The sequence below is a fragment of the Brevibacillus brevis genome (assembly GCF_001039275.2).
GTDB classification, from domain to species: Bacteria; Bacillota; Bacilli; order Brevibacillales; family Brevibacillaceae; genus Brevibacillus; species Brevibacillus brevis_C.
Map to the genome: position 1 here is coordinate 5,860,343 of NZ_CP030117.1, position 57,671 is coordinate 5,918,013.

The 57,671-nt window shown below is 47.5% G+C and carries 52 protein-coding genes (2 of these 52 running past the window's edge); 1 reads left to right on the forward strand and 51 read right to left on the reverse strand.

The features are described from left to right. From AB432_RS27855 to AB432_RS27865, 3 genes are all read right to left on the reverse strand, one after another. Positions 1-1,880 carry the 5' portion of a hypothetical protein gene (locus AB432_RS27855; RefSeq protein WP_048035057.1) on the reverse strand. It extends 415 nt beyond the left edge of the window, so the window shows 1,880 of its 2,295 coding nt (coding positions 1-1,880); it begins with the start codon at positions 1,878-1,880; its stop codon lies off the left edge, out of view. 120 nt (positions 1,881-2,000) lie between these two features. Next, positions 2,001-5,153, reverse strand: coding sequence for an S-layer homology domain-containing protein (locus AB432_RS27860; RefSeq protein WP_048035058.1), 3,153 nt, complete (start codon positions 5,151-5,153; stop codon positions 2,001-2,003). Positions 5,154-5,600: 447 nt separating this feature from the next. After that, complete coding sequence (locus AB432_RS27865) at positions 5,601-6,809, reverse strand: TolC family protein (protein WP_048035059.1); 1,209 nt, start codon at positions 6,807-6,809, stop codon at positions 5,601-5,603. Between the two features lie 272 nt (positions 6,810-7,081). On the opposite strand from AB432_RS27865, the gene AB432_RS27870 reads away from it, so the two are divergent. Beyond that, the gene (locus AB432_RS27870) at positions 7,082-7,741 is read left to right on the forward strand and encodes a YigZ family protein (protein ID WP_048035060.1); all 660 of its coding nucleotides are present in this window, start codon (positions 7,082-7,084) and stop codon (positions 7,739-7,741) included. A 76-nt stretch (positions 7,742-7,817) separates the two neighbouring features. Here the strand turns inward: AB432_RS27870 and AB432_RS27875 are convergent, their stop codons facing one another. The 48 genes from AB432_RS27875 to upp form a co-directional block, all read right to left on the reverse strand. Beyond that, a complete protein-coding gene (locus AB432_RS27875) occupies positions 7,818-12,323 on the reverse strand; it encodes an S-layer homology domain-containing protein (protein WP_048035061.1) in 4,506 nt (1,501 codons plus the stop codon). 177 nt (positions 12,324-12,500) lie between these two features. Then, entirely contained in the window at positions 12,501-13,601 is a 1,101-nt protein-coding gene (locus AB432_RS27880; RefSeq protein ID WP_048035062.1) for a glycosyltransferase family 4 protein, read from the reverse strand. 27 nt (positions 13,602-13,628) lie between these two features. Continuing rightward, positions 13,629-14,366, reverse strand: coding sequence for a WecB/TagA/CpsF family glycosyltransferase (locus AB432_RS27885; RefSeq protein ID WP_048035063.1), 738 nt, complete (start codon positions 14,364-14,366; stop codon positions 13,629-13,631). 125 nt (positions 14,367-14,491) lie between these two features. Further along, positions 14,492-14,950, reverse strand: coding sequence for a 3-hydroxyacyl-ACP dehydratase FabZ (gene fabZ, locus AB432_RS27890; RefSeq protein ID WP_017252330.1), 459 nt, complete (start codon positions 14,948-14,950; stop codon positions 14,492-14,494). Positions 14,951-15,115: 165 nt separating this feature from the next. Continuing rightward, positions 15,116-15,637: a CDP-alcohol phosphatidyltransferase family protein gene (locus AB432_RS27895; protein WP_048035064.1), complete on the reverse strand. Its 522-nt coding sequence runs from the start codon at positions 15,635-15,637 to the stop codon at positions 15,116-15,118. A gap of 130 nt (positions 15,638-15,767) precedes the next feature. Continuing rightward, the gene (locus tag AB432_RS27900) at positions 15,768-16,022 is read right to left on the reverse strand and encodes a DNA-directed RNA polymerase subunit beta (protein WP_048035065.1); all 255 of its coding nucleotides are present in this window, start codon (positions 16,020-16,022) and stop codon (positions 15,768-15,770) included. A gap of 34 nt (positions 16,023-16,056) precedes the next feature. Beyond that, positions 16,057-16,890, reverse strand: a complete 834-nt coding sequence (locus AB432_RS27905; RefSeq protein WP_048035066.1) for a flagellar hook-basal body protein — start codon at positions 16,888-16,890, stop codon at positions 16,057-16,059. Positions 16,891-16,905: 15 nt separating this feature from the next. Further along, positions 16,906-17,874 (reverse strand): flagellar hook-basal body protein, encoded by a 969-nt coding sequence (locus tag AB432_RS27910; RefSeq protein ID WP_048035067.1) that lies wholly within the window; start codon positions 17,872-17,874, stop codon positions 16,906-16,908. Between the two features lie 7 nt (positions 17,875-17,881). Then, a complete protein-coding gene (locus AB432_RS27915) occupies positions 17,882-18,898 on the reverse strand; it encodes a rod shape-determining protein (protein ID WP_015893600.1) in 1,017 nt (338 codons plus the stop codon). Positions 18,899-18,979: 81 nt separating this feature from the next. Continuing rightward, entirely contained in the window at positions 18,980-19,264 is a 285-nt protein-coding gene (gene spoIIID, locus AB432_RS27920; RefSeq protein ID WP_003388385.1) for a sporulation transcriptional regulator SpoIIID, read from the reverse strand. A gap of 180 nt (positions 19,265-19,444) precedes the next feature. Next, positions 19,445-20,179, reverse strand: coding sequence for a M23 family metallopeptidase (locus AB432_RS27925; protein WP_048035068.1), 735 nt, complete (start codon positions 20,177-20,179; stop codon positions 19,445-19,447). 87 nt (positions 20,180-20,266) lie between these two features. Then, positions 20,267-21,283, reverse strand: coding sequence for a stage II sporulation protein D (spoIID, locus tag AB432_RS27930; protein ID WP_048035069.1), 1,017 nt, complete (start codon positions 21,281-21,283; stop codon positions 20,267-20,269). Between the two features lie 173 nt (positions 21,284-21,456). After that, a complete protein-coding gene (gene murA / locus AB432_RS27935) occupies positions 21,457-22,782 on the reverse strand; it encodes a UDP-N-acetylglucosamine 1-carboxyvinyltransferase (RefSeq protein WP_016740202.1) in 1,326 nt (441 codons plus the stop codon). Positions 22,783-22,800: 18 nt separating this feature from the next. Next, positions 22,801-23,544, reverse strand: a complete 744-nt coding sequence (locus AB432_RS27940) for a YwmB family TATA-box binding protein (protein ID WP_048035070.1) — start codon at positions 23,542-23,544, stop codon at positions 22,801-22,803. A 97-nt stretch (positions 23,545-23,641) separates the two neighbouring features. Next, positions 23,642-23,872 carry a DUF1146 family protein gene (locus AB432_RS27945; protein ID WP_048035071.1) on the reverse strand — a complete coding sequence of 77 codons (231 nt, stop codon included), beginning with the start codon at positions 23,870-23,872 and terminating at the stop codon, positions 23,642-23,644. A gap of 104 nt (positions 23,873-23,976) precedes the next feature. Then, the gene (nuoN, locus tag AB432_RS27950; RefSeq protein ID WP_048035072.1) at positions 23,977-25,509 is read right to left on the reverse strand and encodes an NADH-quinone oxidoreductase subunit NuoN; all 1,533 of its coding nucleotides are present in this window, start codon (positions 25,507-25,509) and stop codon (positions 23,977-23,979) included. A 3-nt stretch (positions 25,510-25,512) separates the two neighbouring features. Further along, positions 25,513-27,045 carry a complex I subunit 4 family protein gene (locus tag AB432_RS27955; RefSeq protein WP_048035073.1) on the reverse strand — a complete coding sequence of 511 codons (1,533 nt, stop codon included), beginning with the start codon at positions 27,043-27,045 and terminating at the stop codon, positions 25,513-25,515. Further along, positions 27,038-28,951, reverse strand: a complete 1,914-nt coding sequence (gene nuoL / locus AB432_RS27960) for an NADH-quinone oxidoreductase subunit L (protein WP_048035074.1) — start codon at positions 28,949-28,951, stop codon at positions 27,038-27,040. Before nuoL ends, AB432_RS27955 begins: the two co-directional genes overlap by 8 nt. 27 nt (positions 28,952-28,978) lie before the next feature. After that, complete coding sequence (gene nuoK, locus AB432_RS27965) at positions 28,979-29,290, reverse strand: NADH-quinone oxidoreductase subunit NuoK (protein WP_007722089.1); 312 nt, start codon at positions 29,288-29,290, stop codon at positions 28,979-28,981. Continuing rightward, positions 29,287-29,796, reverse strand: a complete 510-nt coding sequence (locus AB432_RS27970) for an NADH-quinone oxidoreductase subunit J (RefSeq protein WP_048035075.1) — start codon at positions 29,794-29,796, stop codon at positions 29,287-29,289. The genes nuoK and AB432_RS27970 overlap by 4 nt, the downstream gene beginning before the upstream one ends. A 1-nt stretch (position 29,797) precedes the next feature. Continuing rightward, entirely contained in the window at positions 29,798-30,211 is a 414-nt protein-coding gene (gene nuoI, locus AB432_RS27975) for an NADH-quinone oxidoreductase subunit NuoI (protein WP_007722093.1), read from the reverse strand. A 135-nt stretch (positions 30,212-30,346) separates the two neighbouring features. Beyond that, a complete protein-coding gene (gene nuoH / locus AB432_RS27980) occupies positions 30,347-31,357 on the reverse strand; it encodes an NADH-quinone oxidoreductase subunit NuoH (protein WP_173628003.1) in 1,011 nt (336 codons plus the stop codon). Beyond that, on the reverse strand, positions 31,354-32,502 hold the full coding sequence (locus AB432_RS27985) for an NADH-quinone oxidoreductase subunit D (protein WP_048035077.1): 1,149 nt from the start codon (positions 32,500-32,502) through the stop codon (positions 31,354-31,356). The genes nuoH and AB432_RS27985 overlap by 4 nt, the downstream gene beginning before the upstream one ends. A 3-nt stretch (positions 32,503-32,505) precedes the next feature. Further along, positions 32,506-33,780 (reverse strand): NADH-quinone oxidoreductase subunit C, encoded by a 1,275-nt coding sequence (locus AB432_RS27990; RefSeq protein ID WP_048035078.1) that lies wholly within the window; start codon positions 33,778-33,780, stop codon positions 32,506-32,508. Further along, complete coding sequence (locus tag AB432_RS27995) at positions 33,777-34,295, reverse strand: NuoB/complex I 20 kDa subunit family protein (protein WP_007725455.1); 519 nt, start codon at positions 34,293-34,295, stop codon at positions 33,777-33,779. Before AB432_RS27995 ends, AB432_RS27990 begins: the two co-directional genes overlap by 4 nt. Next, positions 34,286-34,657 carry an NADH-quinone oxidoreductase subunit A gene (locus tag AB432_RS28000; protein WP_007725457.1) on the reverse strand — a complete coding sequence of 124 codons (372 nt, stop codon included), beginning with the start codon at positions 34,655-34,657 and terminating at the stop codon, positions 34,286-34,288. The genes AB432_RS27995 and AB432_RS28000 overlap by 10 nt, the downstream gene beginning before the upstream one ends. A gap of 303 nt (positions 34,658-34,960) precedes the next feature. Next, the gene (locus AB432_RS28005) at positions 34,961-35,701 is read right to left on the reverse strand and encodes a DUF6042 family protein (RefSeq protein ID WP_048035079.1); all 741 of its coding nucleotides are present in this window, start codon (positions 35,699-35,701) and stop codon (positions 34,961-34,963) included. A 221-nt stretch (positions 35,702-35,922) separates the two neighbouring features. Then, the gene (locus AB432_RS28010; RefSeq protein ID WP_048035080.1) at positions 35,923-36,321 is read right to left on the reverse strand and encodes a F0F1 ATP synthase subunit epsilon; all 399 of its coding nucleotides are present in this window, start codon (positions 36,319-36,321) and stop codon (positions 35,923-35,925) included. 27 nt (positions 36,322-36,348) lie between these two features. Then, positions 36,349-37,758, reverse strand: a complete 1,410-nt coding sequence (gene atpD / locus AB432_RS28015) for a F0F1 ATP synthase subunit beta (RefSeq protein ID WP_007725462.1) — start codon at positions 37,756-37,758, stop codon at positions 36,349-36,351. Between the two features lie 48 nt (positions 37,759-37,806). After that, on the reverse strand, positions 37,807-38,670 hold the full coding sequence (atpG, locus tag AB432_RS28020) for an ATP synthase F1 subunit gamma (protein WP_048035081.1): 864 nt from the start codon (positions 38,668-38,670) through the stop codon (positions 37,807-37,809). Between the two features lie 74 nt (positions 38,671-38,744). Next, entirely contained in the window at positions 38,745-40,256 is a 1,512-nt protein-coding gene (gene atpA / locus AB432_RS28025; protein WP_048035082.1) for a F0F1 ATP synthase subunit alpha, read from the reverse strand. A 43-nt stretch (positions 40,257-40,299) separates the two neighbouring features. Beyond that, entirely contained in the window at positions 40,300-40,827 is a 528-nt protein-coding gene (locus AB432_RS28030; RefSeq protein WP_048035083.1) for a F0F1 ATP synthase subunit delta, read from the reverse strand. Then, positions 40,824-41,327, reverse strand: coding sequence for a F0F1 ATP synthase subunit B (gene atpF, locus AB432_RS28035; RefSeq protein WP_048035084.1), 504 nt, complete (start codon positions 41,325-41,327; stop codon positions 40,824-40,826). The genes AB432_RS28030 and atpF overlap by 4 nt, the downstream gene beginning before the upstream one ends. A gap of 175 nt (positions 41,328-41,502) precedes the next feature. Then, on the reverse strand, positions 41,503-41,733 hold the full coding sequence (gene atpE / locus AB432_RS28040; RefSeq protein WP_017252354.1) for a F0F1 ATP synthase subunit C: 231 nt from the start codon (positions 41,731-41,733) through the stop codon (positions 41,503-41,505). Between the two features lie 43 nt (positions 41,734-41,776). Beyond that, positions 41,777-42,571 (reverse strand): F0F1 ATP synthase subunit A, encoded by a 795-nt coding sequence (gene atpB / locus AB432_RS28045; protein WP_048035085.1) that lies wholly within the window; start codon positions 42,569-42,571, stop codon positions 41,777-41,779. Positions 42,572-42,684: 113 nt separating this feature from the next. Continuing rightward, the gene (locus AB432_RS28050; RefSeq protein WP_048035086.1) at positions 42,685-43,053 is read right to left on the reverse strand and encodes an ATP synthase subunit I; all 369 of its coding nucleotides are present in this window, start codon (positions 43,051-43,053) and stop codon (positions 42,685-42,687) included. A gap of 13 nt (positions 43,054-43,066) precedes the next feature. After that, complete coding sequence (locus AB432_RS28055) at positions 43,067-43,240, reverse strand: AtpZ/AtpI family protein (protein ID WP_327376339.1); 174 nt, start codon at positions 43,238-43,240, stop codon at positions 43,067-43,069. A 165-nt stretch (positions 43,241-43,405) separates the two neighbouring features. Then, on the reverse strand, positions 43,406-44,596 hold the full coding sequence (locus AB432_RS28060) for an acetyl-CoA C-acetyltransferase (RefSeq protein ID WP_048035087.1): 1,191 nt from the start codon (positions 44,594-44,596) through the stop codon (positions 43,406-43,408). A 144-nt stretch (positions 44,597-44,740) separates the two neighbouring features. Then, positions 44,741-46,723, reverse strand: coding sequence for an AraC family transcriptional regulator (locus AB432_RS28065; protein ID WP_048035088.1), 1,983 nt, complete (start codon positions 46,721-46,723; stop codon positions 44,741-44,743). A gap of 99 nt (positions 46,724-46,822) precedes the next feature. After that, positions 46,823-47,641 (reverse strand): malonyl-ACP O-methyltransferase BioC, encoded by an 819-nt coding sequence (gene bioC / locus AB432_RS28070; RefSeq protein WP_048035089.1) that lies wholly within the window; start codon positions 47,639-47,641, stop codon positions 46,823-46,825. Next, entirely contained in the window at positions 47,610-48,347 is a 738-nt protein-coding gene (locus tag AB432_RS28075; protein ID WP_048035090.1) for an alpha/beta fold hydrolase, read from the reverse strand. The genes bioC and AB432_RS28075 overlap by 32 nt, the downstream gene beginning before the upstream one ends. Continuing rightward, positions 48,344-49,543: an 8-amino-7-oxononanoate synthase gene (gene bioF, locus AB432_RS28080; RefSeq protein ID WP_048035091.1), complete on the reverse strand. Its 1,200-nt coding sequence runs from the start codon at positions 49,541-49,543 to the stop codon at positions 48,344-48,346. Before bioF ends, AB432_RS28075 begins: the two co-directional genes overlap by 4 nt. Positions 49,544-49,558: 15 nt before the next feature. Further along, positions 49,559-50,554, reverse strand: a complete 996-nt coding sequence (bioB, locus tag AB432_RS28085) for a biotin synthase BioB (RefSeq protein WP_048035092.1) — start codon at positions 50,552-50,554, stop codon at positions 49,559-49,561. A gap of 20 nt (positions 50,555-50,574) precedes the next feature. After that, positions 50,575-51,294 carry a dethiobiotin synthase gene (bioD, locus tag AB432_RS28090; RefSeq protein WP_048035093.1) on the reverse strand — a complete coding sequence of 240 codons (720 nt, stop codon included), beginning with the start codon at positions 51,292-51,294 and terminating at the stop codon, positions 50,575-50,577. A 5-nt stretch (positions 51,295-51,299) separates the two neighbouring features. After that, on the reverse strand, positions 51,300-52,682 hold the full coding sequence (gene bioA / locus AB432_RS28095; protein ID WP_048035094.1) for an adenosylmethionine--8-amino-7-oxononanoate transaminase: 1,383 nt from the start codon (positions 52,680-52,682) through the stop codon (positions 51,300-51,302). A gap of 419 nt (positions 52,683-53,101) precedes the next feature. Then, positions 53,102-56,266 carry a phosphodiester glycosidase family protein gene (locus AB432_RS28105; protein WP_048035095.1) on the reverse strand — a complete coding sequence of 1,055 codons (3,165 nt, stop codon included), beginning with the start codon at positions 56,264-56,266 and terminating at the stop codon, positions 53,102-53,104. 223 nt (positions 56,267-56,489) lie between these two features. Beyond that, entirely contained in the window at positions 56,490-57,638 is a 1,149-nt protein-coding gene (gene wecB / locus AB432_RS28110; protein WP_048035096.1) for a non-hydrolyzing UDP-N-acetylglucosamine 2-epimerase, read from the reverse strand. Between the two features lie 18 nt (positions 57,639-57,656). Continuing rightward, positions 57,657-57,671 carry the final stretch of a uracil phosphoribosyltransferase gene (gene upp / locus AB432_RS28115; RefSeq protein ID WP_007725492.1) on the reverse strand. Its footprint extends 615 nt past the window's final position, so only the last 15 of its 630 coding nucleotides appear in the window; its start codon lies beyond the right edge, outside the window; its stop codon occupies positions 57,657-57,659.

Sequence of the window (57,671 nt, forward strand, 5' to 3'; positions counted from 1 at the left end):
AAGCCTTCTGGCAACTCGATAACCACTTTGTCTTTAGAGCTATCGAAGTACAGGTTAGAAGTGCTTGGGTTCAGTGCAACTCCATCCAAGGAATAGTTGCCTGCAACCAGAGCAGAAGAAGCCATTTGTTTGTTGAATTTAACCAACAATTTGCCTGGTGCTACTTGTTTAGTATCTGCATCCACTACTTCAACAACAGCAGAAGATTCGGAAGAACCAGTTACAGTCAAAGTAAATTTAGTATCAGCAGTAGTTGCGTTAGATACTTTATCTTGTACTTTGCCTGCAGCGATTGTTACTTCATATTTACCTGGTTTCAGCTTAGCATTTTCAAGCAGGTTTTGTTCAGTAACTGGGAGTACCAAGTAATTCTCATCTTCACCATCGATTGCTCCGTTGTTGTTAGCATCATAATGGCTAGCAACTTGACCCAATGCTGCAGCTGAGATGTTAGTTACAACATTATCTTTGTCTGTGTACTTAATTGCAACGTTAGTGAGGTTGTTTGCATCAACATCCTCATCAAACTTCACAATCAGTTTATCATCTTTAGAAGAAGCAGACACAAGTGCTGGTGCAGTGTTATCTTTAGTGAGCATTACAGAAGTTGTGAAAGCATCTCCTACCAAGCCAGACTTGTCAGTAAATGCTTCAACTTTAACTGTAGCATTCAGGAAGCTACCTGTCACATAATTGGAAGCATCCAATGTGAATTTTGTTTTGTCAGTTTGATCTTGATCATTGGCAGTCAGATAAACAGTGCTACCACCGATGGAAACTTTTGCAAATTCAACAGTGTTATTGTCGTTGTTAGCATCAACAAGTTTGAGTGCTTCGCTGAACTTGAAAGTCAGTGTAGTGTTTTTCGCAGAAACAGCTACTGTAGGCTTCACAGTATCAACTGGTGCAGTCAATGTAACTGTTGTTGGGTTTGGAGCGATGATGTTACCTGCATTGTCAGTAGCACCTACAATAACCAAAGTGCTAGCTTTACCAGCAGTCAAACCACTAACTTCAAGTGTGTCACCGGAAAGTTTGTAGTCGGACTCGGTCAATGTTTTACCATCAAGTGTCACAGTTCCCACAGATTTCAGTGGTTCGCTGAACTTCACGATAGCAGTAGATCCATCATAAGTTACTCCAGTGTAAGTAGGAGCAGTAGAGTCTGTAATTTTTACGTTACCAAGGAATTCAGCAACTTTTTTGTTTACATCGTCTTTGCTGATGATGGAATCTTTCTTAACATAAACGGAGTAGTCACCGTTGAATGCAACATCGTTTGTGATAGTAAGAGTTTTACCATCTTCACTCAAAGATGCAGTCAGATTTCCAATTGCAGCAGCGCTACCCAATGGAGCTACTTTCACATTATTAGTGTTAAGAGCTTTACTTTGAGCATTAAACAATTCGCCGCCAGCATTGCTTACTGGAATGCTGAAATTGATCTTGATTTGGCTACCACTTACAGCAGCTACGGAATCAACTTTCAGATCGCCAGTTGGACCATCGATTGCATCGTTACGAGGATCGTAAGTTGCACCGTTAGTACCATCGAGGTTAGATTTCGTATAAACGCCTTCGAAATCGGATTTTTTCAGGTCTCTCTTAACTTTGCTGAACTCACCGTTCATGATTTCGCGGAGGCTTGCACCTTTACCGTCGAAGTCAACGTAGATCAGTTTGTCGAAAGAAGTTACTCCCATGTCAGCTGCAAATTTTGTTTTACCTGCATCTGTCAGGTTGAACAGGTCACGCAATTCATAATATCTGTCTACATCTCCACCCAGGTAAACACCAGATTTTGGTGCTGCAAAAGCGGAAGAAGCCATGCTAGCAACTACTGTAGCAGAAAGGATGGAAAGAGCTACTTTTTTATTCACGTACTACCCCTCCGTAAGTTTGATAGGAAGTCTATTTTTGTGAGTGAGTATGTAATGAACAGCGGAGAGAGGTAACTCCCTCCGCTGTTCGACTCACGTAAAAGGTTTTAACTCACAAAATTATTTTTTGAAAGTTACGTTTGCTTTGTCAGTTTCGCCTTTTTCACTTGTTACAGTGATTACACCGGAAGTAGCATCTGTTTTGTCAGTAGAGAATTCGAATACGATTTCTCCGTTGCTTACTTTACCAGTGAAGGTTTCGCCACCAACTTTGATAACTGCTTTATCAATCTCGGATTCTTTACCGGATTTGATTTCTACAGTTACAGAGTAAGAGTTTACTGGACCGATAGCGAACTGTTTACCAGTTGCGTTGTCAGCAATAGCATCCCATTTACCTGGGATTTCGCCACCATCGCCAGGTGTTTGTCTCAGGAACGCTTCTGCTTCATCTTCCCAACCTTGTTTATCTACTTCATCTTCGTCGGAGATGATCAATACGTAGTCGTATTTGTTACCGGAAACGTCGGAGCTATCGATAGCAACGATGTAGTCGCCTTTGCTTACGCCGTCAACGCCTTCCAGATCATCGAAGATCTCCAGGAATGCAGTGGAAGATTTAGTGTTGATAGTGGATTTTTTGTCATCAGCATCTTTAACAGTGATGGTGTTGCCATCTACGTTGGATACCAGACCCACTTTGATTTTGTCGATGCTAGCATCTTTCCACTCGTCTTCGTCAGCAATCTTAGCGAGCATTTTCTCGTCGGAATCTTCGAGGTTGTTGTTAACTACTTCAACAACATCGTCCACAACTACTTCATCGTTAGTATCCAATTGGAATGCGATGAAGTCGCCGCGTTTGATACCACGATCGTCTTTCAGATCTTCGGAATCTTTGTCCAATGGGTAAGTTTTCAGTTCTACTTTGTCACCGGTTTTAGTGAGAACTTGGATAGTGTCATCTCCACCGGATCTTCCGTAATCCCAAACCATACCGTATTGGGCATCGCCACCCAAACCGTCGCCTTCAACTACGAAGATTGCTTCAACTTCATCTTTATCTTGGTCAACTGTGTAGTATACAGTCAGATCGTCTTCGTCTGCAATGTCTTTGAACTTCGCAGCTTTAGCGTTTTTCAGTTCAGGACGTTTGTTAGCGTCTTTGATCTCACCAGTCATGTTGAAGATAGCAGTATCATCAGTTACTTCGTAGTCGTCAACCATTTCGTCGTCTTCGTCAGCAATTTTGTCCCACTCTGCTCCAGAAGAACGAATCAGATCGGTTTTCAGGATACGAACTTTTTCTGCTTTACCTTCTTTGTCAAGTTCAACTTCCAGCAGAACGTTGCTGTCGTCTTTCTTAGGTTGGAGAAGGTCTTCCAGTTCGCTCTCGTTACCGTTTTTGTCGAAGTTTTTGCCGTTTACATCATAGATGTCTTCAGCTTCCAACTCAACATTCACTTTTTTGCCTTTTTGAGTCAATACAGTGAATTGCCATTTGTCTTTACCATAGTCCAGGTAAGCTGCACGAGTAACGATTGCTTTTTGTTTGCGATCGTCGATTGGATCCTTAGTAGTTACGTGACGAACACGACCAGAAGCATCCAGGTACAGTTTTACTGTTTCGCCGTCAAGATCTTTGATCAGATCCCAGTTGGATCCATCAGTATCTTCAACGTCTTTGTTTCCGTTATCGGAGTAAGTAGCACCTTTGTAGATACGGTATGTTTTGTCTCCAACAGTCAGACGGTAGTCATTGCTGTTACGCATAACAACTTTGTCTACTTTACCTTCTACAATTGTGTCAGTAGCGAAGATCAGGAACTTGTCTTCGTCACCTTCTGGATAGTAAACACTGTAAACCATGTTTTCTTTCAGATCGCTGAATTTAGCTGGTTTACCATTGAGGAACACGAGGAAGTCTTTACCTTCGTCTTTGTTTTCCAGCTCATTGAACTTGTCGTTGTCAATGTTCGTGATCTTTTTCTTTTCAACATCGACTTTGCTGATCACTTCAGAACCATATTTACGACCTTCGTCAGTTTGGTTCATAGTTTGATCGTCGATTACGTGCATGTAAGCAATTTCGTTGTTGTCATCCAGAACAACTTTCACACCAAAAGTGAAGCCATCGCCATCTTTGATGATTTCTTTCAAGCCGTCAACTGCATCAGAGTAACGTTTGAAGTTGTAAGTAACAACAGTGTCTTTGTTCAGACGGTAGGATTTCTCGCTAGCATCCAGAACCAGTTTCAGATCTTTCAGATCGGAGCTGCTCAGATCTTTAGCATCTGTGAAAGATTTGCCTTTCAGTTCCCATTCGCTCACACGGTCCATGATAACTTCTTCGTCTGTGGAACCTTCCATCCAAACGATTACGTCTTCACGGTCGTCTTTGATCCACACTTGTACGTGTTGACCAGCGAATTCGTTAGAGTTGATACCGTCAGCTACTTTGTAAGTAGTGTTGCCGATACCAGCGTCTTTACCATTCAAAGTAACTTCGTTAGCTTTGATTTTGCCCAGACCGATAGCAGGTACGTTTGTTACCAATGGCAAGTCATCGCCATCGCGACCAGCTTCTTGAGCCCACTCCATGTCACGAACAGTAACTTTCAGGTATTTAGTCAGGAGGTTTTCATTCGTGATTTCATAACGAACGTCAGTCCCGAATTCTTTTTGCTCCATCAGGTCTACACGAAGAGCGTTGTCGAGCATTTTGAAGATGTCGCCACGAGTTGCTGCATTGTTAGGAGTAGTGATGCTCTTAGCAATGTTCAGCTCAGAAGCTTTGGAGATCATGCTGTTAGGCCATACACCCTTAACGGATGGCTCATAACCCAGTGCACGAACGATCATAGTAACCGCTTCTGCATAAGTAACTTGGTTTTGTGGTTTGAAAGATTTGTCCGGGAAACCTTTTACGATTTCTTCGTTGGAAGCTACGTTTACGAAACCAGCAAACCAATCAGTAGATCTAACATCAGTATAAGTATTGCTGAATTGTGCCAATTTCGCACCTTGCTCCAGTCCGCGAGCGCGAACGATCAGAGTAGCGAACTCTGCACGAGTGATAGTTTTGTCTACACCGTAATCGCCGTTGCCATAACCTGCTACCAGGCCAAGAGCTTCCAGACGTTTTACGGTTTTTTCCATTTCAGCGTCCATTTTAGGAGCTGTAGTTGTTGCTGCTTCTTCTGCTGCGAAAGCCATTGGAGCAACAGTAAGTGCGAGTGCACTAGCCAATACACTGTTAACGACCTTTTTCATAACCTTGTGTTCTCCTCCTCTAGTATAAACAAATTGTTCTTGGGGAATATTTGTTGTTAATCTATCTTTCTTTTTAAAGCCCGAATCCTGCAAGCGCGTGTCACCTCCTTTCGCAGGAAAGCCTCGCTTTTTGTGTTAAAAATCTCTAGTATATTCAGTATTGTGTAAAATGCAACAATCACTAGTGTAACACAACTGCTAGAATTCGTGAATCTTTTTTACACAATTCCCCGTTTTTCGTGTGACATCCTATTAAACGCCTGAGCGAATCAAAAGTTGCGGCGCCTTCGAAAAAAAATTAAAGTTTTTTTCGTGGTTCGTTATTCACCTGTCAGTTATGTACGAAGTGACATCCGCCACAATCCGTATTATAGGGGACATATGGCAGGCTGTCACGACTGAACCTTTTTCCAATTTGATTCAAAAGCTTGCAAATCTTGTTTCCAGTTAGTTACCCAGTGCTGTTTCAAAAGCTACAACAGCCAGATTGTATGTCAAAACAGCTTTTTGGTACTCGTTCTCACTGGTAGACAATGCTTCTTCGGACTGGATAACCTCCAAAGTAGTTGCGAGGCCATTTTCAAAGCGCAGATTTTTCAGGCGATAGCTCTCCGCAGCAGAGTCCTTTGCAGACTTGCGGAACTCAATCGCTTCTCTTGCCGCATTCAGGTTGAGATATGCTTCTGTTACATCTTTAGTAACAACACGCTTTTGTTCATCGATGGAAAGCTTAGCTTTTTCCACATTGTTGCGTGCCTGCTGACCTTGAAGAGTAGATACAGCCAAATACTCATCGATCAGCTTCACGTTCAGTTCAGCCAGCTTGAGCTCTTCTTCTGCTCTCGTAATTTCTACCCGGTTGGTGAGTGCCTGCTGCTTCGCTTGTTCGAGCGTCAGCTTAATAGGAGCCGTTTGCTTATTCGATGTGACGAGCTTCCATTCTTTATTTAAATCTACTCCGAGGAAGTCATTCAGATTCATGAGGGCAATTTCTACAGCGTTTTCCGCAGACTTCAATTGTGCTTTTGCCGCTGCTACTCCCATCTCTGCTTCCAAAACATCTGTTTTTGCATTCGTCCCCACATCGAATGCAGCCTTTGCTACCTTCAACTGTGCTTCTGAACGCGCCAAGCTTTGTTTCTTCAAGTTTAAATCATCTTGAGCAAAAATCAGCTTGTAATAGACATCTTGTGCCCCTAGCTTTGTTTTTGCTTCAGCTGATTTTACGTACAGTGCATTGAGCTTTTTGTTCACTTTCCCATTCTCGTTTGTTACAAATTTGCGTTGTGCATCTTCTAGCGTCTCTATTGTACTACTTGGCATTTCAGAGTTACTCACATAAGTAAGTGACTGATTAATGTCTGCATTTTTGGCATCCAGACGTGTCTCATTCAGCTTAGCATTTGTCTTCAGAGACTGTTCAACAGCTTTTTCCAAAGTCAGCTCATCACTTGTAGCTGCCTCAGGAGTAGACTGGCTTTCTGTACCGGTTTGTGCTGCTGTTTTATCATTTGATGCTTGTACAGTTGTAGGTGCCTTTGTTTGATCGGAGCCTGTATTCGCAGATGCCGTCAAGCTTCCTGCGCCAAGTGCTGTTGTTAATACTGCCGCCAAACTGATGGACATCCATTTCTTTTTCGAATATGGAAAATTCACTGAATTCCACTCCTTTATTTTATGTTAAGTATAAAATTATTAACCACATTAAATATGTGGTTTGTCCCAAGATCACTATATCACAGAGTTATACTTCTCACACGCAAAATTATGCCATACCAGCATTTTCATAAGGGAATCATCGATAGCTCCTCCCTTTCCTTTTTTATTCCACAAGCACTACATAGAGTACTACGATTATGTGTCAAAAACATTTCAGTGTTCGCCAACATTTCTTTTGCATGCTATCCTTTTCTTGAGGTGATTGTACGATGCTTACCCAATACAAAACGATCGCTGGCTACGGTGAGGACTATATCGTTATTGAACGCTCCCGTTTTATCGGATATGCCCAGCGGGTTACAACGGAGGAAGAAGCGACAGCGTTTATCGCGATGATTAAAAAGAAGCACTGGGACGCTACCCATAACTGTTCCGCTTTTGTCATTGGCGAAAACGATCAGATTCAGCGCTCAAGTGATGACGGGGAGCCCAGTGGTACAGCTGGCAAACCGATTCTCGAGTGTATCAAGAAAAACGGTGTGAAAGATACGGTCGTCGTCGTCACCCGCTATTTCGGCGGAATCAAGCTAGGGGCAGGTGGACTCGTTCGGGCTTATACAGCGGGAACGGTCACTGCACTAAAGGCTGCGAAGATCGTGGTGCATACCTTGCATCAAACCATTTCTGTCAGCGTCGACTACACGTGGTGGGGCAAGGTGGAAAACGAGCTGCGTCTGGGCGATCATCGCGTAAGTAGTACGGATTTCACAGACAAGGTTACGGCGCATGTGTTGATTCCTGAGGGTGAACAGGATGAGTTCGTCGCGCGAATGGTTGATTTGACGAATGGACAAGCTCAGATCGTGCTCGGGGAAAAGGAATATGTCGAGGTTCCGGTGGACGCGGTTGGAGATGTGGAAGAAGAGTAATTTCTCAACAAAAAAGCTGAAGAGGCAGATGACCTCTTCAGCTTTTCTTCTATTATATATAGCGAAATAGATTCGCTTACTGCTTAGGCAGTTTTTTGAGTTGGACCATCACACGTACTGTGATAACAGCCATCTCTGCACGAGTCAAATTATGAGTTGGCTTGAAGCTGTAGGTTGGCTTTTTCACGGATGGGTCATCGACTTCACCGTTCATCAGCTTGCCTTTGCTGACAGCCAGTACAGATGGAGCTGCATAGTAGCTTACATCTTTCGCATCTGTAAACATTTTATTCAAGGCCACTTTGGATGCATCGAGTGTAGCCAATTTCATGTTGAGTGCACGCGCAATCATGATTGCTGCTTCTTCACGCGTCAGAGAGTCGTCTGGACGGAAGTAGCCTGGCTGTTTTCCACGAATAATCCCAGCGCGAGCAGCCGTCTCGATGTACTTGTACTCATAATCCCACGTATTGCGATTAGGACGGACATCCGTGAAGGTTGGTTCTAACGGATCACGCTCATTGCTATCCTTATATGGACCTGCGTTAATTGGCAGTGCCAACGCTTTTACCAGCATTGTTGCAAATTCACCACGTGTCATGTCACGGTTTGCACCAAAACTGCTTCCGCTGTATGCTGGCATGATTCCTTTTGCATACAAGGTCTCAATCGCATCGCGCGCAAAATCATGGGTAATGACATCATCGTAGGATTCTCTTGTTTTCATGACCATGTAGTAACCAAATCCAGCAAACGGTACCTGTACGGTTTTCGCGCCAGTATTCACTACACCACCAATGTTTCTCCACTCGTCACCATTGTGATAGTAAATGGTCAAGATGTTGTTCGCAGCATTTACGATCGATGGATCATATTTGATGGTAAGTGTTCCACGGAGGCTTGGAACAAGATTGTCCTGCCAACGGCTCTTAAAGTCCTGAGCATCGCCTTCATCGTAGTATGGATCACGTCCACCCGGAGCCTCTGTGTCACCTGCATCGACATAGTACAACGGACTTGCGTAGTTAAAGTTGGATTCGAGTACCAGCCTGTCCTCCAAATTGTCTTCTTCAATGGTTACTTGTCCTGTTGTTCGGTCTGCCATACCAAAATAGAGAGGCACATCGACAAAAATGTCTCCGTTTGGATTCTTCACTTCTTGGCCAGCACGGCTGTCATCTGGTGACAGCAATACGGTTCCTTTCGGGAACTTCAGATCAAATTGCTTATCAAATACGCTAAACGCTACTTTCTTCCCTAATACATCACGATATTCAGCACCATTTACATTCGAGCTCGCATTGTAAATCTTGATTTCGTCTTTATAGGTGCTATCGCCTACTACAACCGAGAATTTCACTGTGTTTAAACCTTTTTTAAGTGGAACTGTAGATGTAAACACGTAGTAGGTTTCTGGAATTGTTTTTCCTTGGTCATCGTCGTAATAGAAGTCAGGGTTTGTTGTATTCGTTACTTTCGCTTCTGTTTTGCCGAACAATACTTTATCCGCATTTTCCGCAAACACTTTTACAACTGCACTGTTGCTATTAACGATGATGTACGGATCGTTTTCTTTTGCTTTTACTGGGGACAGAACTTCCCAGCTGGAATATTTCTGATCGATGTTGATGTCATAGCGAATGACAGTACCATTGTCATCTTCTGCTACGATTGTGTAGACCGTTGTTCCACCCTTTTTCAGAGTCAGAGGGAAGAGGCCCAATTTTTGTTCCTGTTCTTTCGCATCAGTTACAGCATCTTGCACTTCTTCAACAAGATCGCCATATTTCTTCGTGCTCATTTTCCCTCCAAATCGGGAACGAGACTGTGAATCAATGTTGTGCTCATCAAACAGGTCTTCCAAATCGTTATTCAAAGCTGCTTCCAGACGAGTCTTTACGTATTCCTGATTCGTTGTGTCTTGATCCCAATCCCCACTCTTGTAGCGGAAATCATTGATCCGTTTTCCGTTCTTTTCGATATATACATGTGTCGCATCATTTACGGTAAAGCTCAGGCTGCTCAAGAAGTTGGCACCCGTCTTATAGGATGGGTCTCCAGCTTTTTTCATCAGCTCTTCGGTTTTACCATTAGAGATGATCTCCAGCTTCACATCCTCTACAGATGGCGTCTTGGATGTGTTATACGAAACATTGTAGGTAAAAACGGTTTTTGGATCGTCTTTTAACGTGATTTTCAGGACGTTGTTACCCTTTTTATAACCAAGTTGGTCTTTTTGAATCAGGAATGTGCCCTTGTTGGTATCGATATCGGTAATGTTGATAGTTGCTCCGTTCAACGTCGCCTCAATATTACCCGACTTCAATACGTAGTTGTACACTTTCCCGTCAAGATTTCGGATATCGTTCTCACTCTTCACTTGATATCCGTCTTCGAAGCTGCGAACCTGTCCTGTTGCATCTACATAGGTGATTTGCGCATATGGAGTAATACGAATATCCAGTGTATAGGCAGCAGATGTCGATGCTGTACCGCCATTATATCCAATTACCAATTTTCCCTGACCCTGTGGCAGCTTTCTCAGCGTAAGTGTAAATCCATCGGACCCTGCCTGGATAACATAGTCAGTCCCTGCCGCCAGTGTTTGTCCGTTGTAGGTAATGTTTACAGTAGAGTTTGGATTCGAGATATTTTGTGTGACGACCTTCAATTCCAGCGGCGAAGTAACTATCGTATTCGCAGCCGTTGGAGACAACTCTTGTGCATTCGCCAAATTAACCACTTTTGTAATATTCGGCTTCGTGCTGTCCAAGTACTTGAACTCGTACTCGTAGTTCGCAACATTAATAAAGCCAGATGGAGAAGTTACGGTATTGTTCGATGCTTTTGTCAAGTATTGGTAGCTCAACGATACTTTGTACGTTTTTCCATCCTGGAAGACTCCTGCTGGTACCCCTACAGTTACCGCATATTCGGTAAAGCCGCTTTGCGGATTGCCGATCGGTGTAAAGGTTAATCCACTTCCACTCTTGTATTCACTCTTACTTCCACCTTCGGAAATCGTGACCTTGAATTCCTGGAACTGCTGCTCACCAGCAATATCTACAAATTTCAAAAGTGCCGCACCATTCAGTGTCATGGCTGGAGAATACGTTGCACCTGTTACCGTAGATAGTTGGTTCGGCTGTAGTGATACTCCACCCAGCATTACTTTGTAAAACTGATCAGAGCTTCCGGACGATGTAGTGGTAACCAACAGCTTGCGGACGAATGTCCCTACTTCCTTATTTTGGTTGAACACTCTGATTTCCAGGGTATTTTCACCAAGCTGCGATGGTACACTCAATCCAAAAGATCCGGTGCGGTTCACCTGTGTTTTGACTACATCACCTGTACGCAGATTTTTCACTTCAACTGTATCTGCATTGAGTGCTTTTCCGTCCATGTTCAAATTCAGACGGTTAGTCGAAGGAACTGTGATATAAGTCGGACTCGAAGTGACATTCGGATCGTTCAGTGGTGTATCATTCACTTTCAAATCACTAACGAGTGGTGTGTTGTTGTATTGAACAAAGAACTGGTAGTGCTCTTTTGTTACATTTCCCACCTTTTCATAGAAGGCGACTTGATTCAGACCTGGTTTCAGGCTGATATTGCTAAATGTAAAAGTGCTTCCGTTAATCGATGGAGCAGTATTCGATAAATCCTGAACCGTCTGGCCATTGTTCGTAATCAGCTTGATTCGCAAGCTGCTTCCGGTTACACCACTGCCATACGTACCAATCAGTGTGATTGTGGAATCGCCATAAACCACTGGGTTATAGGCTGTCGTTCCACCCGAAAAGTTTGTAATCGAAATCGGGCTATTCTGCGAGTTGTACTCGTAATAAATAACATCACGCTCACCTGTATTCGGTGCAAAAAGCTGAACAGCATTCAGACCAGGAGATAAATCAATATCTGGCAATACGCCTCCTGCTCCATTTACAGTTCGAACGGTCACTCCGTTTACTTGGACTTCGACAGCCTGTGTTTTATCCACTGCGGCTGAGATGCTATAGGTGTATGGCAAGCCCGTTACTGTTCGGCTTGTTACCTTTTTTGGATCGCTTTGATGCTCACCTTGCCCAGAATTCGTGAACTTTAGCGGGCCTGTTCCCGAGGGGGAAGGGGTTGGTGTGTACTGGAAGTAGATCTCTGTTGTATCATTTGTTGGATCTAGCGTTACTTTTGGTCTTACCGTAACTTTAGTCACTGCCCCACTGCTGTTCAGTTGAAAATCCGGCAGTATAATTTTGTCATTAGCGAACAGTTGGTTATTCGCAAGGGGGACCCCATCAATTGATACATCAACGCCTTGACCATTTTTCGAGGTATCTTTGTAAAAAAGCTCGACACCATATATTAATTTCGATTTGGTCTTGATTGGGGTACTGTAGGCATAACCGTTACCGCTACCAGTCGCAAGATAGTCTGTTGGCGTCTTGATACCAGCCCCAGTATTCCAGTTGGAACCAAGTGCCGCAAAAGCAGGTACGGCAGGCAAAACACCTGTAACAATTATCATCATCGTCAGGCACATCGCCAGCCAGCGACGGAATTGTTGATAGGACTTGTTCATTTTTTCACCTCTCCATATTATTCTGAATTGCTTATTTGTCCCGCTCCAAAAAAGATCGGGCAGTATACTTCTCCCCTTTCTTTATCGGACAATTCTCTTCTTTACTTAAGTGTTTCCCCCTAAATTTTGGTGAAAAAAAGCCCCAGCATCAAAATGATGCCAGGGCTTTTCGTATTTTTAATTCGTCCGACGCTGTTGTTCGGCTTGCTTAATTTTGATCCTTCTATACGTATTAATCAGCGGGCGATGGCGACGGCTAACGAGTCCAACGATCTCGGTTCCAAGGTGGATAACGATCAACAACGCAACCATGACGATAATCGTGGTCCACTTCGTCGTCTTCGTCAGCAGGATTGCCATCATCCCGAAGAAAATGCTGATCGAGTAAATCATGAGTACAGTCGAACGATGGGACAGACCCATGTTCAGCAAACAGTGATGCAAATGCCCTTTGTCTGGGCTTGAAATCGGCTTTTTGTTCACGATGCGGCGCACAATGGCGAAGAACGTATCCCAGAGCGGTACACCCAGCACTACGATTGGAATGATAAAGGAAACGAACAACGCTTCTTTAAAGCCCATGATCGACAGAGCAGCCAAGTTGAAGCCCAAGAAAAGCGAACCGGTATCGCCCATGAACAGACGAGCCGGATGAAAGTTAAAGTAGAGAAAGCCCAGGATCGCTCCGAGGAGCACGAAACAGTAGGTCGCTACCTTGTAATCATCCATCAACAAGGCCATGACACCCATTGTCCCTGCAGCAATTGCTGATACACCGGCCGACAGCCCATCGAGACCGTCAATCAAGTTCACCGCGTTCGTTACACCGACAATCCAAAACATCGTGATCGGAATCGCGAGCCAGAAAAGCCAACCACTACTGAAATCAATGCTTCCGCTATACGGCAGATTCACGACGCCGATCTTCAAGCCAAAAGGAATGACGACAATCGCTGTTGCGACTAGCTGTCCGAGCAGCTTCCACTTCGGTGAGAGCTGGTATTTGTCATCGAGCATGCCGACGACCATCACGATCGTGCTTCCGATAAAAATTCCCAGCATTTCCGATATGCTTGTATACGGGACAAATAGGAAGAACGCAACCAGATAACCGATATAAATAGCCAAGCCACCCATACGTGGCATGATTCGCGTGTGTACCTTGCGCTGGTTCGGGGCATCCACTGCTCCTACTTTTACAGCCAGGTTTTTTACATACGGTGTTGCAATAAACGATATGATCAGCGAAGTCAGAAATCCGAGGATTAGTGTAGACATCGACTGTTCTCCTCTCTACGGATGCATCTAGGAACGGCTACTCCATTTTTCTTTCAGTACGGTTAGAACAAACCGAGGAATAGCCAGTTGACGCTTCCAGCGGGAAGGCTCGGAAGCAAGTCGATAAAACCATTCCAAATGCAGTTTTTGCCAGATCTCGGGAGCGCGCTTCACTTTCCCGGAAATGACGTCAAAGCTTCCGCCTACCCCCATCATCAGGGAGGCATTTAACTGATCGCGATACTTCGCCATCCATTCATCTTGTCTGGGCGCACCCAGTGCGACAAACAGGAGCTGCGGTTTCGCTTCGGCAATTTCTTGTACAATTTGCGTTTCTTCCTCTGGACGAAAATAACCATCTCGACATCCGACGATTCGGGCATTCGGATAACGAGCACTCAGTTTGTCTTTTGCCAAATGAATGACATCCGGCTTGGCGCCGAGTAAATACACGCCCCACTGATGTTGATCGGCTTTCGCCATGAGCGCTTCCAGCAGTTCCACACCCGTAACGCGCTCATAAATCGGCTGATTCGTCCATTTAGCAGCGTATACGATTCCAATTCCATCTGGAACGACATAGGCTTGTTCTACAATAGAACGAAAAGCGCGATTCTCTCTCGCTACCATGACGATTTCCGGATTGGCAGTCACCACGTGGGTCTTTTGACCGCTTTGTATGCGCTCTGTTATATGATCGACAGTCTCACGGAAACCGCGAGTCGTAAATGGCACATCTAATATGGTTGCGACCTGTTTGGTCATTTCTTCACCTTCAAGTGCTTGTTATTAAATCAATGTTTAAAAAGACGACTTTTTAAACTACCTTATTCATGCATAGAGATGCCCATTAGCCATTCTACCCGAAAAGAAAGGCACATTCAAGATGATCATGAATGTGCCTTATTTCCTGCCGTTAGGGCAAACATCAATCCACCCTCTGCTACTACTTTCCCATTTACCAATGCTTTTCCATGCCCTTTGCCGACGGTACCACGCACACGAGTAAGCTCAACCTCAAGTACCAGCGTATCTCCCGGCTTCACCTGATCTTTGAAACGGAATTCATCAATACCTGCAAACAGTCCGATTTTTCCTTGATGTTCCTCCATGCTGAGCATCGCTACTGCCCCAACCTGTGCCAGTGCTTCCACAATAAGGACACCAGGCATAACTGGATAACCAGGAAAATGGCCTTGGAAAAACGGTTCATTTACCGTGACATTTTTAATTCCAACTGCTCTTTTTCCTAACTCCAGCTCTTCGATTTTGTCTATCAGCAAAAACGGGTAACGATGCGGAATGATTTCCTGAATTTGCATAATATCCAAAGGCGCTTTGATTTCCATTATGTATCGCTCCATTTCCATACTTAACTAGACTTGTCTATGCATGAATACCCTTTGACCAAAGAAACAATATACCTAACTCCCGCCCCAGTTGAACGGACAAGCGGGGTTAAGATAAAAGGGGCACTTCCTCCCCAAGAGAGTGGGAAGTGCTCTTTTTCAACCTTACACGCGGTTCAATAGTCGAGCCTTCGCCAGATAAATCGCGCTCACAATAAAGGAGAACGCTATAACCGACCAAAGTATCTCTTCACTGTACTCATAGCGATACATTACCAGTGGGATGACAACATACAACAGAACAGTTGTCAGCTTGCCATAGGCGTTTGCCGGGACGGTTTTTTTCCCGCGGAAATGGTACACAGCTCCTGTTACTATCATTGCCAGATCGCGCACAAAGAAAAACAGAGCGGCCCATATACTGATTCGATCCGTCAAAAATAATGAGGCGATGACCGCCAACATCATTAATTTATCTGCCAGAGGATCTAACATCATTCCGATGGTGGTCACAAGCTTATGCTTCCGCGCGATGTACCCGTCCGCAATATCGGTCACTCCCGCCAAAATCAAAATGCCTAAAGCGATTTCAACATGATACGGAAACTCCGAAAAAAAGACATACAGGTACAAAGGGATGAGCACGATGCGAAAGATCGTAAGCAAATTAGGAAGATTCACGGACATCCCTCCGTATTCAAATCGTCACTTCCTTTTTCAACCACTCGATCTATTATACTCTGTGGACAAACACCACAACAAGTCCTCGAAAAAATAAGAGCCCCAACCATAGGTTCGGGCTTGTCCAGCTAAGTTTCTACGTATCTTCAAACATTAAATCCCACATATGTGTGTAGGTTCCCAGATTGAATACATCAGACATTGGCTTCTTGCCAACTCCACCGTATCCGATCATCAGACCAATGACCAGCGAGAAAAACAGCAGGAGTGGGACCAGCACCATCTTGGCAACTCTCAGCCGCCAATTCTTGCCGCTCCGTTCCCGCTCTTTTCCTTTTGACTTAACTTCTTCGGTTTGACGCGGGAAACGTTTGCTCTTCCCTTGTTCCATGCTCCTCTCCTCCGTCATGTTGAAATGATATGGGTTATCTGCTTCTCAGTTGGTTGGCAATGCCCATCATTTGATCACTGATGCCGACTGCGCGTGAGTTCAATTGATATGCACGCTGAATGTTCACCAGTTGGGACATTTCCTCTGTCATGCTTACATTGGAGCTTTCCAATGCTCCTTGTCGCAGTGTAGCATCGCCTGTAATGAGGGCATTGGTGTATTTAGTAGTTGGATTTGCACCGGAATCTAAATCAGCATCAAACAGATTCTGACCGACCTGCTGCAACTGATCAGGATTGTCTACTTTCCAAAGACCGATATTGCCGTAAGACACTCCATTGGCAGTAAGCGCTCCCTCGGCAGTAATTTGAATATTGGTGACTGGCTCTGGCAATACAATATTTACCCCGTTTTCGTCAGTCAAGATGTGACCAGAGGTAGTGTGCAATACATAACCTTGTTCATCATCATCGAATGAGACCTTGAAAGAGCCGTCGCGTGTCAATCGATTTTCCTCTTGAATGACAGCACCAGTAGCGTCCTTGATCTTGTGAGTGACTAGAAAATACCCGTCTCCCTCAACCAACACATCTGTTGGCACATCCGTAACTTTCACACTACCTTGTCCAATATCCAGCTTGGTCATGCCAAGACGGGCACCGCTTCCGATCCGAATCCCTACTGGCGTATTCCGATTTTGATTGTCTGCTGCCGGCTGTTCATTCATCGAATCGGAGAGAAGCTCGGAAAACGATGCGACCCGGCGCTTGTACCCGATTGTATCAATATTCGCCAGGTTGTTGGCTGTATTGTCCAACGCTTGCTGAATACCGCGCATAGCTGATGTGGAAATATTAAGCGACTGCATCTTTCCTACCTCCTATTATCCGTTAACACGACCGATTTCATTAGCAGCCTTATCCAACGTACCATCAATCGTTGTAATGACCCGTTGGTTCGCTTCATAAGCGCGAAGAACACTCATCATGTTCGTCATGGTTTGACCAGGGTCTACATTGGAGCGTTCACGCCAGCCTTGTTGCATACCGTATCGACCTGCAATCGTAGGCGTAGCGTAGGTACCTGCCGCCAGAGCTGCTTGATCGTTCGCTTCAGCAACATCAATCGCTTCGACGTTTATGTCGCCTTCCCAGCGGAAAACGTTGGTTCCCTCACGAACCAGCATCAAGGGATTGGTTACTACAGCCAGTCCCAACCGAGGATGGGCTGCCAGAGATTGATATTCATTCGTGTTCGGGTCTTTGTACAACAATTCACCAGCTTCGTTGATCTTCAAATCTTGTCCAGCATTAATTCCACTAACTGGATCATTGACTCGAATCGCCTGATTTTGATTGTCCAGAACATAGTACCCATCAGCCGTTACCAAGTAACCGTCCGCATTCACGCTCCAGTTGCCGTTTCGCGTGTAACGAATATCCTCTTCTTGAGCTGGCTGCGTCACATCCTCAATCCGCGCCACACTGTAAAACAACCGTCGCTCATTTCCATCCTGATCTGGCTGAATATTGTCCATCAACGCAAGATCATACGGATTGCGTGTCTCTTCAATATCCCCCTGCGCAAAATTCGGCAGCGCCTCCGACATGTATACCCCTGTGTGCAAACGCCCGATAATGGCAGGTTGTCCAGGCATAGTAGGGACACCCGGAACATCCAGTCCTTCCTGATCATTCATGCGTGAGAGCAATTGCTCCGGAAATGCACGCATGACACCCACGTCCTGTTTGAACCCGGGTGTATTGATATTTGCTAAGTTGTTCGCCAGCGATTCCTGCCTGTTCTGCAAAGCCAGCATGCCAGATGCAGACGTATACAAGCCTCTGATCACTTAAATCTTACCCCCTGAATAATCGCTTATTCGAGTGAGCCGGCATCTTGTCCAAATAGTCCAGCATCATTCCTGTTCCTTTTGCAACGCACATCATTGGCTCGTCCGCTACCAGCACAGGAACCTTCAGCTCCTCTGCCAGAATCTCGTCAATACCGTGCAATAATGCGCCACCACCGGTCAGGAAAACACCCTTATCAATTATATCGGCAGAAAGCTCCGGAGGTGTTCGTTCTAAAACAGATTTTGAGGCTTGTACAATCGCACTCACCGACTCAGCCAGGGCTTCCTGGACTTCATTGGAGCGAATGGTAATCGTTTGCGGCAAGCCGCTTACCATGTCTCGACCCCGAATGTCCATTTCGTCCTGGCGTCCGCCGGATACGGTTCCAATCTGAACCTTGATATCTTCAGCCGTACGCTCTCCAATCAGCAATTTGTATTTATTTTTTATGTAACGCATGATAGCCACATCGAATGTATCGCCTGCTATTTTAATGGAGGAAGACGTGACAATATCGCCCATCGACAATACCGCTACATCGGTCGTTCCCCCACCGATATCCACTACCATATTACCGGACGGCTGAAAAATGTCCATACCTGCCCCAACTGCGGCGACTTTCGGTTCTTCTTCGATAAAAACTTCTCTTGCTCCACCGCTGCGCTCAGCTGCTTCACGAATTGCTTTTTGCTCAACAGACGTGATGTTGGTCGGGCAGCAAATCAAAATACGCGGACGGGCAAACATGCTCTTTCCACCAATTTTGTTCAAGAAGTGCTTTAACATGGCCTCTGTGATTTCAAAATCCGCGATAACCCCTTCTCGCAAAGGTCGGATCGCTACGATGTTTCCTGGGGTGCGGCCTACCATGCGATAGGCTTCATTTCCTACGGCCAAAACTTTTCTGGTTTTACTATCTATTGCCACGACAGATGGTTCGTCTAGGACAATTCCCTTGCCTTTTACAAAAACCAAGACATTGGCCGTGCCCAAGTCGATTCCGATATCTTTGCCAAACATGAAAGGTCCTCCCTGATTACCAGTTACATTTCTACCTAATATCATAGGCTCTTCTACGTGAGAGGACAAGGAAATTCTTTCTTACACACTCTCCTCCTGTTCTACTCGTACTTTTTTACTACGCCGTTTGTACTTGATTTTGGTCGCTTCGCCCCCCCGAAGATGTCTGATGGCTTTGTGATATTCCAAAATTTCCTTAACCTGGTTCGCCAACTCTGGATTTATCTCAGGCAGCCGCTCAGTCAAGTCCTTGTGCACAGTACTTTTCGAAACACCGAACTCTTTAGCGATCATCCGAACCGTATTTCTTGTCTCTACAATATATCGGCCGATTTTGATGGTCCGCTCTTTGATGTAGTCGTGCACATTACTCGCCTCCTTGTATCTACATTGTCTGATACAATATATGGGTGCGTAGGGACACATATTCTACGTTTCCAAGCCTGACAAGCCAGCACGGCCGCATCTTTTTTCAACAGTTTGTACCACACGCAAAAAAACACCCGCAATTGTTGTATTTTGCAGGTGTTTTTCTAAATTCAATGGTTATTGATTTTTTACTTCCGTTTCAGCCTGAATCAAGTATTGCTCTGGATTGACAGGCTTGTTATCGATGCGAACTTCAAAGTGAAGATGTGCGCCAGCGTCTTTTTCAAAGGTGTTGCGTCCAGCAGACCCGATTACTTGACCTTGTGTCACTTCATCGCCTGGTTTGACTGTTACGCTTTCCAGACTTTGATATACCGTAATCATTTTGTCTTTGTGCTCAATCTCAATCTCGTTGCCGACAAGTGGATCGTTCACCACTTTTACTACTTTACCCGCAAGAGCTGCGATGACATCAAAGCTCTTGCCATCCGTGGATACGAGGTCAATACCTGTGTGCGGATAGAAGGTGCTGTCGAAGCTCACCAATGCTTTTTGCTGATTGTCCTTGGAAGCTTTCTCATCGTAGTAGTTCATGCCCACATTGTACTGCACGCCTTTTCCTACTGGCCATGCGAGTGGTTGTACGCCACTTGTAGCAGGTACCGCTTCTTCGTTTTGCGGTGTAGTTGTCTCAGGAGCTGCAGGAGTTGTCACTGCCACGCCATCTGTGCCATTCGTCATTTTGGATACCGTGTCCATGACATTGCCCTGATACCACATCACAAAAGCGAGAATGATTGCTGCGGTGCCGATGTAGATTGCAGGAAACGCCCATTTCTTGCCCAAAACTTTTTTCCAAGAACTTGCCTTCTTGAATGGAATCGGTTGATTTTGATTTTTTTGATCTTCCATTTTATTCATCACCTCATCCCTCAGTATCGCCAGAATTTTGGCGTATAAACCTGAGAGAGTAGGGAAAAGTAAAAATTTGCTTTTCTTTTAAGCTGGGATCACTCTTTTATACTCTTGCAGACTAATTCCTTGGTAGAAGTGCTTGACGATTTGCTCCGCGCTTTTGCCGCTTTTGGCCATTCCATTTGCTCCCCACTGGCTCATCCCGACACCATGACCGTACCCTTTGGTCGTAATGAAAACCTGATTACCGCGCAAGTCCAGCGTAAAGGAGGAAGAATTCAAATTGAGCTTTTCACGAAACTCTCTTCCCGTAAATTCCTTGCCGCCAATACTGATGGTTCCTACGCGATTTCCGGTTGTACGTGATTCGATCCGATACCAGGAACCATTGGTAGAAGCCTCCTGCGTGAGCTTGACGCCCAAATTCTTTTCTAGCTCCACGGTGGACATGACAACCGTTTCCTCATAGCGAGGAGATTGAATATCCCAAGGACTCGCAACGCTCTTCAAATAAGGAATGGGCTTTTCCCAATATTCATCCGAGTTCTCTGTAAAGCCATTACTGGTGGAAAAAAACGTCGCGTCAATGGGCTCGTTCTGGTAGGTCAGGATAACCCCTGCCGTCGCCATAACTGCTTGTTGGATGCGTTTGTTTTTCCATTCGTATTGGTCTCCCCAACGCTCACGCCGCTGCTGTTCATCCATATAGACTTGATGCTGCACCGTATCCAAGACCTGCCCGCCTGATGGCACATCATCAAACTTGCCCTCTTTTAACCGTCGCACGATATAGGTCCTGGCCGCCAACGCCTGTGCTTTTAAAGCCTCCAGCTCGAACTCAGCAGGCATTTCCGCCGCTACGACTCCGGTAATATACGTTTCTAGCGGCAATGTTTCCACGGCCTTTTTTTCTGTGCGGTACACCTTTACCGGCAGAGAGGCAGCGGATTCCTTCGTCGCTGGTATGGCAGGTTCCGAGACGGCCACAGTTGGCTGACTGACAGGACCTTTTTCTGGTGAAAACCAAAAGACCAGAGCAGCAGGCATCAGGACGAGCAAGATCGGCAAAGCGATAAACCACATGAGTAGATAGCGTTTCATGCAAGAGATCCTCCCCGTTACGTACTAGACACGAAAAGTCTGAATAACCTACTAAAAGTCTATGTTCTGCAACAGAGCGGTAGAACGAGAGAATGAGAGAGTCGAGAGAACGAAAAAAAGACCCCCTGCATCCGCAGAGAATCTTTCGTTTTGCCATATGGTTGACGCATTTATCAAGCAAAATTAGGAGAGAAACTTACTTTGATGGTTTCGGAAACTGCTTTTTCACGAGCCTTTTCTTCTGGAACCACGCGTTCTACATCTGCTCCTAAAGCCAATAGCTTTTCCGTAAAGTTTACGTAGCCACGGTCAATATGGTGCAGGGCAGAAACCTCAGTCTCTCCCTCAGATACAAGCCCAGCCAGTACAAGTGCTGCACCCGCACGCAAGTCAGTTGCTGCTACCTTGCTGCCTGTCAGCTTGGAACCACCTTCGACGATGGCACTGCGGCCTTCGATCTTGATGTTCGCATTCATGCGACGGAACTCTTCCACGTGCATGAAGCGGTTCTCAAATACTGTTTCGGTCACGATGCTCGTTCCTTCTGAAACAAGCAAAAGCGCCATCATTTGCGACTGCATATCCGTCGGGAAGCCAGGGTATGGCAGCGTCTTGAGGTCAACTGCTTTCAGTGGGCCTGTGCGGCGTACACGAATGCCGTTTTCTTGCTCCTCAATGTCCACGCCCATTTCACGAAGCTTGGCCGTCACGGATTTAAGATGATCGCAAATCGCACCTTCCACAAAGACGTCCCCACCGGTAATCGCTGCAGCCACCATGAAAGTTCCTGCTTCAATGCGGTCAGGAATGACACAATGTGTGCAGCCCTTCATCTTTTCCACGCCTTCGATGCGAATCGAACCTGTACCCGCTCCGCGGATTTTTGCTCCCATCCTGTTCAGGAAGTTCGCCAAATCAACGATCTCTGGCTCTTCTGCCGCATTTTCGATCAATGTGGTTCCCTCTGCCAAAGCAGCGGCCATCATGATATTTTCTGTTGCACCGACGCTAGCAATATCCAGGTAGATTTTCGCACCCTTCAATCGTCCTTCTACCGTCGCTTCAATAAACCCTTGTCCGATTTCGATTTTGGCTCCCATAGCCTCAAACCCTTTTAGGTGCTGGTCGATCGGGCGCGTACCAATGGCACATCCACCCGGAAGAGCGACACGAGCTTGTCCTTTTCTGGCTAAAAGCGGCCCCATCACGAGGAAAGATGCGCGCATTTTGCGGACCAGTTCATAGGACGCTTCTACACTCGTAAGCTTGGAAGCATCGATCGTCAGCACTTCATGATCATATGTAAGGGAGATTCCCATCGATTTCAAGAGGTCGCATATCGTCCGGACATCGTCAAGGCCTGGTACGTCTGAGATGACGCAAGTCCCTTCTTCTGCCAAGATAGATGCTGCAATAATAGGGAGTACGGCATTTTTGGCGCCAGATACTTTTACATTTCCAGCCAATGCCTTACCACCACGGACAATAATTTTATCCAATGTGTACCCCTCCGCGTGCTAATATTCCACAGTGATGATTGGTGTACCTACCGTAATCCATGTTCCAGAATGGCTGTCACGATGCGTAGCCACCTGTAGATTCATCTTTTGACCGTTTAACGCGATGAATGATTCCCACATAGGGGTATACCCTGAAATGCTGACAACCGTATCATCTTGCAAACGTTCTAATTCTGTCGCCTGGAGAGTACCAAAAATCGACAATATTTTACCCTCCTGTTGGTCAACACCCATCTTAACATTGTACAATCCGCGAATACAAGTGCTAATTTGCGGAATAAAGTCGGCGCTTTGCAGGGCATTCGTGAAGGTTTCCTGTACTTGTCCAATATATAGTAGGGAATCACGGTTTCCAGATAACTGAAGTACTAGATATACAGAAAATGCTCCATTTTTAGGAACTCCTGTCACCTCGTAGCTCAGATCCACGCCGTTTTGTGTGTATGTAGTCCTATATGCGAGTATGTTGTGTTTACGCGATTGTTCGCTTGGGGAAAACGGAATCTCAAGTTGTTGTGCCCATTTCGTCGCCAACTCTTTTACTTGTTCAGAACGCAGGCCTTCTCCCATCGCCGTACGCATACGTACCTGAACTGATACACCCGTTGCGCCCGTTTCTTCTAGTACTTTCATCATTTTTGTCACAACCGGCTTTTCTTCCTTTGCTTGTGCAGGCATCCAATACACGGCCCCCATCACGAGCAATAGAGCCAGCACGCACCAACCAGACCATTTCCCCATTGATATCCTCTCCCTTTGCTTACATGTATCTCTTTGTACTTCTCATTTTGTACATGTAGCTGGGTGGATATACCAGCGAATCGTCGTCTTTGGGTATTTAGTTGAACAAATTCCCGAATGTCAGGGACCAGCCCAAGTAATCAAGGAAAAAGCGGGACAGTTCATATCCAATCACAATGGAAAGAAAAATTTGCAACAGCTTCGCCTGAGCACCATTTGGTTTTTTCAAAATCTTATCAAAGCGAAAGGATTGCAGCGCCCACCAAGCGAGCCCAATAAACGCAATCGATAAAATGATACTCAACAAGCCATATACTTCTTGTGGCATGCTCGTTACCTCCTCATTACCCTACCGAGAATCATAGAAAAAGGGACGGCCCGATTACGAGCCATCCCTTCTATTGTACCTGAAGTGCTATTCAGTTACGAGTATCACTGAGAGCTGGGAGAGAGCATGTTCCCAAAATCAAAGGACGGATTGAAATGAATCTGGATATAGTCGGTAACCAGACCCGGGAAAGCACCGAAGAATACGGTAGCGATTGCCATGATGAGAATAAACGTCCAAATGCCTTTTGGCACAACCATAGGTGCTTCGGTTGTCCCGGGACGCATGTACATCTGACGAATAATCCCAAAGTAGTAGTAGTAGGAAATAACGCTGGTGATGATCATAATCGCCGCCAGCCAGTAGTTTTCTACCACTAATGTACCCATGAACAGATAGAACTTCCCGAAGAAGCCAACCGTAATCGGGATACCTGCCAGGGACAAGAGGAAGATGCTCATCGCAATAGCCATCACTGGTGAGCGATGATACAATCCGGCGAATCCTTTCAAATCCTCCGTCTCCTGCTCACGAGATACAACCATAATCACAGCGAAAGCACCAAAGCTGACGATCAAATAACCGAACAGATAGAAGATTACTTCGCTGAAAAAGAGAGAGGTCGGCGGTACAAACGGCACGAGCAAATAGCCCGCTTGCGCAATACCTGAATAAGCCATCATACGCTTGACGTTTGTCTGCCTGAGCGCCATCGTATTCCCGATAATCATTGAGGCCGCTGCCATCAGCCCCAGATAGAGACTTCCCTCTTCGAAAAAGAACCGTCCTGATCCCGTTCCATCGGAAACGTTGAAAAACGAGATCATCATCACTCGAAAGATCAGCGCGAACCCTGCTGCTTTTGACACAACTGCCAGGAAAGCAGTGACCGGGGTAGGAGCACCCTGATACACATCTGGCGCCCACATGTGGTTAGGCGCTGCAGATATTTTGAATGCAAGACCTACTGCAAGAAACGCAAACGCCGTATAAACGAGGAACTGATAGCCCGCCATTCCCGCTTCTGCCAATCGGAATGAGATTTCATAAATATGAGTGGTTCCCGTGAGTCCGTACACGTACGACATCCCAAACAGGAGCACAGCCGTGGCAATACTTCCCGAAACGACGTATTTGAATGCCGACTCGTTGGAAAGCCGTGATTTTTTTCGCAATCCGACCAGTACATAGGACGAGAGAGACAATAGCTCCAGTCCCACAAACAAGGTAATCAAGTCAGCCGACGAAGCCATGACCATAGCCCCGAGAAGCCCGGTCAGCAGCAAATAGTAATACTCGCCTCTGTGCTGGACTTCCCCCGATTTCAGGTAAGACAGCGAGATGAGAATGGCAAAAGCTGTCCCTGCCAGGAAAATCAGCTTGAACGCATTGCCGTAATCATCGATTCGGATCATGTCGATCATGTAGCTGTATGGCTTATCGAGAGCATTCATATTGTTGATCACAAAGATCGCCGCTATGACCGTTGCCAGAAAGGATAGCCAACCGATGACCTGCTTGCCAAGGCGTTTGCCCGCAAAAAGATCCAGCAGTGATAAAAAGGTAGCAAAGCCAAGAATGATAAACTCGGGCAGAAGGTAGCTCCAGTCATATGAGAAAATATCTTTAACCTCCATGGATTACCCTCCTATTCCCGTTACGATAGGTACGATCGTTTTCAGCGCCTGCTGCATCGGATTCCCCAGAACTGCCGGATAAACCCCAATGAGGATAATACATCCCAATAGGACTACTATCGGAATGACTTCCATCGGCTGTGCATCAGCAAGTCCTGTACATCTACCCGGAGTAGGGCCAAAAGTCGTTTTCAAGATCGCTCTGAGTAAATAAACCGCGGTGAGGACAATCCCGATCGCTCCCACTGCTGCCATTACTGGCAAACGACCAAACAGACCGAGGAAGGCAAAGAACTCACTGATGAATCCGGACATGCCCGGAAGTCCGAGTGAAGCCATCCCGCCTGCCAACAACACGCCGCTGACAAACGGCATGGACTTGGCTAAACCGCCCAAATCGTCGAGCATCGATGTCTGCGTCCGATCCCAAATGACACCGATCAAGAAGAAGAGCAGCGCTGAGATAAAGCCGTGGGATACTACCTGGAACATCGCTCCCTGAAACCCGATCGTGTTCATCGAAGCGAAACCAAGCAAGACGATACCCATATGGCTGATACTGGAGTAAGCCAGCACCATTTTTAAATCCTTTTGTACGAAGGCCAGTACAGCTCCATACAAAATGTTGATAATCCCCAAAACTGCCATCCACGTAGAGAAATCATAGGCCTGCTCTGGGAAGAACCCTATTCCCATCCGCAAAAGACCGTACGCCCCCATCTTCAGCAAAATACCGGAGTGAATCATGACGATAGAAGGTGGAGCCTGTACGTGAACGCGTAGCATCCACGTGTGGAACGGAAATACTGGCAGCTTGATCGCAAAAGCGATAAATAGCGCTAGGAAGATGCCAAAACGCATTTCCGGCGTAAGGATTTCGGTTATCGGATGCCCCGGTGTCGTCAGAATCGCCGTGATTTCATCCATGTTGAGCGTCCGCATGATGACAAAGATAACGATAAAAGCCAGCAGCATGATCCCTGAACCGATTCCGTTATACAAAAGGAATTTGTTCGCAGCCTGTTCGCGCTCCCCATATCCCCAAATCCCGATGAGGAAGTACATCGGTACGAGTGTCAGCTCGAAGAAAATGAAGAACAGAAACAGATTGTCTGCTGCAAAGACTCCCAACATACCGATCAACAGCAGGTGAAACAGGATAAAATACTCCTTCTGCCTCTTCTTGATCTGCCACGAAGCAATTGCTGCGAGAGTCCCGATAATCGCCGTCAGCAAAATCAATGGCATCGAAATACCATCCACACCGAGCTCATAGTTGATCTCAAAAGCAAAGACGGTGCCTGCCTGAGCCATTCCAATCGGAATCGAAATCCAATTGTGCTTTTCTACGAACTGGAGATTGGCTGTCTCGTAATCAAACATGCCGAACATCCAACCTGCCAAGATAAGTGCCGGCAACGTTCCAAAAATCCCGACCTGCTTGATCACACCTGCATGTCGACTAGGGATAAAAGCCATGACGAGAATCGCCAGCAGCGGAGAGAACACCAGTGATGACAAAAGGATATTACCCAAAGAGTCCACCTCCCTTGGCCGTCAAACTGATGGCGATGATCAAGAGTAACAGACCGAATATGACCATTGCCCCGTAGGACTGAATCTGCCCGCTTTGTACTCTTGCGTGCAAAGATCCGATTCCTTGGGTGATTTTTGCTGTCAAGCCAACCAAACCATCCACAATATACTTATCAAATACATCCAGGACAAATCCAAGCCAGCCTAATGGACGAACAATGACGTTGTGATACAGCTCATCGATGTAGTATTTCTTGTATGAAAGCTGATAGAGCCACGGCAGTGCTTTGGGAATCGTGTCCGAGGAGATAGATTTCTTGCCGTACATCAGGTAAGCCAGTACGACTCCGAGAATCGAGATCAACAGAGCCACAATCTGCAACCAGGCTGCCGCGTGCTCACTGCCTTCCCCAAAAATGCTCGTGATTGCCGTCCCTGTGTTCGTTGACAACAACCAATCAGAGAGTAATGGTGCGTACGGTGTATTCACAAAGCCTGCGACAACCGCAAGTAACGCCAAGACCAAGAGCGGACCTGTCATGACTCTTGGAGATTCGTGTGCTTCGTGCTTGCCACGTGCCTTCCCTGCGAATGTCAGGAAGAACAGACGGAACATATAGAATGCGGTAAAGAATGCTGCTAGCAGCGCGATGAACAGCAAATCGTAGCGATGTGCTCCGTAAACAGCTCCCAGGATCGCTTCTTTCGACCAGAAACCAGCGAACGGAAAGATCCCCGCAATTGCCAAGCAACCGATCAAGAAAGTCAAAGCGGTGATCGGCATCTTTTTCCACAAACCACCCATTTCGAATACATCCTGCGTATGTACGGCATGGATGACACTACCTGCTCCAAGGAAGAGCAGTGCTTTGAAAAAGGCGTGAGTCATCAAATGGAAAGAACCCGCTACATAACCAGCAGTACCAGCTACACCCAATGCCAGCATCATGTACCCGAGCTGGCTGACTGTGGAATAAGCCAAGACACGCTTGATATCCCGTTGGGTCAGACCGATCGAGGCTGCAAATATGGCGGTGAATCCTCCTACATACGCCACAACTGTCAAAGCCGTATCGGATGCGATAAACAGCGGATAGGTAGCAGCGACCAAATAAACACCAGCCGCGACCATCGTTGCCGCGTGAATCAATGCAGATACAGGGGTTGGACCTTCCATGGCATCAGGCAACCACGTATGAAGCGGAAATTGACCTGATTTTCCCATGGCCCCAACGAAAATGAGGATCGCTGCGAGCGTAATCATCCATGGTTCCAGTCGTCCGAGTGCGATACTCTCAAAAATCGCCCCATACTCAAAACTTCCGGTCCACCAGAACAACAGACATATCCCGATGAAGAGACCAAGGTCCCCGATGCGTGTAACGATAAAAGCCTTTTTGGCAGCCGCTTTTGCCTCTGTCTTGAAGTAGTAGTAGCCAACGAGCAGGAAGGAGCATACCCCGACCAGCTCCCAGAAAATATATACTTGCAACAAATTTGGCGAGATGACTAATCCCAGCATGGAGAACGTGAACAGCGCCAGATATTGATAAAACACCGGAAAGCGTTCATCTCCATGCATGTAGCCCTTGGAATAGATTTGGACCAACAGACTGACCAATGTCACAATGACGAGCATCATGGCATTCAGCGGATTCACTTCGAATCCCATGTTGATCACGATATCGCCGATATGCAGCCAATCTATCACATAATTGTAATCCGCTCCCCCACCCTGGAATCTCTCCCAGAAGATGAGTACTGCGATTCCAAAAGAAACAGCCGTCAGGGTAATGCCCACTATGGCCGCTCCTTCTTTCAATTGGCGACCAAATGAGACGATCACGATGAAAGCAAGAAGCGGAAACAGAGGGATCAGCCAGGCATAGTGCAATAGAGTATCCATCTTTGTCCTCCTTTTCAGGTTTCCCTCTTATCGTTTCATTTGGTCCATTTCATCTACATTCACGGTCTCCTTATTACGGTACAGCGCAATCAGAATCGCTAACCCTACGGCAACCTCGGCAGCTGCAACCGTCATCGTGAACAAGGTAAAGATTTGTCCCGTCACGGATGGATACAGTCCGAATTTGGAAAAGGCGACCAGGTTAATATTTACAGCATTCAGCATCAGCTCGATTGATAACAGGACGACGACTGCATTTCGCTTCGTCAATGCGCCGTACAGGCCTACACAAAAGAGAATCAGAGCGACCATTAAGTAGGAGGAAATGCTTACTGTCATTCGTTATCCCCCTCCTTTTTCGCCATGATGATCGCACCGACCAACGCGACCAACAACAGAACAGACAGCAGTTCAAATGGTATGACGAATTTGGTGAATACTTCGATACCGATTTCTTTTGCATTGTTTACTGGAACCTCTGCAGGTGGCGGTGGCGCAGGCCACGGTGTATTTTGCACACCCCAGAACAACAATCCGAACAGAACGATTACGAAGAGCAGGATAAAACGGTTTTTCCATGTCCGGCCTGTTCCCTCATCGTTCGCATCGTGCTTGGTCAGCATGATTCCAAAGAGCATCAGAATGGAGATAGCCCCTGAATAAACCAGAATTTGTGCGACCCCGACGAACTCCGCTCCCAGCAAAACAAACAGACCTGCAATGCTGATAAACGTAACACCCAATGAGATGACCATGTGGACGACGCGCGTAAAGCTGATCATAAACACCGCGCCACCGATCGTCAGAAGGGACAGGATAAAAAAGGCTACGAATTCGCCTGTCATACTAATTCTCCTCCCTGACGTTCGTATTGTTGTCGTCCAGCCATTTCAAGTTCTTGTACAATTCGTCCCTGCTATAGGCAGCCAGTTCGAAGTTGTTTGTCATTACAATCGCTTCAGTGGGACAAACCTCTGTGCACAAATCGCATAAAATGCACAGTTCAAAATTGATATCGTACGTATCGATAATCTTTCCTTTTTTCTCCGGATCAGGATGGGGCTTCCCTGTCAGTTGAATACACTCCGTCGGACAAATGCGTGCGCATTGGTTGCAGACGATGCATTTTTCAGGAGAAAAGTGTTGAATACCGCGAAAGCGAGGCGGCATTGGAAAGGGCACATCCGGATAGAAGTGGGTTACTTTTTTCTCCGTGAGCTTTTTAAATGTATACCCCAGGCCTTTGGCCAGTCCTAGCATGTGTGTCACCCCTCAGAATTTGAGAACTTGGCTGCACCACGTTTTTGACGAAAGCAAGCTTTTGACGAAGCAAGCCTATGGCGAAGCCTGCGCTATGAAAACAGTGGGACGAAGTCGTTTTCGATCAAGTCGCTACTAGAACATGCCATTTTGGTAAGAAACCACTACGGCTGTGAGCAGGATGTTGAACAATGCCACGGGCAACAGCACTTTCCAGGCAAACGACATCAGTTGATCGACACGTAAGCGCGGCATCGTGGCGCGAATCCAAAACTGGAGGAAGACGTAAAGTGAAAATTTAAGGATAAACCACACGATTCCCGGAATGAAGTCCAGTGATGGATGAATCGGCAACCATCCACCCAAAAAGAGAATCGTAATCAGGGCACCCATCCCGAACATGTACACATACTCCGCCAGCATGAACATCGCAAAACGGAAACCGGAATACTCGACGTGGTAACCACCAACGAGCTCCGACTCTGCTTCTGGCAAGTCAAACGGCGTACGATTCAGCTCAGCCTGGGCAGCAATGATAAATACAGCAAATCCGATAAACTGCGGAACAATATTCCAGACATCCTGCTGCGCATAGACAATATCCTTGAGATTCATGCTGCCCGTCAATAGAACGATCCCCACCACGGACATGACCAGCGGTACTTCATAGCTGATCATCTGCGCAGCGGAGCGGAGACCCCCGATCAGCGAATACTTGTTATTCGAGGCCCATCCAGCCGTGATCACGCCCAATACGGTGATCCCAGACAAGGCGATATAGTACAACAGCCCTATTCCCAGATCAGCGAACCGAATGCTTTCCGAAAAAGGCATGACCGCCAATACGGCAAAAGCAGGGGCATAAGCCAATATTGGTGCTAAAGTGAACAACGCTTTGTCAGCGTGCTGCGGACGAATATCTTCCTTTAATAGCAGCTTGGCAACATCGGCAACCGTCTGGAGAAGTCCCAATGGTCCTACTCGATTCGGCCCGATGCGTAGCTGCATCCACCCAATCACTTTGCGCTCAAAGTAAATAGCGTACGTAACGAATCCCAACACGACTGCAAGCAGTAAAACGGCCGCTACGATAAACCAAAGCGTGGTTCCCCATGAGGGTGCTTGCTGCAAGAGAGTATTCATCAACAGTCAACCTCCCCGAGCACGATGTCGATACTGCCCAGGATGGCAACCATGTTCGAGAGGTTTTCCCCCTGCAACAGCTTAGGCAGAATTTGCAGATTGGTAAATGAAGGCCGTCTGAACTTCAATCTCCACGGTTTATCCTTGCCTTGACTAGCAATGTAGCAACCAATTTCTCCCCGCGGTGACTCGATGCGCACATATGTCTCCCCAGCAGGCGGGCGAATCACACGTGGTACTTTGCCCATGACTTCGCCTTCACTCGGAAATTGCTCCAATGCCTGCTCAAGAATTCGCAGAGATTGTTCAATTTCAGCCATGCGCAGATGATAGCGCGCCATGCAATCTCCCTCAGTCGCTGTCGGCACATCAAATTCAAAACGATCATAAATGCAATACGGTTCGTCCTTGCGCAGGTCCCACTTGACACCTGTCGAGCGGAGCATGACACCTGATAGCGAGTAATCCAACGCAGTTTTTGTATCGAACTTGCCGATTCCATTGAGACGGTGGATAAAAATCTCGTTACCCGTCACCAGTTGATGGTAGTTATTCAATTCCTTCTTCATATATTGGACAAATTCTTTGGCTTTGTCGGTCCAGCCTGGAGGTGCATCCCATTTCACTCCGCCTACACGCATGTAGTTAAAAGTCATCCGCGCCCCGCATAGCTCATTAAACAAATCTAGAATCGTCTCCCGATCACGGAATGCATACAGGAAGGGCCCCATCGCACCAATGTCCAATAGAAACGTTCCCCACCAAACCAAATGGCTCGCCACCCGGTTCAGTTCCATCGCGATCAATCGTAGAAACTGAGCTCGTTCTGGAATCTCCAGCCCCATCATCGTTTCTACTGCGTGACAGAGAACGTAGTTGTTGGTCATGGCGGACACGTAGTCCATACGGTCTGTATAAGGAATAATTTGTGTATAGGTCAAGTTTTCAGCCAGCTTCTCTGTGCCTCGATGCAGATAACCCATCACCGGAATCGCTTCTTTAATGGTTTCCCCATCGATTTTTACAACCAAGCGAAATACTCCGTGTGTACTCGGATGCTGTGGACCTACGTTTAATAACATCTCTTCCGTACGAAGTCCTGTTTCAGAAGAGGTATCAACATGAGTCGTGAGGATGTTATGGTTCATCTGCTAAACCTCCTCGTCGTATTGCACATAATCTTTGCGCAGTGGATACCCTACCCAATCATCCGGCAACAGGATTCGACGTAAATCCTTATGTCCCGGGAAATGAATACCCAAAAGGTCAAAAGTCTCTCTTTCATTCCAATTTGCGCCATGCCAGAGGTCCATTACAGAAGCAACTTTTGACTCTTCTCTGCTTGTTTTGACCTTTACTGCCAAGCTTTGGCGATTTTTGTAGGAATAAAAGTGGTAGTATACCTCCAGGCGATCCTCGTAATCGACACCGTGAAGATCGGACAGGTACTCAAAGCTCAATTGCTCGTCATCTCTTAAAAATTGGGCAACTTGATGCCAACGTTCGTTTTGAATGGTGAGAGTTGGAACTTCCTTTCCCAGCTCGTTAATATACGAAGCCTCGATGACTTCCTGTCCAAATGCTTCGGAAATTCGTGACACGTATTTATCAAGATAGGGCTGGTTTTTGGAAGGTGCTTTTGGAGCTTCCTCTGCCGGTGTCTCATCCCCAGTCGTTTGTGTTGCTTTTGCCTTCGCTGCTGCTGCGGCGGCTGCTTTGGCTTTTGCGGCAGCTGCGGCCTTCGCCTTGGCGTCGTCATCACCGGATTCATCGCCACCTGCTTCGCGTGCAGCTTTTGCCTTTGCTGCTGCTGCGGCGGCAGCCTTGGCTTTTGCGGCAGCTGCGGCTTTCGCCTTGGCATCCGCATCTGGAGTTGAATCATCTGTATTTGCTCCATTTTCCGCGGCTTCTTTTGCTTCCTTGGCTGCTTTTGCCTTGGCTAGTGCTTCTGCGGCAGCCGCTTTCTTGGCTGCTGCCTTTTCTTCCGGCGTCATTTCAGACACGGGCTTTGCTGGTGGTGAAGCAGCTTCTGCCTGTTCCTTCGCTGCTTTTGCCTTGGCAATCGCTTCGGCCGCTGCTGCTTTCTTGGCTGCGGCTTTTTCTTCCGGCGTCATTTCAGACACGGGCTTTGCTGGTGGTGAAGCAGCCTCTGCCTGTTCCTTCGCTGCTTTTGCCTTGGCAATCGCTTCAGCCGCTGCTGCTTTCTTGGCTGCGGCTTTTTCCTCAGGTGTCATTTCAGACACAGGTTTAGCTTCTGGAGCAGAGACTTCCTCTTTTGCCTCTTGAGCTCCCTCCACTGGGCTCGCCTCTTGGGGAGCCTGCGCTTCCTGTTCTCTTAATTTTCGCAATGCTTCGGCCTTGGCACGGGCTTCAGCCGCTGCCGCGGCCTTTTCCTCTGGCGTCGGCTTGCGTTTCTCATCGCTCATAGATTGGTCACCTGCTTCCCAGTCTTCGCTTCGTAACGGATTTTTTCTTGGAGCTTATTGATTCCGTAGATCAAAGCGGCAGGGTTAGGCGGACAACCCGGAATATATACGTCGACAGGCACAATCTGGTCTACACCTTTTACCACGCTGTACGAGCGCACGTACGGACCTCCCGCTGTCGCACAGGAGCCCATGGCAATCACCCACTTCGGTTCAGGCATTTGATCATACAGCCTGCGCAGCAGTGGCGCCATCTTTTTCGTGACGGTTCCGGCTACGATCATGACATCAGATTGTCTTGGGGATGCTCGAAAAATAACGCCAAACCGGTCGAGGTCATAACGCGCTCCACCCGTTCCCATCATCTCGATCGCGCAACAGGCCAAGCCAAAAGTTAATGGCCACAACGAGTTGCTACGAACCCATCCCTTCACTGTTTCCAATGTCGTGAACATGACGTTGCGATTCAGTTCCTCTTGCAATTCAGGCGCAATGCTTGTCAGGTCTAGTTCCATTCCAGCACCTTCTTTCTCCACGCGTAAATCAATCCTACGATGAGCAAGGATATAAAGATGACCATCTCGACTAAGGCAAAGAGCCCCAGTTCTTTGTAAGCGACGGCCCACGGATACAGAAAGAGTGTTTCTACATCAAAGATGACAAACATGAGGGCAAAGATGTAATACTTCACGTTGAAACGCACCCAACTGTCACCAACAGGAATGTTACCGCTTTCATAAGTAGTTTGCTTCTCCCGTGTCGGTTTCTTTGGACGAAGTAATGGACCAACAAAACTGACTGTAGCTACGGGCAACAGCACACCAAGAATTAAAAAGATCGCGACAATCACATAATTGTTGGTATAGATGTCACTCACCCACGTTCCCTCCGCTCTTGAGAAAGGTATGAATCGTCTTGCGCTGTCCTCCAGAAGAAGTCGAGACTCCCTCAAAAGGGTACTGCTCGCAGCATCAAAGGTGTAGGTATGAACGCTGTCGCTAATTGATACTGCTAGAAAAAAATACCTTTATCATTATAGCAAATTGCCAATAGGGTGTCTAACGAAAGCCTTCCTTTTGTGCCATATAAAGGGAAAAAACTCAGAGATTTCTCCCTGAGTTTTTCCAGCATAGTATGATGACCAAACGAATATGCCTGTCTGGCTCTTATATTCTCTTCATTATTGAACGTTGTTTGAAAATTGCTGTCCGAGGAAGTCCTCGTAAATACGCTCCCATACAATTGTGAAGTTCATCTTCTCGTCTTCTGGGATCTCCAGCATATTTTCAATTGCCTCTTCCATATATGGAGTCAGCTTGATCAGAACCTCTGCCAGCATCTGGTCATTCGTGTTCAGCAATTGCTTCATTTCTGCTTTGGACATGCTGAACGTATTTTCTTCCTGCTCGTGCAGCTTCATCACGAGGCGGCTAAAAATCGGATGAACCAATGCTTCCAGTTTAACATGAGCCAATGCAAGAGATTCTGCTTCGCTCAACTTGAACAACTCAGATGCATCTGGGAATGGATAAACCGGTACATCCCAAGCATCTCCATTATCGATTACCAGACCCCACTTCACGAAAAGCTCGATCGCATCGTCAAGAGATGTCGGATATGCATAATCAGAACGGCTCATGAACGCTTTGAATCTGTTCAAGAGGTTCACGTAGCCTTTGAAATCCTCTTCAGACTTAAAGCCTTCTTGAACAGGCTCGGTGAATGTGCCTTTCAATGCATCGAACTCGTCCAAAGCTTTTCTCATTTCTTCTTTTGTCTCATGCTTGGTTACTACAAAGCACATTGCCTGGAAGAGAACATTCATTTCATGAGATAGCACGCTTGTCCAGCCATTAGCCTTAAAGCTGCTAGGAATCACTACGCCATCTTGATTGTGGCGGATATCGCGAACGGTTTGCATCAATTACACTCTCCTTTAATCCCAATAGCCAATGCCGCTTTTTCCCGCTGTTTTTCATGCTAACGTAGCTCGTCGGCAGGGCATTAGGTCTATTATACACAGAAACATTAGGCAATTACCAACTGGAAATATCATGCCCGATTTCCATGGCTCATCATTCATCTCCATATAACCGAAAAATCCCCGCAGCCACATGGGCGCGGGGATATCAAGCTTACGCTTTACTTCGCTACGTCGAGACGTGCCATCGCACGTTGCAGCGCGCGTTCTGCACGCTTGACGTCGAGCTCGGCATATTTCTCAGTCAAACGCTTTTCAGCACGCTCTTTCGCTGCCTTCGCGCGTTCAACATCGATGTCTCCCGGCAATTCAGCCGTTTCAGCAAGGATGGTCACTTTATCGCCGCGCACTTCCATGAAGCCGCCGCTTACAGCCATCTTTACTTCTTTATCGCCTTCTGTCTTAATCCGAACTGGCGCTGTTTTCAGCGGGGTTACCAACGGCACGTGGTTCGGCATAATACCGATTTCCCCTTGCAAGCCGCGAGCAATCACCATTTCAGCCTGACCGCTGTAGACAACCCGTTCAGGAGTTACGACTTCAACTGTCATCTTACTCACTTACTCGTCTCCCCTTTCCAGGGTGTCTTACGCCATTTTCTTCGCTTTTTCTACCGCTTCTTCAATTGTACCTACGTACAGGAACGCGCCCTCTGGCAGGTGGTCATGCTTACCTTCGAGGATTTCCTTGAAGCTGCGAACGGTTTCTTTCAGTGGAACGTATTGGCCTGGGTTACCAGTGAACTGCTCGGCAACGTGGAAGGACTGGGACAAGAAACGTTGAATGCGGCGTGCGCGTCCAACTACTTGCTTGTCGTCGTCGCTCAACTCGTCCATACCGAGAATCGCGATGATATCTTGCAGTTCTTTGTAACGTTGCAGGATTTTTTGAACGCTACGAGCCACATCATAGTGTTCTTGTCCTACTACATCAGGAGCCAGAGCACGGGAAGTGGATGCGAGTGGGTCTACCGCAGGGAAGATACCCAACTCAGCGATGGAACGCTCCAGGTTTGTTGTAGCGTCCAAGTGAGCAAACGTAGTAGCAGGAGCCGGGTCAGTGTAGTCATCCGCTGGTACGTAGATCGCTTGAATGGACGTTACGGAACCTTTTTTCGTGGAAGTAATACGCTCTTGCAACTGACCCATTTCGGTAGCCAGTGTTGGCTGGTAACCTACCGCAGATGGCATACGGCCCAAGAGAGCAGAAACTTCGGAACCCGCTTGAGTAAAGCGGAAGATGTTATCAACAAAGAGAAGAACGTCGCGGCCTTCTTCATCACGGAAGTATTCCGCCATAGTCAGACCAGTCAACGCTACACGAAGACGTGCACCAGGCGGTTCGTTCATCTGACCGAATACCATCGCGGTTTTCGGCAGTACGCCTGCGTCTTTCATCTCGTGGTACAGGTCGTTACCTTCACGGGTACGCTCACCTACACCAGCGAATACGGAAATACCACCGTGCTCTTGCGCGATGTTGTTGATCAGCTCTTGAATAGTAACGGTTTTACCTACACCCGCACCACCAAACAGACCGATCTTACCACCCTTGATGTACGGAGCCAAGAGGTCAATAACTTTGATACCTGTTTCCAGGATCTCAACAGTCGTTGCTTGGTCTACGAACTCAGGAGCTTTACGGTGAATTGGATCACGACGATCTACTTGACCAAGTTCTTGCAGGTCGATCGGCTCACCCAATACGTTAAATACGCGTCCGAGGGTGATTGCACCCACTGGAACGGAGATAGCTGCACCGGTATCAACTGCTTCCATGCCACGAACCAAACCGTCAGTGGAAGACATCGCAACGGTACGAACCAAGTTATCGCCCAAATGAGTAGCAACCTCAACAGTCAAGTTGATGTCGCGCTCACCAGCGCTTTGTGCTTTATGTTGAATCTTGATCGCATTGTAAATGGCAGGCAGGTGTCCGCGGTCGAACTCGACGTCAACAACCGGACCCATTACCTGAACCACGCGTCCATTCGCCATCTTACTTCTTCCCTCCTGTAAAGCTAAATTGGGAGCTATTCGCTGCCACTAAGCCTGTGCGTTTGCACCTGCAACGATCTCGGAAATCTCTTGTGTAATGGCTGCCTGACGAGCACGGTTGTAGCTCAACGTTAAACGGTTGATCATATCCGTAGCATTGTCTGTCGCGTTGCCCATTGCAGTCATACGGGAACCTTCTTCGGAAGCTTTTGCTTCGAGGAGTGCACTGTAAACCAGTGTTTCCGCATATTTCGGCAACAGGTCCGCCAATACTTCTTCCGAGGACGGCTCATACTCGTAATTCAATTCGCGTGCATTGTTGCTCTCGGGAGCTTCCAGTGGCAGCAATTGTTTTACGGTAGGTATTTGCGAAATTGCACTTTGGAACTTGTTGTAGCACAGGTACAGTTCGTCAATCTGCTCATTCTCGAACATTTGGACTGCTGCACCGGCAATTTTCTTGATATCAGCAAAGGCTGGGCTGACTGGCAGACCTGTAACTTCCTCCAAAAGCGGGTAGTTCCGTTTGCTAAAGAAGTCACGACCTTTGCGGCCAATCACAAAAATACCATACTCATCCTTGGACTTGTGCTTCTCGTTAATGGTAGTTACCACTTTACGGAGAATGTTGGCATTGTAGCCCCCAGCAAGTCCACGGTCGGAAGTGATGACAATATAACCAGTCTTTTTCACTGGACGATTTTGCAACATTGGATGTTTGGAACCAGAGTTCCCACTCGCGATGCTTGCGATCACTTCTTGGATCTTGTCAGCATACGGGCGTGCCGCCTCAGCTTTATCCTGGTTACGGCGAAGCTTTGCAGCCGCCACCATTTTCATCGCTTTCGTGATTTGGCGCATATCTTTTTTACTTTTGATACTGCGTCGAATCTCACGTATTCCTTTAGCCACTCGTTTTCACCACCTTGAGGACGCATGCACGGGCAACTAGCCCGGCATGCATCTGATGTCTATCAGGTTAACGATTAGCGAGTTACCGAAAAGCCTTTTTTGAACTCTTCGATCGCTGCGTTGAATTCTTTTTCATCTGGAAGGTCTTTCGTTGTGCGGATGTGCTCCAACAGTTGCGGTTTGTTGGAATCCAAGAAAGACAACATCTCTTTCTCAAAACGGCGCACTTCTGCTACTGGAATATCATCCAGGAAACCTCTTGTAGCGCTATAGATAGAAGCAACTTGCTTCTCAACAGGCATTGGATCGAACTGACCTTGTTTCATGATTTCCATCAAGCGCTCACCACGGGTCAGACGAGCTTGGGTCGCTTTGTCCAGGTCGGAACCGAACTGAGCAAACGCAGCCAACTCACGGTATTGAGCCAACTCGAGCTTGAGTGGACCTGCTACCTTTTTCATCGCCTTGATTTGCGCGGAACCACCTACACGGGATACGGAAAGACCGGTGTTAACCGCTGGACGTTGACCTGCGTTGAACAAGTCTGTCTCCAGGAAGATCTGACCGTCCGTGATGGAGATCACGTTGGTTGGAATGTACGCGGAAATGTCACCCGCTTGGGTTTCGATGAATGGCAGAGCTGTAATAGAACCAGCGCCCAGATCATCAGACAGTTTCGCAGCGCGCTCCAGCAAACGGGAGTGCAAGTAGAATACGTCACCAGGATATGCTTCGCGACCTGGAGGACGACGGAGCAAGAGGGACATTTCGCGGTATGCAGCAGCCTGCTTGGAGAGGTCATCGTATACGCACAGAACGTGTCCGCCTTTGTACATGAAGTACTCACCCATTGTTACACCTGTATATGGAGCCAGGTACAACATTGGAGCTGGGTCAGACGCAGTAGCAGAAACGATGATTGTGTATTCCAGAGCCCCTGCTTTACGCAGAGTTTCTACGATGTTAGCAACGGTGGATTGCTTTTGACCGATTGCAACGTAGATACAAATCATGTCTTTACCTTTTTGGTTGATGATCGTGTCGAGCGCCACTGCTGTTTTACCAGTTTGGCGGTCACCAATGATCAACTCACGCTGTCCACGACCAACTGGGATCATCGCGTCAATCGCTTTGATACCTGTTTGGAGTGGCTCATGTACGGATTTACGTGCCATTACGCCAGGAGCTGGGCTCTCGATTGGACGGAAACCGTTGTTTGCGATAGGGCCTTGACCATCGATTGGTTGACCCAGTGGGTTTACAACGCGGCCGAGCAGCGCTTCCCCTACTGGAACTTCCATAACGCGGCCGGTACGTTTTACAGTATCGCCTTCCTTAATGTCGCGGAAAGGTCCCATAATAACGACACCCACGTTATCTTCTTCCAAGTTGAGTACCATACCCATTACGCCATTTTGGAACTCGAGAAGCTCCCCTTGCATGGCCTTTTCCAAACCGTGAACACGAGCAATACCGTCACCTACTTGGATGACTGTGCCTACATCCACAACTTCGATTTCAGATTTAAAGTTAGCGATCCGCTCTTTAATGAGGGAGCTAATCTCTTCTGGTCTGATTGCACTCACTTAATTCACCCCATTCATCCAACTTCTTAAAAGCCATCGAACTTTACGCCTTTTGCGCAAAGGTTTCCAACTTCGTTTTCAGGCTGCCATCATACAGACGGTCGCCAATTTTGATAATAATGCCGCCGAGAATCGCTGGGTCTACGACTGCTGTCATACGCAGCTTTTTGTTCAGCGTTTGGCCGAACTTCTCAGCTAGCTCATTTTGCTCTTCAGTAGAAAGTGGCTTTGCACTTGTCACAATCGCATCTGCGAATCCACGAGCTTCGTTCGCCAATTGTACAAAAGAACGGTAGATATCAACCAGATCAACTTCGCGTCCGTTCTCAATCAGGACGTTCAGAAAATTAAAGGTTTCTTCCCCTACATGGCTTTTGAACAATTCGTCAGCGAGCTGGCTTTTCGCATCTGCTGCGATGTGCGGGTGCAGCATGATCTTTTTCAGATCTTCACTGCCTTCAACCGCTTCCACGATCGCACCCAGGTCTGCTTCTACCTGATCAATCTTGCTACGCTCACTCGCTACTTCAAAGAGAGCGCGAGCATAACGTTTTCCTACTGCGCTACTCATAGGCGATCTCCCACTTGTGCGAGAAATTTGTCAACAGTAGACTTTTGAGCTGCTTCGTCCAGTTCTTTCTCAATGATCTTGGAAGCCAAGAGCACGGAAAGACCAGTCATTTGCTCACGCAGTTCGAGTTTTGCTTTTTCTACTTCACGAGCCAGTTCAGCACTTGCCTCTGCCTTCATACGCTCAGAAACTGCTTGTGCTTCAGCAACGATTTTGCTTGCTTCATCAGACGCTTGCTTTGCAGCACGGTCGATGATCGCTTTAGATTCAGCGCGAGCTTCATCCAAAAGGCGGCGTTGTTCAGCCAAAAGCTTTTCGGATTCCTTGTGGTTGCGTTCCGCAGTGGCGAGCTCGTTCTCAACATGAGCACGGCGCTTTTCCAATACGCTCGCAATCGGTCCTGTTGCATATTTGGAAACAACGATCAACAGCAAAATGAAAATAATCACCTGGAGTAGTAATGTGCCCCATTCCAGGGATACGGCTCCAAACTCAACCATTTTTAGTTCACTCCTTCCTGACAAACGAAAGATTCTGCAATAAGTTCTTTGCGTACTTACCAGAATTATTACTAGAAGACTTCCACGCCAAGCTTGTGGCCGAAGCCTGATTTTTCCCTACTAAAAGATAGGCGAAGGTGACCCTCCGCCTATTTAATACTGTTCAACTGTTCGCTTAGCCCAGACGACCCATCAAGATGAAGCCTACAGCTACAGCGATAATTGGAATCGCCTCTACGAGACCCATACCGAGGAACATGATACCCATCAGGTTACCACGAGCTTCAGGTTGACGAGCAACACCTTCAATTGTTTTAGAGATTACGTTACTTGCACCAAAAGCACCACCAAGTGCTGCCAAACCGAAAATAAGACCCATAGCAATAGCTACACCCATAACTTCCATGTTAAAAATACCTCCCTAAATTGTTGTAAACAAAAACTAGATTTTAGTGTTCATCATTCACAAGTTGTGAAATGTAAACCATAGAAAGAGTCAAGAAAATGAACGCCTGAATTGCACCTACGAAGACGGAGTAGCCGAGCCAGATAAACAATGGTGCCGCGGCCAAAACTCCCCCACTCAACAGGAAGGCAATCATGATCTCTTTTGCAAAGAGGTTACCGAACAAACGCAGAGGAAGCGTCAACGGTTTAATGATAAACTCCTCAAGAATGTGGATCGGGTTGAGGAATACGTGCTTAAACCAACCACCTGGACTTTTCTTAATACCGAGGTAGTGGGAGTAGAGCAACACTACCAATGCCAAACCAAATGTTACACTCGGTGTAGCAGTTGGAGACTTCCACCAGATTACATGAGCTCCTTTATCAGCCAGCTCGTGCTCAACGGTTTCGCGCTTCTTCGCTTCGGCTTCCGGCGTAGGAGCAATCGTCAGCATCTTCATAACACTTTCGCTGATTTCACCTTTGTGCACTGTGGTGACGTTGGCGATAACACCTAGCTGGTTCCCAATGAAGATGTAGAGAAACAACGTAATACCAAGCGTCATCATCATCATGACTTTCTTGTGATCCATGTATCCTGCAGTAACATTCTTGACAAAGTCAAAAATCCACTCAACTGCATTTTGCTTAGCACCAGGTACTCCTGTTTCCAGCTTTCGTGTCATTACAAACAGGAAGATAAACACAAGCAGTGCGGTAAGAACCATCATGAGAATCGTAGCGATGTCAAATACCATGCCGCCTAACTGAAACCGTAACGTATAATGATGACCCATCTTTTCACCCCTTTCCATTGATAGATAGAGGTTGTCCGAAACTCTGTCTACACATTGCTATCGAACGCTCTCTGGTAAAAATCATTTCATTAAAAGGAAATGCTGTAACAAATCTATTTTGAATTGCGGAATACGAGTAGATAACTGATCCCTTGGATCAAAAACAACCCAAGTAGAACCCCTGATAATTTGAAGATATGAGGGAAAAGAAAGGTAGCATAGGCGGCTAGCCCGGCAATCATGAACCGAAGCATCGTGCCCGTTCCTTTTGGTCTGACATTAGGGTCATCTGCCATTTGCCCAACAACCCAGACCTTGCTTGCGAGAACGCTGGTATTAATGATTCCTGTCACTGTTCCAAGCAACAAACTCTGCAAGAATACCTTGTGTTCAGGCAATACAACCATCAGCATCACAAACAATGCCATGCACCATAAAGAATAGCGAAAAGTCTTTCGCATCGCTAAAGCAAACGCTTCCATCGTTCGTCACCCCCTACAGATACGGGCGAATGAGTCGATAGACAGTGTATACACCAACCGCAATCCCTGTAATCAAGCCGATAAGCAATAACCAAGGATCAGTCGCTAGTAGGCGATCCGCGTATCTGCCGATCATAAAACCGGCAACCACACAAATGGCAAAGTCAAGACCAAGTACGCTGACCAAACCAAGTGCTCGCCATGGATTGTCAAGTTTCGCCAGTTTATCCTTCTCCTTTCACATAAGGAGAGGGCACACAATTTCCAAATGCCCTCATCCATATTAACGAAGATTTATTCCCTTTGTCAACGCAAGCGTTTCTGTGTACACAAAGCGTTCACAATTTAAAAATTAAATTTTCTCGACAATTGTGGAAACGCCTTGTCCCCCACCAATGCAAAGAGTCGCTAACCCATATTTTGCCCCTTCACGCTTTTGCAATTCATGCACGAGCGTGACCAAGATTCTCGCGCCACTCGCACCGATTGGATGTCCCAACGCGATGGCTCCGCCGTTGACATTCAGCTTCTCGCGATCAAAGCCCAACGCTTTGCCAACAGACAGCGATTGGACGGCAAAAGCTTCGTTTGCTTCGATCAAATCGATGTCAGCGATCGACAGGCCCGCTTTTTCCAGTACGCGCTTGGTCGCAGGAACAGGACCGTACCCCATGATGCTCGGATCAACACCTGCACTCGCATTGGCCACGATACGGGCGAGAGGCTTCACACCCAGCTCTTCTGCCTTCTCGCGTGTCATAATTAAGAGAGCGGCTGCTCCATCGTTGATGCCGGATGCATTCCCAGCTGTCACGGTTCCATCCTTTTTAAATGCAGGCTTTAGCTTGCCTAGCGCTTCGGCTGTCACACCAGCACGCGGGAATTCGTCCACAGCAAAAAGCACTGGATCACCTTTGCGCTGCGGAATCGGAACCGGCACGATTTCTTCTTGAAAACGACCACTAGTGAGCGCTTGCTGAGCCTTTTCCTGGCTCCAAGCTGAAAATTCATCCTGCTCTTCTCGTCCGATCTCGTATTTGGTGCACAGATTCTCCGCTGTAATGCCCATGTGGTAATCGTTGAAAGCACACCACAGCCCGTCGCGAATCATGGAGTCTACTACTTTCTGATCTCCCATACGGTAGCCTGAGCGCGCACCTTCCATTAAGTATGGTGCCTGACTCATATTTTCCATCCCACCAGCCAAGACCACTTCTGCCTCACCTGCAAGGATGGACTGAACAGCCAAATGAACGGCTTTTAGACCTGAACCACAAACTTTGTTGATTGTCAGAGAGGGAACTTCATGAGCAAGGCCCGCGTGAATAGAAGCCTGACGCGCCGGGTTTTGACCCAAACCTGCTGACAGTACATTCCCCATAATCACTTCATCGACCGCATCCTTGGAAACACCTGCACGCTCTAGCGCTGCTTCCAGTACTATTCCGCCCAGCTTTGTCGCGCTGACACCCGCAAGCGTTCCTTGAAAGCTACCTATAGCAGTGCGCACAGCACTCGCAATGACGATTTCTCTTTGACTCATCTTCCACACACCCCTCGAATACACAGGATAGGCAACCTTCTTAAGATTCCATCTTTTCATGATAATTCCTGCCAGGAAATCGCTTTCTTTTCCTGTTCATAAAAAATGTCACTGCTCAGAGAAGAGAGTGACGGTTTGAATGATTTATAGAAGTGCCTCTGCAATTTCATCGACGATATTGTTGATGGCAATCGGGCCATAATAGGCGATCCACACGGTTGTGTTTACCTCGTACACCTTATTTTCCTTGGCTGCTTTTAGCCCTTTCCAAATGGAGCTGTTTTTGTACTCGTCTGTTAATGCTTGATTCGCTTTGTCCGTTACGACAAATAAGTGATCGGCATTTACCTCTGGCAGCACTTCCAGAGAAATCATCGTAGCTGTATCGGATTTATCCATCGCTGACTTGGGAGGAGTCAGTCCCAAATCGGTATATAAGATAGCAGCCGTTCGGTGTTCAACTGTGTGCAGTCGAATAGCATTGTCACGAGGACGAATAAGTGCGACGGACTCACCCTTGAGCTTGGTTGCAAGCTCTGCTTTCAATTTGCTCGTTTTTTCTTGGTAGTCCTTTACGATCTGCTCAGCTTCTTGTTCTTTTTCGAGAATTTTTCCGAACGTAATCAGCGTATCACGCCAGTCTTCGTTTCGATCAAACATGATGGTTGGAGCGATTTTAGATAAGTTGTCGTAGATTTTGTCCTGGAATTCCGTGCAAATAATCAAGTCAGGTTCCATAGCCACGACTGCTTCTGAATTTGGCTCGTCCTTTGTTCCAAGTACATGAACATCTCTCAGCTTGTCCATGAGATACTCTGGAAACTTCGTACCGTCACCCGTTGTAATGACATTACCTGCTGGTAGTTCGCCCAGAGCAATCATTTGATCTGCGTATTGCGTATCCAGTACAGCAATTCTGACTGGTTTAAAATCAAGCGTCAGCTCGCCTTTCATGTGCTTGATTGTACGCGTCTCGCTTTTCTTCACTTCTTGATTCGCGCCGGATTGCGTGGTATTCGACTGCGTCGCTACCTGATTCGAAGCGCCTGTTGCAGTGCTCCCAGAATTGCTCGTGTTCGTACCGCCGCCTGAGCAAGCTCCCAACAGCAAGGTAAGGCTCAGCATCAGGTTCAGCGCCAGCATCGCTTTTGTACTCTTATACATCGGTACGGCTCCTCCATCTCTTGAATGCGAGTGATTTTCATTTTCAATGTGATCATTATATTTCCACAGCTTTTGACCAGCAATGGAATATCGCGACAAGAGTGATGGACTTTGGCGACGCATTTCCGATGTCAGCGGATTTTCCTTATACATTGAAGGAGAGAAGCCTGTATATTTTTTAAAGATACGACTGAAATAATAGCTGTCTGAATAACCTACTGATTCCGCTATCTCTTTTAATCCCAAATTCGTTTGACGCAGCAGTTCCTGTGCTTTTTGAATGCGCACCTGAATCAGATAGTCGATAGGGCCGACTGCTAGCTGGGCTTTAAAGGTGCGTTGCAGCGATCGGGAGCTACAGTTTAAGAGCGAAGAAAGATCATCGAGAGTAAAATTCTCTGCGTAATGCTCCTCGATATATCTGACGGCCTGAACCACCAAATTCGGTACCGTTACCCCGATTCCTTGTGACTGCATCTGTGCCATTAGCTCACATACGAGTTGATACAGCAGAGCCTTGGCTCGCAGCTTGTCCAGGTTGCCGTTCTGATTCCATGCTTGCTTCATACGTGATATTGCGACAAATACATTTACCGGATGCATGGGGGTAAAGCCGTATTGGATGTGAAAAGGTTGTGTTTTCTCCAGTAAACGTAACAACTCCTGCCGACAAGGCAACGGCAAATGTGCTTTGTACAAAATCAGATAGTATTCCAGCTCATCCTTTATTTCCTCGATATCCACGTATGTACCTTTGCCAGCATGGGCCATATAGCAATTCTTGATCGTATGCACATTCCCGTCAAGACGAATCAGGCCACTGCCTCTCACCGAAAATAGAAAGGCACTAGCCGGCAATTGATAGGATCGCAGTTGTTCTCCGGCTCGCATGACGATATGCCGTACATCATGTAATCGTACACTTGCCTGATTCCATAGAAAAATATGATCATCCACGTTCATTGTCCCACACTCAACTCCTTGATAGCCCTCCCATCGTTCTTCTTTTTATTCTATTTGATAACCATTCTCATTTCTATAGCAAAAATCATAGAAAGTACACTACCTCGATGAAACCGCGCGAACGTAAATAACTTCGTAGGTGACAGGGATGCCCGTTTCTCTTTTATACGTCTGCTCATAATAACGAATCATTTCTGCAAGGAGTTTTCTGTGTCCCAGACCGCTCCCTTGCTCCATACTTGCACTGGCGCCCACGGCTTTCACGGCATGCAAGAAATCGCGTACACCCGGGTAAGTGAGCCGTTCATATTTCCTCATCACCTCTACATCCGTAAACCCTGCGTGTTCCAATAGCTCGTCCCAATCACGTGCTGAGAGAAACTCCAAGCCATGACGTACTCCCTTTTCCCCCAAAATCGCATGAGCATTCGCAAACGAATCATGTAGCTCCCAAAACGTATCGGGTCCAAATGTTGAAAAAACCAAAGGTGCTCCGGGCTTCAGGATTCTTCCCAATCCTTTTAGCGTATGCGCTGGCTTGGCAAACCACTGAAAACACGCTCCTGAAACCACCAAATCCTTTGACTTCGCCTGTTGTTCCCAAACCCATTCTTCGGCATCGGCTTGATAAAATGAACAAATTAGGCCATGCTGCTCCAGATTGCTCTTCGCCTGCTCCAGCATACCTGACGCAATCTCTACCGCCTCGTAATGGGCATCAGAAAAATGGCTGCGAATGACGCGGGTTAATCCCCCTGTCCCACAGCCAATCTCCAGGATGTTTCGCACCTCGTTCTCGTTCGTCATTTCTGTAACCATTTGACTCAAATGATCAGCCATCTTCTTTTGCACGAGTGCGTATTTTTCGTATGAAGCAGCCTTCTCACTAAAACGGCTGCTGATTGCCCTCTTCTGCAAGCTGCTCCACCATCCTCTTTAGCGAATCTCCTACAACCTCCGGAACAAATACATGCGGGGCATGACCACACTCAGGAATTGGCACAAAATCGGCACCTGCAAGGCTACTCGCCAGTTCCTCTCCGGCTGCGAGCGAACAGATAGCATCCTCCATTCCATGAATGACGAGAGTAGGAGTAGTCAGCGAAGACAGGAACGGGCGGCAATCCTCTTCTTCTAAATAGGTCAAGCCCGCAATCAACGCTGCTGTACTCCACTTCTGGTTATCCACCCCCATGTGCAAACCTGTTTTCTCACGCTCTCCTGGTGTTAGCATCTGTTGAACAAATGCGTCCATCACTCGCTCGCGTGCGACGGAAAGCTGCCTTTTCATCCTTTGCAAAACAGCAGGATGCCACCCTCTGCGAAGGTCATGCTGTTCACTGATAAAGCGTGCTGTCGTGCCGATCAAAACAAGTCCTGAAACCGGGTGCTGGGCAGCAAGGCGTATTGCGAGCATCCCTCCCATAGACCACCCCACTACAATCAGCTCCTGCGTTGACAGAGAGCGGACTTCCTCTTGTACTCTCTCGTAAAATTGCAAGGAGTCCGTGACGTCCGAATAAGTAGGAATGATGTGCTGATAGGAAGGAAATTGTGAGCGAACAGCATCCCAACTGCAATCTGGCATTCCCCATCCGGTTAGCCACAGCATCACTTTTCTCACGTTATCGTCCCTCCTTTATGAAGCTCGTCCCTGATTTCGCTCACTTGCTCGCAAGCCCACTCCAGCTCTTCGCGCGTATGGGCAGCCATCACCGTAAAACGGATACGCGCGGTTCCTGCTGGCACGGTAGGCGGTCGAATCGCCACTGCTGCAATCCCGCGTTGCCGAAGCCTTTTGCTAAATTGCAAAGTCCATTCATTCTCCCCTAACGTGAGCGGGATGATTGGCGTATCTTCTTCGTCTACGGTAAACCCGCGTGAGCGAAGCAACTGGCGAAACACGAGCGCATTCTGCCTCACTGCTCTTCTTCGCCAAGACTCTGTTTGTACCAAAGACAACGCCGCTAGATTCGAGCCAATCACAGCAGGGGGCAGAGCTGTGGAATACACCAGCGAACGCGCTTTTGTCATCAAGTAACGAATGATGATCTCATCTGCGCATACGTATGCCCCATAAACACCAAATGCCTTGCTGAAGGTTCCCATCAAAACATCGACTTGTCTGGCGATGCCCAGCTCGTGGCACAAGCCCTGCCCTTCTTCACCACGCACTCCCCCTGCATGGGCTTCGTCAACCATCAGCATGGCATCGTAACGATCTCGCAGTTGTACTAAGTCAAGAAGGGGAGCTTTATCACCGTCCATGGAGAATATGCTGTCCGTAACGATCCACTTCCGTCTTGCATCCTGGTGCTTTCTCAGCAAAAATTCCAGATGCTCCATGTCATTATGTCTGTACCGAAAATGCTCCGCCCGACTGAGCACGATTCCATCCACGATGCTGGCGTGATTCAAGCGATCACTAAAAACAGCGTCGCCTCTTCCGATAAGTGCTGCAATTACCCCCGTATTTGCCTGGTAGCCATTTGCAAAGACAAGAGCCCCTTCTCTCTCTTTCCACGCCGCCAATTGTTGTTCCAGCTCGTCGTATAACGCGTAGTTGCCATGGACGAGACGAGAGGCAGTTCCTCCCGCCCCCCACTCCTCTGCCGCCTTCTTGCCAGCTTCCACGATTCGTTGATCATGGGCCAAGGCCAAATAGTTGTTCGATGACAGGTTTAATAATGATTTCCCTTCGACTTGAATCCACGTGCCTGCGCGATCACTGGCTGACTCTACGGTGTTCCATTCTCTTGCCAACGATTGTTTCCGCAATGAATCGTATTCTTCTTCCAGCCATGTGTAGCGTTTATTCATAACTGACCTACTGTCTTACAGCGCACACAGTTCGATTTCAAACCCGAGGTCTTCAATCATCTGGTGATCTGTCGTAATTTCCTGCCCGGGCGTCGTCAAATAGTCGCCCACAAACAACGAGTTAGCCGCATACAAGGAAAGGGGCTGCAAGGTGCGCAAATTCACTTCGCGACCACCCGCAACGCGAATTTCTTTATCTGGGCAAATAAATCGGAACAAGGCAAGAACACGTAAAGCCTTCATTGCCGGAGTGCGTCCTTTATCCTCCAACGGAGTTCCGGGAATCGCATTTAAAAAATTGATCGGGATGGAATCTGCGTCCAGATTGCGCAAGGCAAATGCCATTTCAACGATCTCCTCGTCGCTCTCCCCCATGCCGATGATCACGCCTGCGCAGGGCGACATCCCTGCTCTTTTCACGGTATCAACTGTCTGAACACGCTGATCGTACGTGTGCGTTGTCGTAATCGCTTCGTAATGATTGCGACTCGTGTTGAGATTATGGTTGTAGCGGTGAACACCAGAATCTTTTAGGCGCGTTGCTTGTTCGTCGCTTAGTATCCCTAAGCACGCGCAAATTTTCAGCGGCATCGTTTCGCGGATTTCTTTGACTGCCTCGATGACCTGACCCAGCTCTTTTTCCGTAGGGCCACGACCTGAGGCGACAATACAGTATGTACCTGCTTTTCGATTCATGGCTTCTCGCGCACCTGCGAGCAATGTCTCCTTGTCCAGCATCGTGTACTTGGATACGGGAGCATTCGAAACAATCGACTGCGAGCAGTAACCGCAATCCTCGGGGCAAAGGCCGCTTTTGGCGTTAATGATCATGTTCAGCTTGACCTTTTTTCCGAAAAAGTGCTTTCTGACGCGAAAAGCTTCGTTCATGACCAGCAGCAGCTCATCATCTGGCGCTTGCAGCACCTTCATTGCCTCTTCCTGTGAAAACTCTGCTTTGGTAATCGCTTTATGAGAGTATTCCTTCCAATCCAGACAGGTGCTTTGCTTCATTTTCTCATCTCCCCTTTATATTATTGATGGCTCCACTGACACAACTGCCCGATGTCTACACATTCTTTGATCAACTGTGTCAACTGCTGACGCTCTAACGGTTGGTCTATCCATGGAAGTACGCCCCATACGGGAACTCCCCCATAGCTCTCAATCATGCTTGCGTTTGTTTTGACACTCTCATCGGTGACGCCGGCTGAGTTGCTTTGATTCAGGATGACACCTACAACCTCGATCCCGAGTTCCCGTGCATACCAAACGGACAAGAGCGTATGGTTAATCGTGCCGAGACCAGCCCGCGCCACGATGAGCATAGGCAGGTTCAGTCGAGCAGCAAGATCCGCCATCGTTTCGGTTGGAGTCAATGGCACAATCAGCCCACCTGCTCCTTCGACAAGGAGTGCCGGATGACGTTCCATCAGGGGTCGCCCTCCAGCGATTACTTCCTCCATGGTCAAGCTTTTCCCCTCTGCTTCCGCAGCTAGAAAGGGGGTAAGCGGTGCCTCAAAACAGAGCGGGGCTATCTCCTCACACGCGTCAGGCACTCCGCTCCACGATCTCAAGTGCATAGCGTCACTGCCCTCGTCATTGGCTCGTGCTCCTGACTGGACTGGCTTCCAAACTCCTATGTCCACTCCGGTCTCACGCAATACGGATGCGATTCCGGCAGTCACAACCGTTTTGCCTACCCCTGTATCGGTTCCTGTGATGAACAATCCGGAAAAGGGGCGATCAGTCATATCAATCACTCCTCCGTTTGACCTGTCGTTACATCCTGAATTGATTCCGTCAAAATCCCAACCATGTCAGCCAATTCTTCAGTAGTAGATACAAGCGGTGGGATAAAAACGATGACGTTGCCCAACGGTCGTGTCAGAAGCCCTTTTTCTCTCGCTACCTGACAAACACGCACACCAATCCGCTCATTCCAGTGATAAGGCTCCTTGGTCTCTTTATCCCGAACCAGCTCGATTCCCGCCATCAAGCCTTTTTGTCGGATATCTCCTACATGGGGCAGATCGCGAAGTTGCCTTAGCAATTGATCCAGATCGGTTGCTTTTTGTGCTACTTGTTGAACGACTCCACGCTCCTCCATCAGACGCAGGTTGGCGAGAGCAACTGAACAGCCAAGTGGATTTCCCGTGAACGAATGTCCGTGGAAAAAGGTTTTCTGTTCCTCATAGTCGGCGAAAAATGCATCATAAATCTGCTCGGTTACTAAGGTAGCCGCAACAGGCAAATACCCTCCCGTGAGCCCTTTTGCGACCGCCATAATGTCTGGCACGACCCCATCATGCTCACAAGCAAACATTTTGCCCGTACGTCCAAATCCTGTCGCTACTTCGTCTGCGATCAGCAATACATCATGGGCGCGCAACAGCTCCGCGATTTTTTTCAAGCAACCGTCTGGCATGATAATCATGCCGCTTGCTCCCTGCACGACAGGCTCCACGATCATCGCCGCAATCTCATGAGCTCTTTCCTTAAGCAAACTCTCCAGACTGCTCAATGTGGCCTGAACGGCTGCTTCTTCGCCGCCTTGTCTGTATGGGTAAGGGTATGGAATGACATGTGGAGAAAAGAGCAGTGGTTTATAGACCTGATGGTAGAGAGGAATGGCCCCCACACTGGTAGCTCCAATCGTATCTCCGTGATAGGCATTGTTCATCGTAATAAACGAATGCTTTCCAGTCTGCCCGCGATTTTGCCAGTATTGGAACGCCATTTTCAGTGAGATTTCGACTGCCGTTGCCCCGTTGTCAGAGTAAAAGACTTTGCTTAATCCTTTTGGTGCGAGATTGATCAGCTTTTCCGCTAATAGAATAGAGGGAATATTTGCCATGCCGAGCAAGGTAGAGTGGGCAATCTGGTCGAGCTGCTCCGTGATCGCCTGATTCAGCTCGGGAACGTTGTGGCCATGGACATTCAACCACACAGAGGAAAAACCGTCGTAGTAGGCCTTGCCGTTCACATCGAACAGCCTGATCCCTTCTCCTCTCGCAATAATCAGTGGCTCCTGTGCGACGTAGTCTTTCATTTGGGTGAAGGGATGCCAAACGTATTGCTTGTTTTTGGCAGAGAGCTCTGCATAACTATTTAACAACCTAATCACAACCTTGGTTAACATATATTTGTTAACCGTTATTTTAAAATGGTTAACTCATTTTGGCAAAGCTTTTTTTCGATCTTGAAAATTAAAAAGACTTTCTGGTTTGAGTCAACATAGTGGAGGAGAAGAAAAAGCACAGTTCTCTTCGACTCTGACACGCCCGCATGGGGGATTCACTGTCCGTCTACACTTCCAAAAGGGGACCGTCGAGCCAAAGCCACCCTACAGGCGGAAGCTTCTCAAGGAAGAAGTGTTCGACAAGCGTGGTCCCCTTTTGGAAGCTCCGACTTGGAAGGCGTTGTCAAGGTCTACGAGCCCTGCGCTTTTTCTTCTCACCAGCTTTGTCAGTTCATCGATATCTTCTAAAACTCAGGAAGGCGACAGAAAAAGGCCAAGCTCCTCTTCGTTAGAGGAGCTTGACCTTTTATGTTCCGATTCTATTTATCTTGATGCAGGATGCGATAAAGCGCTACGACACACACTGCTCTCGTCGTCGGTTTATTCGGCTGATAATTTCCTCCAACTGGATCAATCAAACCGAGTCCGACCATGTTGTTGATGGATGTAGATGCCCAGGATGGCCATGTCCCTTTATCGGAGAGCTTTTTCGTCGCTCCCTTTTTATTCACGAGACGATCGAGAATGACTGCAGCCTCTGCACGTGTCACCGGCTGATCGGGACGGAAAGTATTATCGTTATACCCCTTCACCAGACCTTTGGAAACAGCAACCTGTACGGCACCTTGCGCATAGGAAGGCACCTTATCCTTGAATTTCAGCTTTGGTGAGGATGGAAGCTCCCATTCAAATGTGCGTGCGAGAAGGGTGACGAACTGTGCTCTGGTCAAAGAAACCTCTGGTCCGAACGTCGTCTCCGTCAAACCCTTCACGTAGCCCTTTTCCGCCATATAGGTGATTTCTGCCTTGGCTGGATGCTTCGCGATATCGGTAAAACCAGCACTGCTCGTGCCTGCATTGTCCAGGTAGTACGGAATGTACTTGCCGTAGCTATTGACTTCATATACCCACTGACCTTGCGCATTCATGGTTCCCAGAAGCGGGTCCAAAGTATTGTTCACTTCGTTTACGTACAAGAGTCCAACGCCTTTTCCAGCGAGCCATTGCTTCGGTGCCAAGGTCAACTGAATCGACGAAGTGGAAATCCCGTCCTCTTGTCCTGCTTTTAGTTCGCCCGGCTTAATCGTAAACGAATAATCAGCAGGCACATATCCTGGCATCGGCTGGGTCACGATCGACTCCACATCAATCAACGCACTATCCAGGTAAGGCGCAGTATTTGCAAAGGAATAATGGAGATCGAGCTCCGCCCCGAGGGACATGCTGCCTGGTAGTTCAGGAACAACCGCTACATCGCTCGGTTGACCTGACTGGTTGCCCAAGAGGAGCGAGAATTCGTCAAAGTACAGTGTTCCTTTGTCGTGTGTAATGCCATCATTGGCTTGGTCAACGACATACACACTCTTCAACTGCAATGGATACGCAACATTACTTGGGAAGTATCCTTTAACCTGCTTCCAGCCTGTCCAATTGATCTCTTTTGCCAGATCGACGTAGACCGGCTTGCCGTTTGCATCGACTGCTTCTGCACGGAGCCAATGTCCGCTGTTGTCACCATTGACCCACAAGCCCAATCCGAGGGGTTTGCCAGGGATGGTCACAGGTTTTGCCCCCAGAACGCCGTACGAAATCCGCATGTTGTTCGCTGGTGCTCCAGAGAAGTTGTACACCAGCTTCGCTGCCTTCTTCGTGCGGAATGTCTGATCGGAAACGAGCGCGAACGAACCAGCAGAACTGATGCTGGATGGATTTGCCGCATGGTACATGCCAGCCTGATTATCGAAGGTGAGCCATGGCTGCTCAAATTGTCCAACGGCAAATGGTACGGTTGTCGCCACACCATCATACGTAATCGTCAGGTTTCCGTTGCCCGGCTCATTACCTGCTACCAATTGCAGATTGTCGTTAATCGTCGCTACAGAAGAATCGACACTCGCTTTTACGCTAAGTGGCGTCGCTTGTACGGTAGAACCCTTCTTCGTTTTGATTTTGACATCCAGATTAATGGATTGTCCCGGTGCAATCGTGATCGGATTCGGGGAAACAATAATTTGCTGCACATCGTTGCCGGAAATGACTTGAATGTCTTTATTTTGCGTCACATTGCCCAATCGCGCAGTCAATGTGATCTTGCCGGAGCGAGCTGGTGTGAATTGCTTGCCATTTACGGTTCCCGCTTCGGACTGACTAGCATCCCAACTCACATCACCTGAATTGATCGCGTACGGTTGGTAATGCACATCATATCCTTTGGATGCGCTGAGTGAGATGGTTTGCCCGATAAGCACATCTGCCGGTACATCGATTTGGAAGCCTCTCAATTCTCCAGCAGGTGCCGTGTTGTATACGGCCAGTCCAGTAGGCACACGACGCTCAGCACCGCCGCTCGGCTTGTTCGCCAGATTCGCGTGTGTCTCACCCAGCATGCGTGCTGCCATGGTCGTAGAGCCACCACCGTCAAAGTTTACAGCCCGATAAGAGCCGAGCTCCGCCATGATTTTTGCCAGCTCGTCCAAATAAACGCCTTGGCTCGCATCGATCGTGACCATGTACAAGGTCTTTCCGTCCTGGGAAACACCGACCGCTGTGCGCGCCGTCTTGTTCGTGATGGACTTGTCCGCTGGAAAGGACGACAATGCTTTCCCTTGATCGACCAAAATGACATTGCCACCCACCGCATGGTTCAAGTCGAGTGTCTGCGGGGTCGTTTGGTACTCAACCGTCGCAGTAGCGCCTACTGGGAAGTTTTGTTTGAGAAATGCTCCTGCTGCTCCATGTCCCCAAAGGACATAGCCGTTGTAAGGTATGTATACGCCTGGTTGATTCACACGAACTTCCTTGGCTACGTTGTCAACAAACAGAATCTCGACGACATCTTTGTAGCCCGATATCGTCCCCAAGCTGGTTTTGCCAAAGGAAGGGGTATAAACGTTCAGTTGGTTCTGGTGACTTTTTCGTCCGTCACTCGGGTTGTACTCTTCCTTATTGACACCCTGAATCGAATAGGTAGCGCCATTAGGAGCAGTAACCTTCCCGCCAAAACCAAATTTGTCGACGATGGCCATCTTGTCTCCGGTCAAGCCTAGGGCGTACCAGTAGGAGACCAAGCCCATGGAAGAAATGAGTTCATCGTCTTTCATGACAATACCAAACGGCGCTCCCCGCTTCGACATGTTAAAAAAGTCGGCATTGATCGCTGCTACGGCTCCTGTTTCACGCGCCATTTGTGTCACCGTCTGCCTGTCTGTCAGCTTGCCTTTCGTTCCGTATACCGGTTTGACCTCAACGTAAGGATTGTTCAAATCCACCTTGGTCACCATGATCGTGACTACTTGATTGGCAAATGATTTCGTATATTTCTGCAAAGTGGTCCCCTCACCAATTGGGGTTTGCCACATCATATTCAATGCACTGGTCTCCGCTCTGGCGTGTGCGACATTGGTCGCAAACGGCACAAACGGAACAAAAGCTCCCCAGGCCATTGTCGTGGCCGTGAGCAGCGTCACTATCCTTTGCGCTCTCATGTTGGTAACTCCTCTCCGTATTCCAAACTCTGTCTTTCTACCTTCTAAGCCAAGCAACTAAATATTAGACGCAAAAGGTCATGGATAGTTTCGCCAATTCTCTTGATTCTCTATTAGAAAAACATACCAAATCATCAGTCATCAAAACCAAGATTATCCCTCTACAACAAGAAACCCGCCCGGTTTAGACGAACGGTACCTGGCGGGTTTTCCTAGCTGTATGTTACTGACCTGGTTGGAAAGGCTCTGGTTGTTCAGCACGCAAACCAAAATGATAGAGGATTGCTTCTACGATACGACGGGAAGCCTCGCCATCCCCGTACGGGTTAACAGCGTGCGCCATTGCATCGTAAGCCGCTTGGTTGGTCAGCAGTTCTTTTGCCATTGCATACACTTGCTCTTCGTCGGTTCCCACGAGCTTCAACGTGCCTGCTTCAATCCCCTCAGGACGTTCTGTCGTATCGCGCAGAACCAGGACAGGTACGCCAAGAGACGGCGCTTCCTCCTGCACCCCGCCAGAATCGGTCAGGATGAGATGGGCACGACGAGCGAAGTTGTGGAAATCAAGGGCATCCAATGGTTCGATCAACGAAATGCGATCGTGGTTTCCGAGAATCTCCTGCGCTACTTCTTGTACAGCAGGATTCAAGTGAACCGGATACACAACAGCAATCTCAGGATGCTCGTCCACCAGTCTTCGAACTGCACGGAAAATACGGCGCATCGGCTCGCCCAAATTTTCGCGGCGGTGTGCCGTCATCAGCACCAGCTTCTGACCAGCTACGCGATCAAGCACCGGATGCGTGTAATCCTCGCGAACTGTTGTTTTCAGCGCGTCAATCGCTGTGTTTCCTGTTACGTAGATACTCTTTTCCGGCTTTGCTTCGCGACGAAGATTGTCAGCCGATCCATTGGTCGGAGAGAAGTGCAGGTCAGCCATTACACCTGTCAACTGACGGTTCATCTCTTCCGGGAACGGCGAGTACTTGTCCCATGTACGCAAGCCCGCTTCCACGTGTCCGATCGCAACTTGATTATAAAAAGCAGCCAGACTCGCAACAAAAGTGGTTGTCGTATCCCCGTGTACGAGGACAATGTCCGGTTTTACTTCCTTCATCGTTTCATCCAGGCTCTCCAATGCGCGAGTGGTCACACCCACCAGCGTTTGGCGATCCTTCATGATGTTCAAATCAATGTCTGGTTGAATATCAAAAATGTCCAAAACCTGATCGAGCATTTGACGATGCTGGGCCGTCACGCAAACGACTGATTCGATCTGTTCGCTGTACTTGTTCAATTCATGGACAAGTGGCGCCATTTTGATCGCTTCCGGACGTGTACCGAATACCGTCATTACTTTTACAGTTTTCATCTGTTTTTCCCTCTCCGACTACTTCGTGCCGTA

Excerpts from the sequence above, each read along its gene's own strand:
- atpE (WP_017252354.1), bottom strand. The coding sequence starts at position 41,733 with ATGGAAGTTATGGGTGTAGCTATTGCTATGGGTCTTATTTTCGGTTTG.
- AB432_RS28065 (WP_048035088.1), bottom strand. The coding sequence starts at position 46,723 with ATGAACGTGGATGATCATATTTTTCTATGGAATCAGGCAAGTGTACGA.
- AB432_RS27885 (WP_048035063.1), bottom strand. The coding sequence starts at position 14,366 with ATGACCAAACAGGTCGCAACCATATTAGATGTGCCATTTACGACTCGC.
- AB432_RS28050 (WP_048035086.1), bottom strand. The coding sequence starts at position 43,053 with ATGGAAGCGTTTGCTTTAGCGATGCGAAAGACTTTTCGCTATTCTTTA.
- AB432_RS27880 (WP_048035062.1), bottom strand. The coding sequence starts at position 13,601 with ATGTCTACACTAATCCTCGGATTTCTGACTTCGCTGATCATATCGTTT.
- spoIID (WP_048035069.1), bottom strand. The coding sequence starts at position 21,283 with ATGAAACGCTATCTACTCATGTGGTTTATCGCTTTGCCGATCTTGCTC.
- nuoI (WP_007722093.1), bottom strand. The coding sequence starts at position 30,211 with ATGCTAGGACTGGCCAAAGGCCTGGGGTATACATTTAAAAAGCTCACG.
- AB432_RS28030 (WP_048035083.1), bottom strand. The coding sequence starts at position 40,827 with ATGAGTAGCGCAGTAGGAAAACGTTATGCTCGCGCTCTCTTTGAAGTA.
- AB432_RS28105 (WP_048035095.1), bottom strand. The coding sequence starts at position 56,266 with ATGAGAGCGCAAAGGATAGTGACGCTGCTCACGGCCACGACAATGGCC.
- AB432_RS27875 (WP_048035061.1), bottom strand. The coding sequence starts at position 12,323 with ATGAACAAGTCCTATCAACAATTCCGTCGCTGGCTGGCGATGTGCCTG.
- AB432_RS27990 (WP_048035078.1), bottom strand. The coding sequence starts at position 33,780 with ATGAGCGATGAGAAACGCAAGCCGACGCCAGAGGAAAAGGCCGCGGCA.
- AB432_RS27915 (WP_015893600.1), bottom strand. The coding sequence starts at position 18,898 with ATGTTTGGCAAAGATATCGGAATCGACTTGGGCACGGCCAATGTCTTG.
- nuoL (WP_048035074.1), bottom strand. The coding sequence starts at position 28,951 with ATGGATACTCTATTGCACTATGCCTGGCTGATCCCTCTGTTTCCGCTT.
- atpB (WP_048035085.1), bottom strand. The coding sequence starts at position 42,571 with ATGGGTCATCATTATACGTTACGGTTTCAGTTAGGCGGCATGGTATTT.
- AB432_RS27940 (WP_048035070.1), bottom strand. The coding sequence starts at position 23,544 with ATGGGGAAATGGTCTGGTTGGTGCGTGCTGGCTCTATTGCTCGTGATG.
- wecB (WP_048035096.1), bottom strand. The coding sequence starts at position 57,638 with ATGAAAACTGTAAAAGTAATGACGGTATTCGGTACACGTCCGGAAGCG.
- AB432_RS27945 (WP_048035071.1), bottom strand. The coding sequence starts at position 23,872 with ATGCCACAAGAAGTATATGGCTTGTTGAGTATCATTTTATCGATTGCG.
- AB432_RS27905 (WP_048035066.1), bottom strand. The coding sequence starts at position 16,890 with ATGCAGTCGCTTAATATTTCCACATCAGCTATGCGCGGTATTCAGCAA.
- AB432_RS27970 (WP_048035075.1), bottom strand. The coding sequence starts at position 29,796 with ATGACAGGCGAATTCGTAGCCTTTTTTATCCTGTCCCTTCTGACGATC.
- AB432_RS27995 (WP_007725455.1), bottom strand. The coding sequence starts at position 34,295 with ATGGAACTAGACCTGACAAGCATTGCGCCTGAATTGCAAGAGGAACTG.
- bioA (WP_048035094.1), bottom strand. The coding sequence starts at position 52,682 with ATGTTAACCAAGGTTGTGATTAGGTTGTTAAATAGTTATGCAGAGCTC.
- AB432_RS27870 (WP_048035060.1), top strand. The coding sequence starts at position 7,082 with ATGCTTACCCAATACAAAACGATCGCTGGCTACGGTGAGGACTATATC.
- AB432_RS28005 (WP_048035079.1), bottom strand. The coding sequence starts at position 35,701 with ATGCAAACCGTTCGCGATATCCGCCACAATCAAGATGGCGTAGTGATT.
- nuoK (WP_007722089.1), bottom strand. The coding sequence starts at position 29,290 with ATGACAGTAAGCATTTCCTCCTACTTAATGGTCGCTCTGATTCTCTTT.
- AB432_RS27925 (WP_048035068.1), bottom strand. The coding sequence starts at position 20,179 with ATGGAAGATCAAAAAAATCAAAATCAACCGATTCCATTCAAGAAGGCA.
- atpF (WP_048035084.1), bottom strand. The coding sequence starts at position 41,327 with ATGGTTGAGTTTGGAGCCGTATCCCTGGAATGGGGCACATTACTACTC.
- bioD (WP_048035093.1), bottom strand. The coding sequence starts at position 51,294 with ATGACTGATCGCCCCTTTTCCGGATTGTTCATCACAGGAACCGATACA.
- AB432_RS27860 (WP_048035058.1), bottom strand. The coding sequence starts at position 5,153 with ATGAAAAAGGTCGTTAACAGTGTATTGGCTAGTGCACTCGCACTTACT.
- nuoN (WP_048035072.1), bottom strand. The coding sequence starts at position 25,509 with ATGGAGGTTAAAGATATTTTCTCATATGACTGGAGCTACCTTCTGCCC.
- atpD (WP_007725462.1), bottom strand. The coding sequence starts at position 37,758 with ATGGCGAATGGACGCGTGGTTCAGGTAATGGGTCCGGTTGTTGACGTC.
- bioB (WP_048035092.1), bottom strand. The coding sequence starts at position 50,554 with ATGAAGCAAAGCACCTGTCTGGATTGGAAGGAATACTCTCATAAAGCG.
- bioF (WP_048035091.1), bottom strand. The coding sequence starts at position 49,543 with ATGAATAAACGCTACACATGGCTGGAAGAAGAATACGATTCATTGCGG.
- fabZ (WP_017252330.1), bottom strand. The coding sequence starts at position 14,950 with ATGGAAATCAAAGCGCCTTTGGATATTATGCAAATTCAGGAAATCATT.
- AB432_RS27985 (WP_048035077.1), bottom strand. The coding sequence starts at position 32,502 with ATGAACCATAACATCCTCACGACTCATGTTGATACCTCTTCTGAAACA.
- AB432_RS28060 (WP_048035087.1), bottom strand. The coding sequence starts at position 44,596 with ATGAGTCAAAGAGAAATCGTCATTGCGAGTGCTGTGCGCACTGCTATA.
- AB432_RS27895 (WP_048035064.1), bottom strand. The coding sequence starts at position 15,637 with ATGTCCGTGAATCTTCCTAATTTGCTTACGATCTTTCGCATCGTGCTC.
- AB432_RS27900 (WP_048035065.1), bottom strand. The coding sequence starts at position 16,022 with ATGGAACAAGGGAAGAGCAAACGTTTCCCGCGTCAAACCGAAGAAGTT.